Origin of the sequence: Georgenia deserti, assembly GCF_042680605.1 — a bacterium.
Taxonomy (GTDB): Bacteria; Actinomycetota; Actinomycetes; order Actinomycetales; family Actinomycetaceae; genus Allobogoriella; species Allobogoriella deserti.
In genome coordinates this window covers 54,945-110,468 of record NZ_JBHUEE010000005.1, presented here as the reverse complement: position 1 = coordinate 110,468, position 55,524 = coordinate 54,945, and the positions used below count along the sequence as shown (strand labels likewise).

Genomic DNA, 55,524 nt, shown 5'->3' with positions numbered 1-55,524 from the left:
ATCCCCACCGTCTTCATCCTCGTCACGCTCGTGTTCTGCCTGATGAGGGTCGTCGGTGACCCGATCTCGGCATCCGTGGGCGGCCGCCTGACCCCGGCGCAGCTCGAGGAGCGCCTCGCCGCCGCCGGCTACGACCGGCCGATCCTCGTCCAGTACGTCGACTACCTTCGCCAGATCTTCACCGGTGACTTCGGCCGCACGCTGACGGACAACCGGGCGATCAGCGAGATCCTCCTCGACTACGGCACCGCCACCCTCGAGCTGGTGCTGTTCGCGCTCGTGGTCGCCCTGATCGTCGGCATCCCGCTCGGGATGCTCGCCGCCTACCTGCGCGACCGCTGGCCGGACGCCGTGCTGCGGGTCTTCGCCATCCTGTGCTACGCCACGCCGGTCTTCTTCGCCGGCCTGCTGCTCAAGCTCGTGTTCTCCGTGTGGTTGGGCTGGTTGCCGCTGTCCGGACGGGCCAGTCCCGAGGTCCAGCTCGTGCTCGGCCGCATCACGGGTTCGACCGGCATCAACATCGTCGACGCCCTGCGCACCGGCCGCTGGGACCTCATCTCCGACGTTCTCGCCCACGCCGCCCTGCCGGCGCTGGCGCTGGGGCTGCTCACCGCCGGGGTCTTCCTGCGCCTCGTGCGGACCAACCTCATCGGCACCCTGGGCCGGGACTACGTCGACGCCGCACGGTCGCGCGGTGTCGCCGAATCCAGGCTGGTCCGCAAGCACGCCTACAAGCCGGCGCTCATCCCGATCATCACCGTCATGGGCATGCAGATCGCGATGATGCTCGGCGGCGCCGTGCTCACCGAGACGACGTTCGAGTGGCGCGGCCTCGGGTTCGAGCTCACGCAGTATCTCGGCGCCCGTGACTTCGTCGCCGTCCAGGGCATCGTCGCGCTGCTCGCCGTCATCGTCGCCGTCACGAACTTCCTCGTCGACGTCGTCGCCGCGCTCATCGACCCGAGGGTGAGGTACTGAGATGACGAACGAGAGTCTGCTCACCGCTCCCGCGCAGCGCGACGCGGCGGCGTGGCAGAGCTGGCCGATCATCCGCCAGCTCCGCCAGTCCGTCGGCCTGCAGCGCGGCATGCTCGTGGCCGGCCTGGTCATCTGCCTCTCCTTCGTGGCCATGGCGCTGCTGGCGCCGGTGCTGACCCCCTATCGGTTCAACCAGCTCGCCGACCACGCCGGTGAGCGGTTCGGCCGACAGGTCGCGCCCGGAGACGGCCACCTCTGGGGGACGACCGTCGGCGGCTACGACGTCTTCTCCCGGGTGATCTGGGGGTCCCAGACCGCCTTGTCCACCGTCGTCATCGCCGTCGCCGCGTCGTTGTTCGTCGGGGTCCTGCTCGGGCTGCTGTCCGGGTACCTCGGCGGCTGGCTCGACCGCGTGCTCGTCACCGTCGCGGACGCCATCTACGCCTTCCCGACGCTGCTGCTGGCGATCGTCATCTCGATCATGATCTCCGGCGGCCGGTCGAGCATGTGGAGCGGGATCCTCGCCGCGGCCATGTCCATCACGGTGGTGTTCGTCCCGCAGTATTTCCGTGTCGTGCGTGCGGAGACCGTGCGCCTCAAGGCGGAGCCCTTCGTCGAGTCCGCCCAGGTGATCGGAACCCCGACCCGGCGGATCCTGTTCCGGCACGTGCTGCGCAACGCCACCCGGTCGCTGCCACTGATCGTCACGCTCAACGCCTCGGAGGCGATCCTCACCCTGGCCGGACTCGGCTTCCTCGGATTCGGGATCGTGCCGAGCCGGGCCGCCGAATGGGGCTACGACCTCAACCGCGCGGTCTCGGACGTCGCGTCCGGGATCTGGTGGACCGGCGTGTTCCCGGGCCTGGCGATCGTGCTGCTCGTCCTGGGCATCACGTTGGTCGGTGAGAGCCTGAACGACCTGTCCGATCCGCGTCTGCGCATCCGGCGCCGGGTCACCGGCGGCGCCGCCGTCGAGGTCCCGGCCGGTCAGGAGCAGACGACCGGCGGCCACGGCACGACGGCAGAGCACGACCGAGGCGACCAGCCGGGCGAAGGAGAGCAACGATGAGCGCGACCAGCACGTCCGGCGCGACAGGCCCGGCCGGCGACTCGGGTGCGGGACCGGTCCTCGACATCCGCGACCTGCGCATCAGCTTCGCCACCGACGCCGACCCGGTCCGTGCGGTGCGTGGGGTGAATCTTTCGGTCCGTCCCGGTGAGGTGCTCGCCGTCGTCGGGGAGTCCGGCTCGGGCAAGACGGTCACCGGTAAGTCGGTCCTCGGGCTACTGCCCGAGACCGCGACCGTGGACGGGGCGGTTCTCCTCGCAGGCCAGGACGTCGTCACGATCGACCCGGCGACGTTGCGCCAGGTCCGCGGCCGCGACGTCGCCATGGTCTTCCAGGAGCCGTCCTCCGCCCTCAACCCCGTCTACACCGTCGGGTGGCAGATCGCCGAGGGGTTGCGCGCACACGGGCAGCACTCGAAGAAGGACGCCCGGGCCAAGGCCATCGAGATCCTCGGCCGCGTCGGCATCCCGGACCCGGAGGACCGGGTCGACCACTATCCGCACCAGTTCTCCGGCGGGCAGAAGCAGCGCATCGTCATCGCCATGGCGTTGGTGCTCGGTCCCAAGGTGATCGTGGCCGACGAGCCCACGACGGCGCTGGACGTCACGGTGCAGGCCGAGATCCTCGATCTGCTGCGCCGGGTGCGCACCGAGTTCGGGACGGCGATCGTGCTCATCACGCACAACATGGGCGTGGTGGCGGATCTGGCCGACCGGGTGGCCGTGATGTACCAGGGCGAGGTGGTCGAGGAGGCGGACGCCCGCAGCCTGTTCGCCTCCCCCCGGCACGAGTACACCCAGTCGTTGCTGGCCGCGGTGCCCAAGCTCGGCGCCTCGGCCCCGGGTGCGGTGACCGCGCGTCCGTCGGCCGGCGCGGCCGCCGACGACTCGCCGCCGGAGACGGCCCGGGCCGAGTCCCCGCCGCAGGACGAGCGGGCGAGCCCGGTGGTCACCGCGCGTGACCTGGAGATCGTCTACCCGGGACGGCTGGGGCGCGCCGGGTTCCGGGCGGTCGACGGCGCCTCCTTCTCGATCGCCCCCGGCGAGGTGCTCGGCCTCGTCGGCGAGTCCGGCTCGGGCAAGACCACCATCGGCCGCGCTATCGCCGGCCTCACGCGCGCCACCGGCGGCTCGCTGGAGGTCCTCGGGCACGAGATGGTCGGCTTCCGCGAGCGCGACTTCCGTCCGCTCCGGGCGCGGATCGGATTCGTGTTCCAGGATCCGGCGACGTCGTTCAACCCGCTGCTCACCATCGAGGAATGCATCGCCGAGCCGCTCGTCGTGCACGGCCGGGGCGAGGCGGCACAGGGACGCCAGATCCGCCGACGCGTGTCCGACCTGCTCGACGCCGTGCACCTGCCGCAGCACTTCGCCCACCGCTACCCGCACGAGCTCTCCGGCGGTCAGCGGCAGCGGGCGAGTCTCGCGCGGGCACTGGCGCTGGATCCGGAGCTGCTCGTCGCGGACGAGCCGACCTCGGCCCTCGACGTCTCGGTCCAGGCGCGGGTGCTCGAGGTGTTCACCGAACTGCAGGGGCGTCTCGGGTTCGCCACGTTGTTCATCAGCCATGACCTCGCGGTCGTCGGCATGCTCGCCGACCGGATCGCCGTGCTCTACCGTGGGGAGCTCGTCGAACTCGACTCCTCCGAGCGGGTGTTGCACGACCCGCAGGATCCCTACACCCGGCGCCTGCTGGCCTCGGTGCCGGTACCGGACCCGGTCGAGCAACAGACCCGACGGGACGAGCTCGCCAGGCTACGGGCCGACGCCTGAGATCGCCCGGACGCCCCGCGTCTGAGGCCGGAGCCGTCGACCTCCGCAACCCGGCCCTCGGCACGCACGCGTCGGCGCGGGTGCGCCATCATGGTCGGCGCACGAGGAGTGGGGGGACGAGATGAGCGGCGGCCACGACGGAGCCGACGGCGAGACCGGGTCCGACGGGGACTACGGACACCGGCTCGGCGACTACTCCCGTGCTCCCGGCCCGTCCGGGTCGGACGCGTTCACCCCCTACGCCGACATCGCCGGTGCCCCGCCCGCCGGCGCGGCCGGCGGGTCGCCCGACACCGCGAGCGCCGAGGAGCCGCAGAGTCGGGAGCCGGCTCCGACGTTTGGGCGGCCCCGGTGGAGACGGGGGCTCGTCGTCGGCGGACTCGTCGCCCTGGTGCTGGGCGGCATCATCACCGACGCCCTCGACTCCGGCAAGGACGAGACGCGCGTCCCGTCATCCGCACCGTCCGGCGAGGAGTCGGCTTCGTCGTCACCGTCCTCACCATCGCCGTCCTCACCATCGCCGTCACCATCCGGGTCGCCCGCACCGTCCCAGGGCGCGAGCGACGTGGCGACCTCCGTCGTCGGCCTCGAGGAACCGGTCCGGCACGGCTCCATCGTGTTCGAGGTACTCGAGGTCGAGGCCGGGTTGGACGAGGTCGAGCTCGTCCACGACGACGTCCGCCGCACCGATCCGATGGGCCAGTACGTCTATGTGCGCGCGGTCGCGACGAACACCGGTACGGAGGAGGACTTCGTGGACGTCGCGGACGATCTGGTCGACGCGGACGGACGCCTGAACACCACCATCGACGTCCATCTCGAGGGCCGGCCCCCGCTGAGCCAGGGGATCCGACCCGGCGAGAGCGCCGAGGTGGAGATGATCTTCGACATCGACGCCGACGCCACCCCGGCCGGGTTGATCTTGTACAACCTCTACGACGCGACCGGAGGGGCGAGCGTCGACCTGGCGGACGGCGACATGCCCGACGTGCTCCCTGAACCGGACAAGCCCACCGACGACGTCCACGGTGTTCGCGGCGAGACCGTCCGAGCGGACGAGTTCGAATGGACGGTCACCGGTGTCGAGACCGGCATCGAATCCGTGGAGTTCGACGACCACGGCGTCGGACTCGGCCAGGACGAGATCGAGGCGGATGGGCAGTTCATCCTCGTCCACCTCACGCTCACCAACGTCAGCACTCACGGCGACTGGCTCGACCTCGACCAGGTGGACGTGGTCGATGACGCCGGCGACGCCCACCATGCGCGATACAACGTGCTGAGCTCACTCAGCAGCGACAACCTCTTCGCCTACGTCAACCCCGGGAACACGTTCGATACCACGGTGCGGTTCGACATCCCAAAGGACGCCGCCCCGGCCCGGGTCCGGTTCGGCACGAACGACGGCGACGCCACCGACGGCGACCCGGACCAGGGGCGCGTGGTCATCGATCTCGGCTGACGGCCACGCTCAGGCCAGGACCGCGCGGAGCTCCTGCTCGAGCGTGGCCGCCGGCCGCCCGAGCAGGGTCTCGAGGTCGGCCGGGTCGCCGTCGAGCTCCCCCGCGCCGATCCCGGCGTCGAGCGCCGCGAGGAATCCCGCGGTGCCCTCGTCGAGGCCGGCGCCGGTCAGCGACGCGGTCAGCTCCTCGGTGCTGAGGGCTCGCGCCTCGACCCGGGTGCCGGTGATCGAGGTGAGGAGGGACGCAAGGTCGGCGTAGGTGAAGCCGTGGCCGGCGAGCTCGTACGCCTCCCGCGGGTTGTCGATGAGCAGGGCGGCGGCGCCCGCCTCGGCGAAGTCGGCACGGGTCGCGGCGGCGATGCGCCCGTCGCCGGCGGCGTGCTCGATCACGCCACGCTCGAGGTGCTGGCCGGCGGCGCCGACATAGTTCTCCATGTACCACCCGTTGCGCAGGAACGTGTGCGACAGCCCGGAGGACGCGATCACGGACTCGGTCTCCTGGTGCTCCGGGGCGAGAGGCAGGGTCGAGGTCGGGGCCCGCAGGATCGAGGTGTAGAGCAGGTGCTGGACCCCGGCCCGCTTCGCGGCGTCGACGACGTTGGTGTGCTGCGCGACCCGCTGGCCCACCTCGCTACCGGAGACCAGCAGCAACCGGTCGACACCTTCGAGTGCCGGGCCGAGCGTCTCCGGTCGGTCGTAGTCGGCCTCGCGGATCGCGACGCCCCCGGGCAACTCGGCGCGGTGCGGCGCGCGAGCCAGGGCGACGATGTCCTCCGCCGCGACGCCGCGGGCGATCAGCTGGTCGACGACGATCGGTCCGTAGTGTCCCGTCGTGCCGGTGACGGCGTAGGTGGTCATGCGCGAACTCCCTCGTCTCCCGGCCGTGGTTCGGCCGGCGTCGTCGACTGCAACCGGCGCCGTCGCCAGGCTATTTCGCGAGTGGTCCGCTCACCCGTCGCCGGTCCGACGCCCTCTACGCTGGTGCAGATGACGGAGACGAACTGGCTCACCGCCGAGCAGGAGGACGCCTGGCGCTCCCTGATGACCGTCCTCATGGTGCTGCCTGGTGCCCTGGACGCACAGCTGCAACGAGACGCGGAACTCACACACGCCGGCTACGCCGTCATGTCCGCCCTGTCCGAGGCACCTGAGCGCACCATCCGGATGCGCCGCCTCGCGGCCATGGCGAACATGAGCGTCTCGCGGTTGTCCCACCTGCTCGACCGGCTCTCCGACCGCGGATGGGTCGAGCGCCGTCCCGATCCCACCGACGGACGCAGCACCATGGCGGTGCTGACCGACGCCGGATGGGACAAGGTCGTCGCCACCGCGCCGGGGCACGTCGACAACGTCCGCTCCCTGGTCTTCGAGGGCCTGACCGCAGAGCAGATCACCCAGCTCAAGCAGATCTCGGCAACGATCTCCGGGCGGCTGGACCCCGAGCGCAAACTCGGCGCTGTCGGGACGGTCCGCCGCTGAACAGACACCGACCCCAGCGCGGACCGACGGAATGCGTCCTCACCCGATCGGGGCGGTCTCGGGCAGCGAGAAGCAGTCACGGTAGCGCTCGAACGCCGCCCGGTCCCCCTCGAGCACCAGCGCGCCGGACTCCAGCACCTCGTCCAGGTCGAGGCCGCGGAAGATGACGCCGGCGAGCACCTCCGGTGCCGCGGTGACGACGGCGTCGGGACCACCGTCCTCGCCCGGACCGAACAGCCTGTCCACGGCCTGGATCGCGAACTCCCCGCCCAGGATGCGGCCGTCCAGGGTCAGGTCACCGAGGCGGAACCCGATCCGCACACTGACGCCCTCGGCCTGACCCGGGCGGAACATGGTTCGCATGGACAGCACCGCCGAGGTGCAGCTCAGTGGCGAACTCCGGTCGAAGTGCGGCGAGCGCGCGGCCCAGTGCCCGAGTTGGCGGATGATCGGCTCGAGCTCGGCCCCCCAGTCGGTGAGGTCGTAGACCCAGACCGAGGCCGGGGCGGGCAGTCTGCGCCGTCGCAGCACACCCCGTTCTTCCAGCTCGGTGAGCCGCTGTGTCAGCACGTTACTGCTGATCCTCGGTAGGTCCGCGCGCAGGTCGGCGAACCGCTTCGGTCCCAGGAGCAGCTCCCGGACCACGTGCAGCGCCCAGCGGTCACCGACGAAGTTCAAGCCTTGCGCCATCCCGCACGAGTCGTCGTACCACCGCTTGCCCGCCATGGCCTCCATCCTACCGTGCTAGTCCCTTTTCTGCTCTACCTAGTTGTTTTTTCGCACTCCCTTCCCGTAGTGTCAGCCGCGTCACCGACATCAGGGAGAACGTCCAGCCATGACACGCCAGGACCGCGGTCCCCTCACCACGGGTGGAACGATGGCGGTTCCGGCCCGCGCCACGCGCCGCGAGTGGGCGGCGTTGCTCGTCCTGGCCCTCCCCGCCCTCCTCGTCTCCATCGACGTCTTCGTCCTGCTCCTGGCCATGCCCCATCTGTCCGCTGACCTGAGCGCCTCGAGCACCGAGCAGCTGTGGATCATGGACATCTACGGCTTCCTGCTCGCCGGTTTCATGCTCACGATGGGCACGCTCGGTGACCGGGTCGGACGGCGCCGGCTGCTGCTGATCGGCGCCGCAGGGTTCGCGGTCGCGTCGGTGGTCGCCGCGTTCTCGGTCAATCCGCTCATGCTCGTCGTGGCGCGCGCCCTGCTGGGCGTGACCGGAGCGACGCTCGCCCCGTCGACGCTCGCACTCATCAGCAGCCTCTTCCGTGACCCGGCGCAGCGCGCACAGGCGATCGGTGTCTGGCTGGTGTGCTTCATGGGCGGTGCCGCGATCGGGCCGCTCGTCGGCGGCGCGCTGCTCGAGGTGTTCTGGTGGGGCGCGGCGTTCCTCATCGGTGTTCCAGCGATGGTGCTGCTGCTCGTCCTCGGCCCGATCCTGCTCCCTGAGCACCGCGACACCTCGGCGGGCCGGGTCGACGTGGTCTCGGTCGCCCTGTCCCTGGCAGCCGTCCTGTCGGCGGTGTACGGGTTCAAGGAGCTCGCCCGGCACGGCTGGGATCCGGCGGCGGCGCTCGCCGTGCTGGCCGGCCTGGCGATCGGCAGCGTGTTCGTGCGGCGCCAGCTCCGCCTCGTCGATCCGCTGGTCGACCTGCGGTTGTTCCGTAGCCGCGCCTTCGCCACGGCAGTCGCGGGCATGCACCTCATCACCGTCACCGGGGTGACGATGTACTTCGTCACCCAGCACCTCCAGCTCGTCGAGGGACTGCGCCCGCTGGTGGCCGGGCTGGTCATGCTGCCCGGCGTGGCCGGATCGGTCGCGGGGTTCCTCCTGGCTCCCGTGCTCGCGCGCCGCATCCGACCCGCGCCGCTCATCGCCGTCGGACTGCTCGTGGCCGCGGCCGGCGCCGTCGTGCTGACGCAGGTCGATCCCGGTGAACTGGTCCTGCTCGCGGCGGGATATCTGCTGTTCCAGCTGGGCTGCGGCCCGATGGTGACCTTGTCCACCGACATCGTCGTCGGGTCGGCACCGCCGGAACGAGCGGGGTCCGCCGCGGCGACGTCGGAGGCCTCGGCCGAGCTCGGCTACGCGCTCGGCATCGCGTCACTCGGCAGCCTCGGCGCTGTCGTCTACCGACGCGTGCTTGACCTGCCGGAGGGGTTGTCACCGGCCGCCGAGGCGGCGGCCCGCGAGAGCCTCGCCGGCGCCACGGCAGTGGCGAGCGACCTCGGCACCGGTGCGGCGCAGACCCTGATCGGCGCGGCGCGGGAGGCGTTCATGACGGGAACGGCGGTGGCCATGACGGTCGTCGCCGTTCTCCTGGTCACCCTGGCGGTCGCGGTGCGGCTGATGTTGGCACACCTGCCACCCACCCGGGCGCCGGCGGAGGAGACCTCGCCCGCAGACTTCCCCGATGCGGCGATGCCACCGACTCTCGTCTCGCCGCCGGACGCCGCCACGGCTCTGGCACCGGCGTCCGGATCCGAAGACAGTGGACACGACAGGAGGCCACGATGACGACTCTCACCGCAGATTTGTTCGTCTCCATCGACGGCTGGGCGGGCAGCGAACGCTCCCCCGGCTACTTCGGCTACGTCGGTCCCGACCTGGAAACGTGGATCCGGGCGGAGTCCGACAAGCCCCAGCACGTCCTCATGGGCAGGCGGACCTACGAGATTCTCGCGTCGCTACCCGAAGAGCATCGCGACGAGGACTACCACCGCACCACGGCGCTGCCGATCACCGTCTTCTCCCGGACGCTCACCTCGGTCGCCTGGCCGAAAACCTCCGTCGAAGGCCGGGACCTCGTCGGACGGGTCCACGAGCTCAAGGCCACCTCGCCGACTCCCTTGCGCACCATCGGCAGCCTCTCCGTCGTGCGGCAGTTGCTCGCCGCGGGCGTCGTCGACCATCTGCGCCTGATGCTCTTCCCGCTGCTCGTCGGGACCGAGGGCCGCGAGTCCGCTTTCGTGGATCTTCTCCCGGCCGACCTCGCGTTGGTCGACCAGCGGGTTCTCGACGGGCGCATCGTGCTGCTCGACTACGCGCCGACCGGCCACCCGATACCTCGGGTCTGACGGGAGGAACACCTGATGCCGCACGTCACGTCCCCCGACGGCACCCCTCTGGCCTACGAGATCCACGGCAGCGGTCCCCCCGTCGTGCTCGTCGCCGGAGCTCTCGGCGGTCGGGACACCTGGAGCGACCTCGTCCGCCACCTCGACGGCGTCACCGCCGTCCCGTACGACCGGCGCGCCCGGGGCCACTCGGGCGACAGCTCGGTACGTGACGGCCGCGTTCCCGTCGCCGGCGCGGTCGATCGCGAGCTCGCCGACCTGTCGGCACTGATTACCGAGGTCGGCGGGCAGGCCACACTCGTGGGTTACTCCTCCGGCAGCCAGCTCACGGTTCTCGCTGCGCTCGCCGACCCGCGCGTGCGTGGCCTGGTGCTCTATGAGCCCCCCTTCTCCGACGCCGACGAGCACGAGCGAGGGACGAGCGGAGTGCGAGGAGGCGGCGACATGGGACCCGACGCCGACGAGCACGAGCACACCCCCATGCCCGACCTTCTTGCAGACCTCATCGCCCGGCGCCGCCGAGACGATGCCGTCCGCGTCTTCCTGGCCGAGGTCGTCGGCCTGCCCGCCGAGATGGTCGCCGGTATCGCCGGCTCACCGGACTTCCCCGCCATGACACGCGACGCCGGGTCCCTCGTCTACGACGCCGCACTCCAGGCCGCCCACCCGACCGTCACCCCGATGGCGAACCGGATCCGGGTCCCGACCGCCGTCGTCCGCGGCCGGGACACCTGGCCGTTCCTGCGCACTGCCGCCGAGGCCACCGCGGGCGCCATCCCGGGCGCCGAGCTGCGCGTCATCGACGGCGCCGACCACGGCATGGTGCCCGAAGCGTTCGCGCCCGAGGTGGACCACCTGCTCGGACGGGTTCGGGAGGCGTCATGAGGTTCGTCGTCTGCCACGGCGCCGGTGGTTCCGGCTGGGAGTGGCACCGCGTCGCGGCCGAGCTGGCTCGCCGGGGGCACCGGCTGGTCGCCGTCGACATGCCGTGCGACGACGAGGACGCCGGTCTCGCCGACTGTGCCGACGTCGTCATCGACACCGTCCGGTCGGACGCCACCGTGGAGGCCGCAGCCGGCACCGCCGGTCCGGACGGACTCGTCACGGTGATCGGACATTCGTGGGGTGCCTTCGTCGCCCCGCTCGTCGCGGACCGCCTCGGCGCGCACCAGCTCGTCCTCGTCGCGCCGATGATCCCGCTGCCGGGTGAGAGTGCGGGGGCGTGGTGGGACGCCAGCGGCTTCACCCCGGCCGAGGGCGTCGATTTCGAGGACGAGCTCACCCTGTTCCTCCACGATCTCGACCCCGACCTCGCCGCTCAGGCGCTGGCCCGGTCCCGGGATCAGGCCGCGAGCATGATGACCGAACGGTTCCCCCTTCCGGCATGGCCCGACATCCCGACGGCGGTGGTCGCGTTCGGCGACGACCGGCTCTTCAGCCCGTCATTCGTCCGCGGTCTTGCCCGCGAGCGCCTCGGCGTCGAGGCGGCCCAGACACCGGGCGGCCACTGCGGCTACCTCTCCCGCCCGGTCGAACTCGTGGACACGCTCCTCACCCTCACCGGAGGTTCCTGATGCTCATCGTCGCCGGATGGCTCGACGTCGCAGCGGCGGACCGCGACGCCTACGTCACGGCCACCCGTCCGATCACCGAGCACGCCCGAACGTCGACGGGGTGTCTGGACTTCGTCCAGGCGCCCGACCCGGCGGACCCGGAACGGATCCTGGTCTACGAACGGTGGGCGTCCGCAGAGGATCTCGACCGGTTCCGGGCGAGCGCGGGGCCCGAGCCGGATCTTCCCGAGCTGCTCCGCGCGGATGTCCGCCGCTACCGCATCGCCGCCGTCGAGCCGGCCTGATCGTGAGGAGACCCATGCCCACCCCGCAGACCCGGAACTGCGACCTCTTCGCCGTCGTCTCGGTGCGCGAGTACGCCGGCGCCGTCGCATGGTACGAACGGCTGCTCGGCGAACCGCCCGCGTTCATCGCCCACCCGACCGAGGCGGTGTGGGAGTTCGACGACCACCGGTACCTCGCCGTCGAGGAGGAACCCGAGCACGCCGGGCACACCCAGCTGACGGTCTTCCTGCCCGATCTCGACGCGTTCGTCGACGCCGCCGCCGCGCGGGGCGTTGCACCGGCGAGACGCGAGACCTACGAGAACGGCGTCCGCAAGGTGACGTACACCGACCCCGACGGCAGCGAGATCGGCTTCGGCGGCGCACCCGTCGACGGCGCCGCTGCCGAGGCTTCCGCCGATCCCTGAACCGCCCTCTCGAAGGAGACTCTCATGCAGTACGTCACCGGCTTCACCGGATTCTCCGTGGCCGACACCGAACGTGCCCGCGCCTTCTACCGCGACGTCCTGGACCTGGAGGTCCGCGACGCCGAGATGCCCGGACTGCTCGAGCTCCACCTCCCCGGAGGCACGGGCGTCCTGGTCTATCCCAAGGCCGCGGCTCACACACCGGCGTCCTTCACCGTCCTCAACCTCACGGTGCCGGACATCGACGCGGCCGTCCGCGACCTGACCAGCCGCGGCGTCACCTTCCTCCAGTACCACGGTGACCTCGCCACGGACGAGACCGGCGTCCACCGCGGCACCCCGACGCTGGCGTGGTTCACCGACCCCGACGGCAACATCATCTCGCTCATCGAGGAGCCCGCCTGAGGGGTCGGGACCGGCGGCGTCCGGACGAAAACCTGGCGCCGACGGCGCCTGACCGGTTCACTGGAGGCAGTGCCGTCCCGGCAACAGAGAGGACACCGCCGTGCGCGCGATCTGGAAGGGCGCCATCACCTTCGGGCTCGTCAATGTGCCCGTGAAGCTCTACAGCGCCACCGAGAGCCACGACGTCCCCCTCCACCAGGTGCACGACGCCGACGGTGGCCGCATCCGCTATCAGCGCCGCTGCGAGGTCTGCGGACAGGTGGTGGACTACGAGAACATCGACAAGGCGTATCAGGACGGTGAGCAGTCCGTGGTGCTGACGAAGGAGGACTTCGCCTCCCTGCCCGTCGAGCGCAGCCGCGAGATCGACGTCCAGGAGTTCGTCCCGTCCGATCAGGTGGACCCGATCATGATGGGCAGCGCCTACTACCTCGCACCGGACTCGAAGTCGCCGAAGTCCTACGCGCTGCTGCGCGAGACGCTGCAGCAAACCGACCGGACCGCCATCGTGACGTTCACCCTCCGGCAGAAGACCAGACTGGCGGCCTTGCGGGTGCGCGACGACGTGCTGGTGCTGCAGGCCCTGCTGTGGGAGGACGAGGTCCGTCAGCCCTCGTTCCCCGAGCTCGACCAGCACATCGAGGTCTCGGACAAGGAGCTGCAGATGTCCGCGGCCCTGGTGAGCAGCTACGAGTCGGACTTCACCCCGGAGAACTTCGTCGACGAGTACCAGACACAGCTGCGCGAACTCGTCGCCGCCAAGGTGGAGCAGGGTGAGTCCACGGCCTCGCCGTTCGCCGAGGAGGGCGAGACCGCCGAGTCCGGGCAGGTGCTCGACCTCATGGAGGCGCTGCGCAAGTCCGTCGAGGAGTCGCGCAAGGCCCGCGCGGGCGGGACCGGCACCACCACCACCGGCTCCTCCGAGGAGGCGGCCGAGACCGACGAGGAAGACGATGAGCCGGCGGAGGACCGGCCCGCCACCAAGCGGCGCTCGACGTCGAAGAAGTCACCGGCGAAGAAGAAGGCCAAGTCCGCCTGAGCCGGCGGCGGGTCAGGACGCGGGGGCAGCGGCGCGTAGCTTCTCGAGCAGCGGTTCGGCGGCCTCGGCGAAGAACCGGTCCTGCATCGAGCCGTCGATCTGGACCAGCGCGATGTCGGTGAACCCGGCGTCCCACCAGGTCTTCGCCACCTCGACCACCGCGTCCAGGTCGGGTCCGCACGGGACCGACTCGGCGACGTCCTCCCGCCGCACGGCGGCCGTGGCAGCCTCGAACGCCTTGGTGTCGGGCAGGTTGGCGTTGACCGGCCAGTCGAGTCCCGACCACCGGAACAGCTCGTGCGCGCGGTCGAGGGCGGCCTCGGCGTCTGAGGGGTCCCAGCTGACCGGAATCTGCCCGAAGACTCGGCCCCGTTCGAGCCCGGCGTCAGCGCGGGTTTCGTGCCAGTCCTCGACGAGCTCGGCGTCCGGCAGGGTGGTGACCAGATGGTCGGCGGCCGGGGCGAAGCGGGAGACCGATTCGGGCCCGGAGACCGCCACGCCCACCTCGACGGGCTCGTTCGGCAGGTCCCAGAGCTTGGCCTGGTCGACCCGGTAGTGCTCGCCGTCGACGGTCACCTGCTCGCCGTCGAGCAGGTCCCGGATGATGTCGAGGGCCTCCTCGAGCATGTCGTGTCGTTCCGCCACGGTGGGCCACCGCTCCCCGACCACGTGCTCGTTGAGGTTCTCGCCGGCGCCCAGGCCGAGGATGAAGCGCCCGTCGGCGAGCAGGTCGACGGTGGCCGCCTTCTGGGCGACGACGGCCGGGTGGTACCGCATGATCGGGCAGGTGACGAAGGACATCAGCTCGACCCGTTCGGTGGCGTGCGCCGCGGCACCGAGGACGGACCACGCGTAGGGCGAGTGGCCCATCGAGTCCAGCCACGGGAAGTAGTGGTCGGAGCAGACCTCGAAGTCGAACCCCCGCCGTTCCGCCTCGGCGGCGAATCGGACGAGGTCCTTCGGGCCGGCCTGTTCGGTCATCAGGGTGTATCCGAATCGCGTCATGTCCCCAGGCTGGCACCGGCGGCAGACCCCGGCATCTCGAGGCGGTGAACGGCCGGGAATCAGTCGGCGACGAGCAGTTGCTCCGCGGGCGAGCTCCGGTAGGCCGCGGCAAGGATGAGCGCAAACGGGGCGGGCACGATCAGGAAGAGGCCGTTCGACCAGGTGAGGCTCCACCAGATGCCTGCGCCGGCGTAGGCCGCGGCGGCGAGGAACGGGACGGGCCGGCGCGCGAGGACGTGCCAGGCCAGCAACCAGCCTCCGACGCCGGGCGCGCGGTGCCGGGCCCGCAGCGGCAGGAGCACCAGAGCGGCGGCGAGCACGAGCACCGTCGCCGTGGTGCCGAGCCCGACCGGGACGAGGAACACCGCGCCTGCACCGCGGGCGTGCGCGAGGACCGCGACCGCCGTCAGGGCAGCGAGCACGCACGGCACCACCGCGGTCCCGGCAGCGCGCGGCGCGAGCCGAGTGACGGCGTGGAGGTACTCAGCGGAAGGGACGTCCCGCCCGGCCACGACGTCGTCCGCGCACCGCACCAGCGCCAGGAGCAGTGGGGCCGCGGCGAGCGCCCCGGCGGCCGCACCCGCCGGGGGCCACCACGCCGCGACGAGCAGCGCCAGAGCAACGACGAGCGCGATCGCGGCGCTGGCGAGCAGGAGCATCGGCAGGCTGCGCCAGGTGGCGCGGCCCGCCGCGCGCAGGTCGACCTCGTCGCGGTCACCCACGGATGCCGGCAGTGGCGATGCTGGCCACGAAATGGCGCTGGAACACGAGGAACACCACGAGCACCGGTAGGACGACGGCGGTGATGGCCGCGAACACGCCGGTCGGCTCCACGCCGCCCTGGGCGGACTGCAGCGCCACCAGACCGAGCGGCAACGTCATGTTCTCCGGGGTCGAGATGAAGATGAGCGGCTGGAAGTAGCTGTTCCACGTCGCCTCGAAGACGAGGATGGCGACGGCGGACACGGCCGGCCCGGACAGCGGCACGATCATCCGGAAGAGGATCCACAGGTGGCCGGCGCCATCCAGCTTGGCGGCGTCGTCGAGGTCGCGCGGGATCGAGTTGAAGTACTGGCGCAGGAAGAAGATCGAGAAGACCTGGATGAGCGCCGGCAGCCACAGGGCGACGAGCGTGTCCACCAGCCCGAGACTGCGCATGAGCATGAACACCGGGATGATGAGCAGCTGCGCCGGCACCATGAGCGCCGAGAGCATCACGAGGAAGAGGCCGTCCCGGCTGCGGAAGGTGAACCGCGAGAAGCCGTAGGCGGCCAGCGCGCTGACGACGAGGGAGCCCACGGTGGCGATGACCGAGACGGTCACGCTGTTCAGGGCCATCTGCCCGAACGGCACGAGGTCGCCGACGCTCGCCAGGTTGCCCAGCGTCGGCTCGACGGGCAGCCAGTTCGGGGGCAGCCGGAAGGCGTGCGCCGGGTCGGTGAGGCTCGTCGAGACCAGCCAGAGCAGCGGGGCGGCCATCACGGCCGCGAAGGCCAGCAGCACAACGTCGACGACGACGTTCCCCGTCCGCCACCGTCTCCGGCGCGGCAGGTCGGGTCCGCGGCGCCCGGCCGCCCGGCCGGAGCGGGCGGCCGTGGCCGGGACGGGTACGGTGTCGGCGGTGTCGGTCACTGGTGGTGCACCCACTTCCGTGAGCCCCAGAACTGCAGCAGGGTGACAAGCATGATGACGACGAACACGAGGATGGCGACGGCGGCGGCGTAGCCGACCTGGAAGGCCTGGAAACCCTGTTCGTACAGGTACATCACCAGGGTGGTGGTCGCGTCGTCCGGGCCGCCCGCGGTGATGATCTGGATCGGGTCGAAGATCTGGAAGGCGCCGATGAAGGTCACCACCATCGCGAAGAACAGGGTCGGGGACATCATCGGCACGGTCACGTGCCAGAAGACCTGGCGGTTGTTCGCGCCGTCGGTGCGGGCCGCCTCCACGAGCTGCTTCGGCACCGTCTGCAGCCCGGCGAGCATGATGACGAAGGTGAAACCGAGGGTGTGCCAGAAGTCGATGCCGATGATGGCGGGCAGCGCCCAGCTCGGGTCGAGGAACCAGTCCGGCGCGGTGAGGCCGATCCGCTCGAGGTAGTGGTTGATGAGCCCGAACGAGGGGTCGAGCATGTACTGCCAGAGCAGGGCGACGGCGGCCCAGGAGATGATGAACGGGAAGAACACCGCGGTGCGCACCAGGTAAGACACCACCCGGCTGGCGACGCGGTTGACGGCGAGCGCCAGCACGAGCGCACCGACCACGTGGGTGATCACCGACGCGAGCGCGAACAGGAACGTGTTGCCGAAGGCCTGCAGCAGCGTCGGGTCGGCGAGCAGCAGCCGGAAGTTGTCCAGTCCCACGAACTCCGGCGGAGTGAGCATGTCCCAGGAGAAGAGACTCAGTCCGATGGCCACGAGGAACGGGCCGCCGATGAACACGACGAACAGCACCACGGCAGGGCTGACGAAGACGTATCCCAACCAGTTGCGGCCGAGGTCGCCGCGCCGGCGGCCGGTGTCCTCACGGGCTGCGCGGCCGGGGGCGACGTCGACGGCGGGGGCGGCGCTCACAGCAACGGTCCGATCTTGTCGTAGGTCCGGTTCAGCTGGGTGCGGGCGTCGGCATACCCGGCGATGATCTGCAGCCAGCCCTCCTCGACGATCGTCTGGATCTCCGGCCCACGCTCCGGCGAGGGGTTCGGCGTGGCGAACTCGAGCGCGTCGACCAGGCGGATGCTGCCGTCGGGCGCCCCGCCCAGGAAGGCGTCCGAGGTCGCGACGCTGCGTCGGGCCGGAACGATCGTCCCGCCGGTCTGGGCGAAGAACTCCCCAGCCTCGCGGGACATGAGGTAACTGATGAACTGCCAGCACTCGTCCTGGTGCGTCGAGGCTTTGGTGATGTCCCAGGCGTCCCAGCCGACGGGTGAGCCGTGGATGCCGTTGTTCGGGAAGTAGACCACGCGGATCTTGTCGGTCATGCCGATGCGGTCGGCGTTGACGATGCCGAACGCGCCGTCGTGGAACGCGGCGAGCTCGCCGCGCTGCATGAGGGTGGGCGCGTCGTAGCTGCCGCCGGGTTCGGGGGCGTACCCCGCCTCGACGAGCGCCCGGGCCATCTGCGCGGCCTCGATGGCCTCCGGGCTGTTGATGGTGGCCTCGGTCCAGTCCTCGTTCAGGCTCGAGGTGCCGTTGTTCGTCAGCCAGGGCAGCACGTCGTGCCAGTAGCCGTTCTGCACGGTCATGAGGAAGGCGCCCTGCTGCTTGACCCGACGGCCGGCGTCCATGAGCTGGTCCCAGGTCCAGCCGTCCTCCGGCAGGTTCACGCCGGCGCGGTCGAGCAGCTCGGTGTTGCAGAACTGCACGATCGGGTTGTAGCCCCCGGGGATGTAGTAGGTGTGCTCGTCGAGCGAGCCGTACCGCTGGGTCCAGGTGCGCAGATTGTCGTGGATGTCGTCGTAGTACTCGTCGACGAGCTCCTGGTCGGCAGTGATGTAGGGGTCGAGCGGCTCCAGCACGTTCTTGGAGACGAAAAGCTGCTGGCCCTCGGTGGCGATCTGCACGATGTCCGGCGGTCGTCCGCCCGCGATCTGGGTCGCGACGGCGTAGACGAACTGGGACCAGCTCCCGGACTTGGCTGAGGCCTGCAGGTCGATGTCCGGGTGCTGGGTGTTGAAGCGGTCGAAGAGCTGCTGGAACTTCTCCCGCTGGTTGATGTCGCCGAGGTAGACGAACTCCACGGTCCCGGCGGCGACGCCGTCGGCGGCGGCGCCCGGTGCGCCGCCGCACCCGGCCAGGGGCAGCAGCGCACCGGCGCCGAGCAGACCGAGGGCACCGCGCCTGCTGAGGCCGGGCGCGCGCGTCCGGTCGTTCATCGCCCACCTCCTGTCCGACGGTGCACAGTGGTCATGGCTGTCTCAGTCCTGACCGCTCGGCGGCGCCGGCGGTTCGACCACGGTCAGTGATCGGACGCCGAGGTCGCCGTGGACGGTGGTCAGGGCGATGCCGCCGTCCTCGTCGCGTTCGGCGTAGCCCCAGCCGCCGGCGGTCAGCACGGGAAGCCGTTCGCCCGGTTCGGGCCGGCGCAGCGTCAGGCTTCCGGTGACCGCGTCCCACGACCGCCGGGTCCACGCGCCCAGGACGGTCCATCCGGACATGGACCGGACGTAGTGGTCGCCGCACTCGATGTGGTTGTACGGGTTGCGGCGCCGGCCGTCGTAGCGGCCCCACAGGCCGCGCAGGATCGCCCAGGCCTCGTCCTCGAGCCCTTCGCGCAGGCACAGCGCGGCGACCTGCTGCTCGGTCCCGGTCCACACCTCGTCGGCGTACCGGGTGGGCACACGTGGGCGTCCCCCGTGCGGCCAGGAGCAGACCAGCAGGCCGGTGTCGTCCCGGTCGGCGAACACCCGGTACGGGTGGTCGAAATCGGAGAAGTCGTGGCGCAGGTTGTGCCGGACGAGGGACCGCAGCGCGGTGCGGACGTGGTCGGCGGGAAGGAGGTGACCGAGGTCGAGCTCGTGCGCCCACCACTGCCCGATGAGCTGGTCGGACAGGCAGCCCTCGCCCCATTGGAACTCGTCCGGCTCACCCGGTTCGAGGACCTGGCGATAGTACTCGCCGGTGAAGAGCTGTTCGTCGTACGCGGCCGAGGCGCGCTCGAACAGCTCGCGCAGCTGAGTGGCACGACTGTCCTCACCGAGGATGCGGGCCATCTCCTCACTCGCCCGGAGTGCGGCGAGCCAGTAGGTGCCCATGAAGGTGTTGACGCCGCGCAGGTCGATGTCGTGGGTGCTGGGTTGGATGCCGCGCAGCACGCCGGTCGCCTCGGGGTCCCATGTGGAGCGGATGTGGTCCAGCAGGAGCATGAGGCGCGGCCAGCGGGCGGCGAGCCAGTCCCGGTCAACGGCTCCGGAGCGCAGTTCGCGGTAGGTCTTGAGGAGCACGCCGAGCATGCCGTCCAGCGCGGGGGTGTCCGGGCCGCCGATGTGCTTGCCCCACAGCTGCGGCAGGTACGTCGGTGAGACCACCCGGTGCGGAACTGAGCCGTCCGGCGCCTGGAGCACGTCGAGCTCAGTGTCCCGCATGGACCGTTCGAGCTCGGGGAACAGCGCCGCGACGGCGTGGGCGTAGTTCCACACGTGGGTGCAGTTGAGCGGGCAGGAGCCGCCGACGTCACCGGCGTGCCCGGTGGTGGAGGCACCGTTGACGCCTTCGAAGCCGAAGAAGGCACCTGAGGCGGTGCGGAAGCACGTGGGGCTGCGCAGCACCGCCGCCTGTGCGGCCAGATGCTCGCTCGCCTGGGCGTCGAGTCCGGAGCCGGCGAGCAGGTCGGTCCAGGCCCGGGAGTCCCGCTCGAGCTCGTCCCACTGCTCGCGGACCAGCCCGGCCACCGCCTCGGCGTCGCGGTGGAGCGTCGTGTAGTGGTTGCCGAGCCAGAACTTCGTCGGCCCCCACTCGGCGGTGGGTGGTCCGAACTGGTGGAAGTTCACGTACCGGTTCGGGAAGTGCCAGGTGAGGGCGTAGCGGATCGTCACGCTCTCGCCCGGGTCGAGGTGGCGCGGCGCGCACAGTCCACCGTTCCAGGTCTGACCGGCCGGGCTGGGGCCGACGGCACCGGTCGGCGCGCCGGGTTGATGGTCGGGCGCGAAGGTCGTGGCCTCCAGGCGCGGCTTCTCCGCGAACGGTGAGCGCGAGCGCAGGAAGGAGATGAACTCACCCGGGTCTTCCCACTGCGGCAGCGCCACGGTGGCGGGCGCGTCGCAGGTGAGGACGGCCTGGCCGGCGCCGGGAGCGACCGGGTCGAGCCCGGCGTTCTCCATGATCAGCGAGGTCCACCCGGCCTCGCGGCGCACCCGGTTGGTGTTTCCCCCGTACCCGGCGGCGCGCACGCCGTCGGGGGCGGTGGTGCCGTCGTGCCCCACGGGGTTCTGCATCGCGGCACCGAGCCAGACGCCGACGGGGATGTCCGAGGTGTTGGTGAGGGTGAAGGTGAACAACGCCGCGGGCAGTGAGCTGCGGTCGACGTCGAGCGGCACGAACGGCGTGAACGCCTGCATGCTGACGGTGACCGGCCCGTCGAACTCGTACTCGATCTCGGCGAAGGGGTATGCGCCACGGAAGCTGGTGGAATCGACACCACCCACCCGCTCGAGAAGCTCCCGCTGCCAGGCCGGGACCTCGTGGTCCGTGACGAGCGGAGCCGGTGGTTCCTCAGCAGGTGCGGGCGGCGCCTGGAGGATGCGCACGTCGTTCAGCGGCGGTTCGCCCCGCTGGATCCGCAGCGCGAAGAACGAGTACGGCAGGTCGCCGCGGTGGTTGCCGATGTTGTGCAACTGCCACTGCCGCAGTGCGCCGTCCGCACAGACGGCGACATTGCCGGTTCCGATGCCTCCGAGCGGGAGCGCGACGGCGCGTCCGGCCCGGTTGTCGATGGACGACATGATCTCCCACGTCAGAAATCGATTTCACTCGTGGCTGACGCTAGAGCAGCCGGCGACCGTCGTCAACGCCTCTGCCCGGCGTGCCGCGCCCGCATGTGTCGGGCCGGCCGGCACGACAGCGGCCCGGCCCGCCCCGACGAGGGCAGGGCCGGGCCGGTCCGGCGCCGCGTCAGCTGCGCAGCCAGGCGGTGGCCGCTCCGGGCAGTCGTCCGTCGTCGGTCAGGGGCGCGCTGGTCAGCAGCACCTCGCCGTCCGGCAGGTCCGTCGCCTCGTCGCCGAAGTTGGTCACGCACACCCAGCCGTTCGGCCGGCGGAAGGCCAGGACCTCGTCCCCGGCCGTCTCCAGCCACGTCATCCGCTCGGCCGTCTGCAGTCGCCGGCGCAGCGCAAGGGCCTCGCGGTAGAGGTTCAGCGTCGAGGCGGGGTCGGACTCCTGCACCTCGACGGCGTGCTCGGCGAACCAGTCCGGCTGCGGGAGGTCGGGTTCGCTCGCCCCGAAGCCGTAGGACGGTCCCTCTCCGGCCCAGGGCAGGGGCACCCGGCAGCCGTCGCGCCCCGGGTCGACCCCGGGGTTGCGGAAGAACGCCGGGTCCTGGCGCCGGCCGTCCGGAAGGTCGGCCACCTCGTGGAGGCCGAGCTCCTCCCCCTGGTAGACGTACGAGGACCCCGGCAGGGCGAACTCCAGCAGCGTAGCCGCACGCGCCCGGCGCTCTCCCAGGTCCCGGTCCAGCTCGGGTTCGCGGCCACGGGAGAGCAGCCAGTCACGCCCCGCCTTGGTCTGGTCGTCCCCGCGCGGGGGCAACCCGTAGCGGGTGGCGTGACGGACGACGTCGTGGTTGGACAGCACCCACGTGGTCGAGGATCCGGACTGCTCGGCGAGCTCGAGGTTGAAGGTGATGACCTCACGGAACTGCCGGGCGTCGAAGTCGGCCTCGAGGAGGTCGAAGTTGAAGGCCTGCCCGAGTCCCTCGGCGCTCGCGTACCGGGCACGTCGGTGCGCCGCGACCCAGGCCTCGGCGACGGCGGTGCGCGGCGGGTCGTAGGAGTCGAAGACCTTACGCCACTCGGCGTAGATCTCGTGCACCTCGTCGCGGTCGTGGAACGGGTGACGGCCGTCGTCGCGGGGCATGGCGTCCAGCTCGGCCTGACTCGGCAGACGCTCGGGCAGATCCTTGGCCAGTCCATGGGCGACGTCCACCCGGAAGCCGTCCACGCCGCGGTCGGACCAGAACCGCAGGGTGTGGAGGAAGTCCTCGCGCACCTCTGGGTTGTCCCAGTTCAGGTCCGGCTGCTCCTTGGCGAAGTGGTGGAGGTACCACTGGCCGTCGCCGACCGGCTCCCACGCCGGTCCCCCGAAGACGGACTCCCAGTCCGCCGGCGGCTGACCGCCGTCCGGGCCCAGACCGTCCCGGAAGATGTACCGCTGGCGCGCCGGAGAGCCCTTCGGTGAGGCGAGGGCCTCGCGGAACCACTCGTGCCGGTCCGAGGTGTGGTTGGGGACGAGGTCGACGATCACCTTGATCCCCGCCTCGTGGAGGGCGGCGACCATCGCGTCGAAGTCCTCCAGCGTGCCCAGGCGCGGGTCGACGTCGCGGTAGTCGTCGACGTCGTAGCCGCCGTCCGCGAGTGCGGAGGGGTAGAACGGGCTGAGCCAGACGGCGTCGACCCCGAGCTGTTGCAGGTACGGCACGCGGGTCGTGACCCCGGCCAGGTCGCCCAGGCCGTCGCCGTCGGCGTCGGCGAAGGCGCGAGGGTAGATCTGGTAGACGGTGGCTTGGCGCCACCAGGTGGCGTCGTCGGTGGCGGGTTCCGGGGTCAGGGCGGTCTCGAGGACGTCCGACATGGAGGCCCATGCTCCTTCGTGGGTGAGTGGTTCGGTCTTCTCACGCGAGAGCACCGGAGGTCCCGGCGCTCGGGCACGAGGTTAACCCTGCCAGGCGGGCGGAGCGCGCGACCGTCCGCGTGGCGCGACCGGTCACGCGGTCGGTCGCGTGGTCGGTGCCGGCGTCAGGCGACCGCGACGGCCCGGCGCCGCGCCGCTGCCGGTGCGGTGGCCGGGTCGACCGTTCGACGGCCCGGCACGGGCTGCGGCGCTGCGGGCAACTCGGGCAGGACGCCGCGGGCGCGCAGCTCCGGCACCACGCCGCGGACGAGTGCGGCGAGGTCAGCCGGCAGCGATCCGGGCAGCACGACGAAACCGTCCGCGGCACCCGCACCGAGCCAGCCCTCGATCACGTCCGCGACGTCCTCGACGGTCCCGTAGGCGGTCAGCGCACCGTCCCAGATCACCTCGTCGCCGGCGATGTCGGCGACGAGCGCGGCGCGTTCCGCCGCCGTCTGCCGGTCGGTGGAGACGACCGTGTGGACGTCCGCCAGCACCTGCACGGCCCCTTCACGGCCGGCGGCGCGGGCGGCGGCACGGACTGCGTAGCGAAGCTCGCGGGCCCACTCCGGGTCACGCTCGCGGATGCGGACGAGATCGGCGCAGCGCCCGGCGATCTCGACGTCGTCCTCCCCCGCCACGGTGACCACCACCGAGGGACGCGGGCCGCGGCGGGCGGGGCGGCGGGCCGCGGTCAGGGCGGCCGCGTCGTCGGCGGACAGGTGCAGCCCGGCCCAGGCACCCTGCGCGCGGCTGGCCTGCGCGAGCTCGCTGTCGACGAGGTCCAGGTCCGCCCCGGCGCGCACACCCGGGATGATCCCGGCGGTGCCGTGCGGCGCGATGCGGCGGGCGGCGGTGACCGGGTCGAGCCAGTCGTCCCGGCGCACCGCGCGGTCGGAACGGAGCCGGAAGGTCTCGCCGAGGGTGACGAACGAGACTCCGTTGCCGTGCGCCGCCCGGGTGTACGAGGCGATCCGCGCGAGGTCGGCCTTCTCGACGGGCAGATCGTCGCTGTATCGGGCCAGGTCGGTGGCCACGCCGAGAGCGGTGAGATCCAGGCCCAGCACCGCGTGCCGGGAGGTGGCGGTGCGGTTGGGCAGCAGGGAGACGGTGGACGGACGGGGCGAAGCGGTCTGAGCAGTCATGACGGGCATCCCATGCGGTCGACGCGCGGCATGGTCGGGCCGCGCGGAGGACGAAGGACACCTGACGAGGCCGGGTCCGCGCGACGGCGTGTCACGCACCGCCCGCGGGGCTCAGGTCAGGGGTGACGCGTCGGCGCGCACCCTGGGGCGCCGAGGCGTCGCGGCGGAATGTCTCAGGCGGACATTCGCATCGCGCACATGGGCATGCACATCATGAGCTCAGCGCGGCGGGTCGACCACTGCTGCTCGATGATCAGGTGCGTGTTCATGTGGCTGCGGTTCCTTCGTGCTGGATGCACCCGCGCATGTGCGCAGGGGACACTGCGCGAGCGACGCTAGGCGAGCCGGGTTCCGGTGTCAACTCCCGGACGGGCCGCTCTGGTAGCTGTACCAGCGCGCCGCAGTGTCCCCGTCCTGCAGTGTGCGCAGCCGGTGGTGGGCCTCGCGGGCCACCTGCGGGTTGTTCGGCGCGCCGACGAGCCCGAACATGGTGGTGACGAGCTCGCGGATCCGGCGCAGCACCGGCCAGGCCGGATGACGCGTCACGTCCACCCCGTAGGTCGCGGCCATGACCTGCTGGCGGCGGCGGGTGCGGAATCGGACAGCGCTGACCGCGGTCGGCACGAGGTCCTGGACCTGCGGGCCGCGGGCGAGGCTGTCGATGTCGCACAGGACGGGGCGCCCGTCGCCCGCGCGCAGGAGGTTGGCGATGTGGGCGTCGCCGTGCATGAGTCCCATGTGCAGTGTGGGGGCGACCTCCCGGTACCGGGACTCGAGGTCCTCGATCTCCGCGGCGAGCCAGGCGCGATCTGCCGGGTCCACCCACTCCACGGCGGCCAGACGGCGGCGGCACGTCTCCAACGGCGCCCACGGCGGCAGGTCCGTCGTGAGTTCGACGGCGTGGAGCTCACGCAGTGCGCGGCCGAGATTGTCGGTGCGCCACTTGCGGTCCGGCTCGTCGTCGGCGTGCCAGAAGGTGGCGACGTAACCGCCTGCCCCGACGAGCTGGTCGACCTCGAGCAGCCGGCTGACCGGCCCACCGGCAGCGGCCAGGGAACGTGCGAGGCCGACCTGGGCGATCGCCTCGGGTGTGGGACCGCCGCCGCGGACGCGGACCACGACGGGAGCGCTCGCGAGCCGGTAGACGGTGTTGACGGAACGCTGCACCAGCGTCGCGCCGGCCGGGTCGAGTCCGACGGCGGCGCAGGCGCGGACGAGGGCGGGATGGGCGTGCCGGGTGGCGGGCGGCGTCGTCGTCATCGGCTCGCCCCCACGGTCGACGGCGGGAGGTCGGCGGGGAGCATGCGGGAACACTGCCCGAGGAAGATGAGAGGTTCATGAAACGTTCATGAGACTCCCAGGATCGTTCAGCCCGGCGTGCGGACCCGCCCTGGCCGTACCTGCGCCAGGTCGTCACGGTGGACGACGGCGCGCGGCACGTCGCCGTGCTCGCGCAATTCATGGGAGGACTTGCCGAGCATCTCGGGCAGGTCGCCGGAGGAGTAGGCCACGAGCCCGCGGGCGACGACGCCGGTCGGCCCGACGAGTTCGACGGCGTCCCCGGCCTCGAAGTCACCGTCCACGCTGGTGATCCCCGCGGCGAGCAGCGAGCGCTTGCCGTCGGTGACCGCGCGGGCGGCGCCGGCGTCGATGTGCAGCCGACCGCGGACCTGGGCTGCGTGCGCGAGCCAGAGACGGCGGGCGGAGACGCGGTGCCCGGTCGGCGCGAACCAGGTGCCGACCGGCTCGCCGGCGAGCGCCCGGGCGGCGTGCGGGGCACAGGTGAGCACCACCGGGACTCCGGACCCGGTGGCGATCGAGGCGGCGTCGAGCTTGGTCACCATACCGCCGGTCCCGATGTCGCTCCCCCGCCCGGTGACCTCGACCTCGGACAGGTCGGCGAGGGAGCGGACCTCGGGCACCAGGCGGGCGTGCGGGTCGGTGGGCGGACCGTCGTAGAGACCGTCGACGTCGGTGAGCAGGACGAGGCCGTCCGCCCGGACCAGGTGGGAGACCAACGCGGCGAGCCGGTCGTTGTCACCGAAGCGAACCTCGTCGGTGGCGACGGTGTCGTTCTCGTTGACGATCGGGACCACTCCGAGGGCGAGGAGACGCTCCAGTGCCCGTTGCGCGTTGGCGTAGTGCTGGCGCCGGATGAGGTCGCCGGCGGTGAGCAGGACCTGACCGACCGTCAGGCCGTGCCGGCCGAAGGCCTCGGTGTACCGGGCGACGAGGAGCCCTTGTCCCACGCTTGCGGTGGCCTGGGCGGTCGCGAGGTCCTTGGGCCGGCCCGGCAGCCCGATCGGTCCGATGCCGGCGGCGACGGCACCCGAGGAGACGAGCACGACCTGCCGGCCCGCGGCACGGGCCTGGGACAGCACCTCGACCAGCGACCGCAGAGCCGCGAGATCGAGGTGGCCGTCCGCGCCGGTGAGCGAGGAGGAACCGACCTTGACGACGAGCCGTCGCGCGCGCGAGAGGTCGGTCCGGGACTCCGAGGCGTTCACGGCCTCCATCTTGGCCCACGGCTCGCTCCGCGCGCGGAAGCGTCTCGCCAGGCCGGACGGACGGGTCAGATCTCCCGGCCGCTGCGGTGGCCGCCGTCGGGGTGAGCGGTCGCGTCCTGCTGGGCACCGGCGGCGGGATCACCGCCGCCCTCGGTGCCGTGCACGTCCTGCGACGCGTCCAGCTCCTCGCCGGTGACCTCATCGCCGGTGGTCTCCGGGCGCTGCTCGCCCTGAGCACCGCCGGGGCGCAGCCAGTCGGCCGTGCCGGGTTGGGGGTTCTCCTCACTCATGAGACCACCGTGGCACCACCCGGCGCCGTGGGCATCCCGACCGCGTCGGTCAGGAGCGGCGTTCGGACTCCGTCACGTCGGCGTCCTCGGCATCCTGGGCGTCGTCATCACGCTCGTTCGTCGCGGTCACCTCGTCCGCGGACCGGGTGGAGTCGACCTCGCGGGTCTCGTCGCCCTCGTCCGTCTCGAACTCGTCGTCGTCCTCGTCCTCGTCGAACTCGTCCTCGTCGAACTCCGCTTCGGCGGCCTCGGCCGCCTCGAGAGCGGCCGCCCGGCGTGCGGCCCGGCGCGCCACGAGGCCTGCGACGAGCGCCAGCACAACGCCGAGCACGACCCACCCGAGGAGGACCAGTGCGGAGACCAGGCCCCCGCTGCCGCCCATGTAGGCGGTCGACTGCAACAGGTGCCCGGCGGCACCCGTGGGCAGGTACTGGCCCACGGTGCCCCACGCGCCCGCGAGGGCCTCGGGCGGCGTCCACAGCCCGGCGAGACCGATCCCAGGGATGGTGATGAGCAGCAGGGCCACGGCTCCGCCCGCGAGTCCCGCCAGGCCGAGCAGGCCGACGAAGAGCAGCAGGCTCGCTCCGGCGGCAAGGGCGACGGCACCGGACAGCGACCAGAATCCGCCCTCGACCGAGCCGAGGCCGTGGAGCGCACCGGAGAAGGCGAGCCCGAGGACGACCGAGACGGCAACAGCCCCGAGGACCTGGGCGCGCAAGCGCCCGCGAAGCTGGTGCCTCAGCGCTGCGGCGGCCCCGAGGCCGAGCAGGCCGAGCACGACGGCGGTGACCGTGATGCCGAGTGCGTTCGGGTCCTGCGTGGTGGTCGTGGCCACGTCGGTAACGTTGGTCAGGCCGAGCTGCGATCCCAGCGACTGCAGGGTGTTCGCCTGCTGGGCGTTGGCCCCGGTCGCGATGTAGGTGGCGGGAGCGTCCTGGTTGAGCACGAAGCCGCCGTAGATGTCGCGGTCCTCCGTGGCGGTGCGCAGCGCCTCGGCATTGTCGAAGCGCTGGACGTCGAACCCGCCGGGCTGGAACTGGTCCAGTGCGCCGCGCAGCTGATCGACGGTCTGCTGGGGGCCGACCATGCCGATCGGCACGCCCTGGGCGGTCCCGCCGGCCGTGGGCGCGACGATGGCCAGCAGGGCCACGAAGACCGTGACAACGGCGCCGACGGCGACGTTGAGCACACGGCCGATGACCTCCGACGGCGGAAGCGTGCCGTCCTCGTCCTGCTCCTCCTCGTCGTCCTCAGCCTCGTCGAGTTCGGGCACGCCGTAGTACTCGCGCTCGTCGTCGGCTTCGGTGTCCTGGGTCGCCGGGCCGGACTCCTCGTTCGCGCCGGTGTCCTCGTCCGTTTCGCCGGCCGTCGCGGCGTCGTCGAGGTCGATGCTTTCGGTCTCGGTGCCGTCGACAGCGCGGGTCGTCGCCTCCGCGTCCGTGGTGCCGACCTCGTCGGCGTCGTCCCGGCCGGTCCGGTCCCGGCCGGTCTCGTCGGCGTCGTCGCGAGTGGACATGCCTCTCCTTCGCTGATGCGGTCGGTGCCGCTGGCGGTGGTGCAACGCGTCGCGACGACCGTACGCCACGTCCGGCCCCCGCGATGCTCAGGGAACGGTCAGGTTGGGGGCGTAACGCGCCGGCCGGCGGTGACGGGACTCACACGGCTCATTCCGGCTCCTCCGGGTCGGCCCAGCGTCCCTGCTCGCGTTCGGCCCACAGTTCCTCCCGTGCCGCGGCCTTGGCATCCATGAGGTCGTGATAACTGCGCCGGCGCTCGCCGCGGGTGGCCCGGCCGGTCTCCTCGAGCCGCTGGTCGCTCCCGCGTGGCCCCAGCAGCTCGGTGCCGGTCTGCACGGTCGGCTCCCAGTCGAAGACGACGCCGCCGTCGTCCGGGCCGATGACCACCGTGTCGCCCGCGACCGCCCCGGCGGCGAAGAGCTCGTCCTCGACCCCCAGACGATTCAGCCGATCGGCGAGATAGCCGACCGCCTCGTCGTTGGCGAAGTCGGTCTGGCGGACCCAGCGTTCCGGCTTGCTGCCACGGACCTGGAAGTACTCCCCCTCCGGCCCGGTCCGGCGAGTGACGGTGAATCCGGCGTCGTCGACCGGTGCCGGGCGCAGCACGACGCGGGCCGGCTCCGTCGGCGGGGCAGCCTCGCGGGCCCGCGTCACGATGCCGGCGAGCGCGAAGGAGAGCGAGCGGAGGCCCTCGTGGGAGGCGGTGGAGATCTCGAAGACCTCCAGGCCCCGGGCCTCGAGGTCCGGACGGACCAGGTCCGCGAGCTCGCGTGCCTCGGGGACATCCACCTTGTTCAGCACGACGACGCGGGGCCGCTCCATGAGCGGGACCCCGCCCGCATCGAGATCGGCGGCGTACTGCGCGAGCTCGGCCTCGATGATGTCGAGGTCGGAGATCGGGTCCCGCCCGGGTTCCAGCGTCGCGCAGTCGAGGACGTGCACCAGGACCGCGCAGCGTTCCACGTGCCGCAGGAACTCCAGGCCCAGGCCCTTGCCCTGCGCGGCGCCGGGAATGAGGCCGGGCACGTCGGCGACCGTGTAGCGCTCCTCGCCCGCCTGGACGACGCCGAGGTTGGGGACGAGTGTGGTGAACGGGTAGTCGGCGATCTTGGGCCGCGCGGCGGACATCGCGGCGACGAGGGAGGACTTGCCCGCGCTCGGGAACCCGACGAGTGCGACGTCGGCGACCGACTTCACCTCGAGGACCAGGTCGGCACGCTCGCCCTCCTCCCCCAGCAGCGCGAACCCGGGGGCCTTCCGTCGCGGCGAGGCGAGGGCGGCGTTGCCGAGCCCGCCACGCCCGCCGGTGGCGGCGACGTATCGGGTGCCGGCGCCGACGAGGTCGGCGAGGACCTCGCCGTCGGGAGTCTTGACGACGGTGCCGTCCGGGACGGGCAGGATCAGGTCCGCGCCCGTCTTGCCGGCACGCAGGTCCCCGGAGCCCTGGGTGCCCGACTCGGCCTTGCGGTGCGGCTTGTGGTGGTAGCTGAGCAGAGTGGTGGTCTGTGGGTCGACCACGAGCACCACGTCTCCGCCCCGGCCGCCGTTCGCCCCGTCGGGGCCGCCGAGCGGCTTGAACTTCTCCCGGCGGATGGAGGCGCAACCGTGCCCGCCGTCGCCGGCCGCGACGTGGATGACCACCCGGTCCACGAACGACGCCATGGCCTACCTCCCGACAGATGCGGCAGGGGCGGGCGGCTGTGCGCCGCCCGCCCCTGCCGAGGTTGTATGTGTGGTCTGCTCAGACCGCCGCGTCGGCGAGGACCACGTCGACCACCTTGCGGCCGCGCCGGCTGGCGAAGGCCACCGAGCCCGCCTCGAGGGCGAAGAGGGTGTCGTCCTTGCCCCGGCCGACGTTGTTGCCGGGGTGGAAGTGGGTGCCGCGCTGACGCACGATGATCTCGCCGGCCTTGACGACCTGACCGCCGAAGCGCTTCACACCGAGGCGCTGGGCGTTGGAGTCGCGGCCGTTCCGGGAGGAGCTGGCGCCCTTCTTGTGAGCCATCTAGAGACCTGCCTTCTACTCGTTTGGCGAACGAGCCCGTACGGGCCGCGGGTTACTTGATGCCGGTGACCTTCAGCCGGGTCCGGCTGGAACGGTAGCCCTGGCGACGGCGGTAGCCGGTCTTGTTCTTGAACTTCATGATGGAGATCTTCGGACCCTTCTCCGCCCGCACGATCTCGGCCGTGACCGTCACCTTGGCGAGGTCGTCGGCCCCCGTGGTGACCTTCTCGCCGTCGACGAGCATGATGGGCTCGAGTTCGATCGAGTCCCCGGGGTCGCCGTTCAGACGGTCGACGACGACGACGTCGCCGACGGACACCTTCTCCTGCCGGCCGCCGGCCTTGACGATCGCGTACACCACGTTGCTGCTCATCTCTGTCGTTTCGGGTCGAGCGTCCCACCGCCGGGTCGGCGCGGGGCTCGAGACTCACGGAACCGGTGCCCCGCTGGGGCGACGCACCGACGCTCTAGATTACGCGCCCGGCCCTGCCCGGGCAAACCTCTGCAGGCCGCGGATCGGCGCCGGAGCGTGTGTGATCTGGCACAGTGAGGCCGTGCCTGCCGACTCCCCGACCATTGTCGCCACCTCGGGTGGGTATGTGCCGGGCCGGCGCAGCCGCACCGCCTTCGGTCCGCTGGTCCGTCACGCCGTCGACCTGGCCGGTGTGCACGGTCGTCGACCGAGGCTCGGCTACGTCGGCACGGCCAACGGCGACCAGCAGTTCGCGATCGCCGAGCGGCATGAGGCGGCTCGCACGGCGGGGTTCGACCTCAACCCGCTGCGTCTGTTCACCATGCCGAACGTCGACGACGTGGAGGGCTACCTGCGCGAGCAGGACGTGGTCTGGGTCGACGGCGGGTCGGTGGCCAACCTGCTCGCGGTCTGGCGCGTCCATGGGCTCGACGAGATCTTCCGGCGTGTGTGGGAGGCCGGCGTCGTCCTCGCCGGGGTCAGCGCCGGATCGATCTGCTGGCACACGTCCGGCACGACGGACTCCTTCGGACCCGAGCTGCAGGCTGTCCACAACGGCTTGGGTCTGGTGCCCTACGGCAACGGGGTGCATTACGACAGCGAGGAGCGCCGTCGTCCGGCGGTCCACCGGCTGGTGGCGACGGGCGAGCTCGGCCGGGCGTATTGCACCGACGACGGCGTGGGCCTCGTCTACCAGGGCACAGAGCTCGCCGAGACCGTCACCGAACGGCCCGGGAAGAGCGCCTACGTCGTCGAGCGGCGTGGCGACGGCTCGGTCGTCGAGGAGCGGATCGAGCCGCACCTGCTTCGGTAGGACCGCGGGCCGGTGCTCGGACCGAGGCCGCGCCCGTGCCGATCAAGGCCGCGCGCCGCGCGGGTCCGTGCGACCGGGTGGTGTAGAAAGCACAACCATGGAGATCGTGATCGGCGTCGTCATCCTGGTGGTCATCCTCGCCCTGCTCCGTCAGTTGGCGAACGCCCGCAGGAAGGCGAAGGCGAAGGCCGCCGAAGCGGGGAACGCCATCGGTGAGGGAGTGGTCCAGAGGACGCTCAGCAAGAAGATGGCCGGAATCCTCGACCACCTCGGAGCGACGCTGGACTTCGCGGCACCGCCGGAGCGGGTCGAACCCGTGGTCGCCGAGGCGTTCGCGGCCAAGCCCAATGAGGTCGCCGAGCTGGGTGATCGGCGCTGGATGATCCAGGCCTTCTTCAGCAACGACCAGGATGCCGTCCTCGCCCTGGTTCCCCATCAGGGCGGCTCACGACTGCGGATCGAGTCCGCACGCGACGAGCGTGGCTTCCCCCAGGGCGGCCCGCAGTGGGTGGAACTGTTGCGGCCGCCCGTCGAGAAGGCCGCGCGCGGGGCGGGCCTCGAGGTCACACGCGGCTCGGTGACGCACACCAGGAGCCAAGAGTCCGCGGGCCGGACACGCTGGGTCCTCGCCCAGCCCTGACGCGGCCCGGCACCGCTCGCGTGGAGCCTCCGTCAGGCTAGACCGGACGAAACCGCCACCCCACGCCAGCCGACGCACCCACCCGAACCGCCGACACACACACCCGAGCTGCCGGCGCGCCCACAGAGCCGGCGCGCGGCCGGCGGAGACCGCCGGCCGCGCGTGCGTCCTACTTGAACCCGGCCGTCTTGATGGACTCGACGATCTGCTTCTGGAAGAAGAAGAAGATCAGCAGGGTCGGCAGCGCCGCGACGGTCGAGGCCGCGAGGACGTAGTTCCAGTCGGCGGCGTACTGCTGCTGGAACGTCGCGATTCCGAGCTGGACCACGCGCAGGTCGGGGTCCGAGGTAATCGTCAGCGGCCAGACGAAGGAGTTCCAGTTCGCGAGGAAGAAGAACACCGCGAGCGCCGCCATGATCGGCCGGGACAGGGGCAGGATCACGCTGCGGTAGATCCGCCAGTAGCTCGCGCCGTCGACCAGCGCGGCCTCCTCCAGCTCGGCCGGCAGGGAGACGTAGAACTGGCGCAGCAGGAAGATCCCGAAGGCGTTGAAGATCGCCGGGACGATCAGACCCGCGTAGCTGTCCACCATGCCGAGCGTGCGCACGACGACGAAGGTCGGGATGAGGATGACCGGCAGGCTGACCAGCAGGGTGGAGAAGATCAGCAGGAAGAGGGTCTCCCGGCCCCGGAACTTCAGCCGCGCCAGGGCGTAGGCGGCCATCGAGTGGAACCACAGCGCCACCACGGTGATCGTCGCGGAGACGAAGAAGCTGTTGAACATGTACCGCAGGAACGGCACCTCGGTGAAGACGTACCGGAAGTTCTCCAGCGTCGGTGCCGCGGGGATGAGGTCGGTGCTGTTGACCTCGGCCGCCGCCTTGAACGAGCCCGAGACCATCCACACGATCGGGAAGATCGTCAGCAGGCCGAGGACGAGGCCGATCACGGCCAGGGTGACGCGGCGCCGGGTCCAGAGGCTGTCGCCCTTGGCGCGGTAGCTCCGTGCGTCCGGCGACCCGGCCCGTGCGGTCGCGTTCGTCGTCGTCTCACTCATTGTCGAACCGACCTCCCCGGGTGACGGCGAACATCAGACCGGACCAGATGAGCATCACCAGGACCAGCACCGAGCCGACGGCTGCCGCGTAGCCGAGCTCACCGAACAGGAACGCCTGCTCGTACACGTAGAAGATGAGCAGCGTCGTCGCGCCCGCGGGCCCGCCGCCGGTGAGGACGAAGATGAGATCCAGTCCACCCGTGATGACGGCGACCGTCGCGGTGATGACGACGAAGAAGCTGGTCGGCCGCAGCAACGGGAAGGTGATGTGCCAGAACCGCTGCCAGGCGCCCGCACCGTCGATCCGGGCCGCCTCGTAGTACTCGCCCGGGATGTCCTGCAGGCCGGCGAGGAAGATGACCATGTAGTAGCCCATCTGGAACCACACCGTCACCACGACGACGGCTGCCAGCGCGAGGTTGGGCTCACCGAGGAAGGAGACGTTCTCCATCCCGAGCAGGGCCGCCAGGCGGCTGAGCACGCCGGTGCGCTCGCCGAGCATGAACTGCCAGACCATCGCCACGACCACGAGGCTGATGACGTACGGGACGAAGAGCATGCTCCGGATGAGCCCGACGAACGGCAGTCGCTGCTGGACCAGCAGGGCCAGGCCGAGACCGAGGATGAAGATCGCGGGCACGACGCCGACCAGGTACAGCAGCGTGATCCGGACGCTGGACCAGAACTGCGGGTCACCGACCAGGCGGACGTAATTGTCGAAGCCGATGAACTCGAAGGTCCCGAACCCGTCGATCCGGAAGAAGCCGAGAACGATGGCGAGGATCATCGGGACGGCGACGAAGACGAACAGGCCGAGCGTGTCGGGAAGCAGGAACCAGAACGCGGCGCGCCGCTCCCGCCTGGCCTGCGCGGCCTTACCGTTCGCCGGGCGCTGGTCCCGGCGGGCGCCCGATGACTGGCCCGCCGTACGCGAGACCGAGACGGCACTCATATGAGCGAACCTCCTTCGTAGGTCTCGAGGTAGCTCTCGATCGCGCTCTGGGCGATCTCGGCCTGCTGCTGCGCGTCGGCGCCGGCGAGCATGGTCTTCTGGATGGCGTTGGAGACCGCCTTGTAGACCACCGGCGGGTAGCGCGGCTCGCCCCGTCCGGTGGGCGTGATCTCGTCGCGGAACTGCTGGAGGATCGGGTCCTCGAACGAACCGGTGTTGCCGATCGCCTCGGTCACCGACCGGCGGGCCGGCATGTTGCCCTTCGCGACCCCGTTCCACTGCACGGCGGCGTCGATCGACTCCTGACTCATGCTGCCCATGAGCTCGACGGTGAATCGGGCGGCCGCGTCCGGGTCGACGCCCTGGCTGTTGACGACGAACGCCCATCCGCCGAGGACCGTCGTCGGCTCGCCGCCCGGTGGGGTCGGCATCGGGAAGACTCCGTAGGGGTGGTCGGGGGCGTTCTGCCGCATGGCTTCCACCTGCCAGATGCCGGTGTGCCACATCGCCGCGTAGCCGTTGGTGAAGGCGCCGACCATGTCCCCACCGGCCGGCAGCGTGCGCGGCGAGGCCCCGGACCGGACGGCCTCCCCGTACATCGCGAGGGCCTGGACCGCGGCCTCGGAGTCGAAGATCGCCTCCTGGGACTCGGGGTCGATCACGTCCCCGCCGCCCTGCCAGACCCACGGGTAGAACGTGAAGTTCTGGTAGTAGCTCGGCGTGGTGTCGAAGACGAGCCCGGCACGCTGTCCGCCGGTGAGGCGGCGGCCGATCTCGAGCATCTCGTCCCACGTCTGCGGCAAGTCACCCTCGGACAGGCCGGCCTCCTCGAAGGACGGGATGTCGTAGAAGACGGCGAGCGGCTCCTGCTCCATCGGCAGGCCGTAGACCTTGCCGTCGACCGTGCGGGTCGCCAGCGCCTCCGGGTAGTAGTCATCGATCGCGGCCTGGTCCATGTACGGCGTGAGGTCGGTCAGGACGCCGCCGTTGTAGTACCGCAGGAAGTCGCCCGGGGAGATGAGGAACAGGTCCGGGCCGTCACCGGAGGCGAACGCCGTCGTGATGCGGGTGTTCGTCGGGTCGGTGTAGCCGGGGATGTAGACCATCTGGACCGGCCGCTCCCCCGCGTCGGCCCACCGGGCCGTGGCGTCGAGGAACCAGTCGCTCTGGGCGACGATGTTCGGGTCGCCCTGGCTCTGGGGCGAGTAGTTGTTCCAGAACTGCATCGGCGCACGGTCGGCGGCGCTGCTGGACGAGCATCCGCCCAGCGCCCACGCTCCGCCGAGCCCGCCCGCCGCGGCGACGCCCAGGCGCAGGGCGCCGCGCCGGCTGAGGTGATTCGTCATCGAATGGCTCCGGTCGGTCAGAGGACCTCGAGGGCGTCGGCGTCCGGGGTCTGCGGACGCCGCGCCGTCGGGCGGTCGAGGTAGAACAGCGCCGTCGAGGCAATGTCGTCGTGCAGCGGCAGGTAGCGCTTGCCGGAGCGCCAGCCGAGCGCCTGGATGTCCACGGTGACGTCGCTGCTGAAGTGGATGGGGTCCGGCACGTGCCAGCGGTACATGCCGAAACGCTGCTGGGAGCGGTACAGGCCGTCCGGGCGGAGGATCTGGTGCAGCCCGAGGTACGGCGTCGTGAAGGCCGTGTAGCCCTCACCCGGGACGTCGAAGTTCCACGCGCCCCCGAAGTAGTCCTCGGTGCCGGTGCCGCAGATGGTCGGGAAGTGTCCGTCGGTGGCCCCCTCCGGTGCGTCGCCGTCGAGGTAGAACTTGATCTCGCCCTCGCCCCACCATCCGGAGCTGTTCACGCCCCAGGCGATGTAGGTGCCGACGTACTGACCGCGGCCCTCGACCCCGGTCAGGATCGGGTGGGTGGTGCGACCCGGCAGCGGGTTGGAGCGGCGCCACTGCGCGTGCAGGTACCCGGCGTCCGCGCCGGGCGCGTCCTCACCGACCTCGTAGCTGACCTGGTAGTAGACGACGGCCGTCTCGGTTCCCAGGTTCTCGATGGTCAGGTGGGCGCGGTCGCGGAACGGCATCGGCCAGTAGCTGTTGAAGCCGCCGTGGGGGTTGACCGCGATCGTCTCGGAGCTCAGCTGGGCGAAGGAGCCCCACCCCTGGCCGAAGAAGTCACCGACCGGCACCTCGACGGCCGGCTCGGCGGCGCCGTCCCAGTACGCCCGGAGCAGCAGGGAACGCCAGTGGTCGGTGTGGGTGGTCAGCCAGATGTGGGTGATCCGTCCCGGTCCGTCGATCCGGGCGACGTCGAACGTCTCCCCGGGGCCGATCTCGACGCTCGGCGAGACCTTCCAGCCCTGGCCGAGATCGCGCGCCGGGCCGGCGCCGGTGCCGTCGGTGGCACGGCCGCCGCCCGCCTTCTCGCCGGAGAAGTTCTCCGGGCTGATGGAACGGGTGGCCACGGTGCGCAGCGTGGCGATGTCAGGTCGCAGCATGGGTGTCCTTCGTAACGAGGGTCGGGCCGGGTGGGAGGGGCATCCGTCCTGGTGACGCCCGGCGCGAGGCACAGATATCGTGTAATCGATTTCCGACCGTACGGGCCCGGCCCTGGGGTGTCAACTTTCGCGGCTCGTGTCCGCCGGTGCGCGATCATAGGGCCCGTCGGCGCCTGTGCGGGACACCCCCACGGGCACCGGCCCACGCGCGAATCGGGGTGGGCGCCACCGCCGCGCGAGGGGACGACGCGGGCGCCGCCTGGGACTTCGGGCGCCGCCGGTGGCCTAGGGTGAGGCCACGCTGCGAAGGGGGCGAGATGGCAAGGATCGTGGACGTTGCCGCGCTGGCTGGAGTCTCGACCGCGACCGTGTCGCGGGTGCTGAACGGCAAGGCCGTCCGCGCGGACCTGGAGAAGGCCGTCCGCAAGGCGATCGACGAACTGGGCTACACCCCCAACCGCACCGCACGCTCCCTGCGGCGCCAGCACTCCGAGGTCATCGCCCTGGTGTTGCCAGACATCGAGAACCCGTTCTTCACCTCGCTCGCGCGTGGCGTCGAGGACATCGCCCAGGAGGCCGGCCTGTCGGTGGTGCTGTGCAACACCGACGAGGATCCGGACAAGCAGGAGCGCTACCTGCGCATCGCCGACGACGAGAACATGGCCGGCGTGATCGTCGCTCCCGCGGGCCCGTCGGCGCTCCTGAGGCACCTCACCGAACGCGAACGCGCCGTGGTCGTGGTGGACCGGGCGGTGCCGGACGACGTCGACCAGGTCACCTTCGACAACCTCGAGCTGGGCCGGCGCGCCACCCGCGCCCTCGCCGAACGCGGATTCCGCCGGATCGCCTGCGTGACCGGCCCCGAGAGCACGCCGACGGCGGTCGCGCGTGCCCAGGGATGGCGCGAGGAGCTCGCCGAGGCGGGCCTGCCCGCGCCGGAGGACCTCCTGGTGCACGTGAACTTCCGCGTCGACGGTGGTGAGGATGCGATGACCCGGTTGCTGGAGCTCGCCACCCCGCCGGACGCGGTGCTTGCGACGAACAATCTCGTCGGGGTCGGTGCCTTGCGGGTGCTCTCGGCCACGGACCAGGTCGACCTCGGACTCGGGATCATCGGCGACCTGCCGTTCGTCACCTCACCGGTGGACAACGTCTCGCTGTTGCAGCTGCGCCCACGGGAGATGGGCCTGTCGGCGGCGCGCATGCTGGTCCAGCGCATCCGCGGCGAGGCGGGTCCGGCGCGCCAGATCGTCCAGCCCACCCAGCCGGTGCGGCTTGGGGCGCCGCGCGAGTCCGGACCGGCCCGGTAGACGCCGTCGGGCGGCGCGGGTGAGAACCGCAGATCAGCTCCGCTGCGCCGCCAGCGCCTCGGCCACCGGCTGGTCGCCGGAGACGACCTCGGTCACCACACCCGCACTGGCCGGGTCGTCCAACGCCGCGCACAGCACGCCCGCGACGTCCTCGCGAGGGATCTCTGCGCGGGAGACCTCGGGGGCCATCCGCACGCGTCCGGTGCCCGGGTCGTCGGTGAGCACGCCCGGCCGGATGATCGTCCAGTCCAGGTCACGGGACATGAGGTCCTCGTCGGCCGCCTTCTTGGCGTCCTGGTAGGCGGCGAAGACCTCGTCCTCGATGCCGGCCCCGCCCTGGGCGGCCCCCATGGACGAGACCATGAGGTACCGCCGCACCCCGGCGGCCTCGGCGGCGTCGGCCAGCAGCACGGCGGCACCGCGGTCGACGGTGTCCTTGCGCGCGGCGCCGCTGCCCGGGCCGGCGCCGGCGGCGAAGACGACGGCGTCGGCACCGTTGACCACGGTCGCGACGTCGTCGACCCCGGCGCTCTCCAGGTCGAGGACGACGGGATGCGCGCCGTCCTCCTGCAGGTCCTCGACGTGGTCCGGGTTCCGGATGATCCCGAGAACCATGTCGCCGCGAGCGGCGAGCTGGCGGGTGAGCAGACGGGCGATCTTGCCGTGACCTCCGGCGATGACGATGCGCATACCCCGACCGTAGTACTCGGTGGCGGCTCTACGGAGCTGGGACGGCGTTGTCGATGAGCTCGTCGGCCATCTCGGGGAACCATGCGCCGGCAGGTGGATCGACGATGCCGCGCGCCGGGTCGAGGGGCCCCTCCGTGCCGCGGTAGCACTCACCGTCGGACTCGCCGGGCACCTTGATCCAGAGATAGGCGTCGAGCAGGTCGCTCCCGGTCTGCGTGGTGGGCCGCACGCCCAGGCCGCGGTCGAGCGGGTTGCACCAGTCCTCGTAGTCCTCGGGGACGTCCCACGGACCGACGCCGTTGCGGCTCGAGTCGATGACGAAGTGGGTCTCCGGCTCGAGGTCGCCGAGCTGCTCGGCGTACCGCGAGTCCACCGCGACGGTGTTCCGCTCGTGCGGGACGCTCCCCCACGGCGCCGACGTCCACTCCTGCTGCGCGGTCATCTCGACGCCCTCGTAGTCGCTGGCCGGACCGCCGTTCCAGAACTGGTCGCCGCACTCCGACGGCTCGGCGCCCGACTGCGTCACGAGGGCCACGCACGAGGAGATCCACCTGCCGTACGCCTCGAGGTTCGCCGAATACTGGTAGTTGGAGGCGTTGAGGAAGAACCCGTCGGCCCGTTCCACGCCGGCACGCAACAGTCGATCGGTCACGTCCCCGACCGCGAGCCAGCCGGAGTGGGTGCCGTCGAGGTACACGGCGGTGTTCGGCAGGCCGGCGAGCGCGTCGACCGCATGGCCCAGCATCTCGAAGCGTTCCGCGGCGGCCGTGGCGGGATCGGCCTCCTCGGGCCGGCACCACTCCTGCGTGCCGTCGTAGGCCGTGTAGTGCGGGATGATCCCCAGCCCGTCCGGCTCCAGGATGACGACGGCGTCCTTGTTGCCGATCCCCTTGGCCACCTCGTCGATCCACGCGGTGTACTCCTCGACCGACGTGGCGCCACCCGCCGAGTACTGAGCACAGTCGCGGAACGGCAGGTTGTACGCGACGAGCACGGGGACCGATCCCTCGGCGTGGGCCTGCACGACCACGCGCTTGGCCTCCTGCCGGGCCCTCCGCGGCGACTCGCCGGTCAGCCAGTGCGCCGTGGAGAAACTGCCGAGGTACTCGGCGTCGGCGCGGGCGTCGCCCTCGAGGTCCTGGGCCGCCTCGAGAGTCGTGGAGTGCGGGTTCACATACAGCTCCGCCCCCGGTTCGAGGACGTCGTTCGCGGCGGCGGCCGGGGTGGCGAGGCCACCACCGAGAGTGAGCGCAGCGGCAGCTGCGAGCGCGGTCCGCCTCATCGTCGAGGCCATCATGGTTCTCCCTGTCACGGCGTCGTGAGCGGCGACCGTGCCGCCCGATGGGAGCGCTCCCACCGGGTCCGAGACTGTCGGCATGGCGCCGCGGTGTCAAGCACCGCCGGGCCGAGCGCCGGTCAGCGGCGCTCGGCGATCCCGGCGATCGCCACGGCTAGGCGGTCTGGCGCACTGATCATCGGCCAGTGGCCTGTGGCGAGGTCGGCGTAGCGCACGTCCTCCGCCCGCGAAGGCTCGGGCAGATGGCCGGCCTCGATCCAGCTGCGGGCATCGTCCGGAGAGTACTCGGGGCAGACCAGGGTGACCGGAACCCGGTGGCGGCGCTCGTCCCGCAGACGGACCGTCGCATCAGTGACGCCGGACGGCACGGGCACGGTGAGGCTCTCCAGGCGTGTGCGGCTCGCCCTGTCGAGGTCGGCGGTGTCCGGACCGTCGAATCGCTCCCAGCCGGGGAAGGGCACCACACCGTCCCGTGCGGGGAAGGCGTCGAAGTACGTGGCGCCGTCGGCCGGCGGGAATCCACCGACCATCGCCACGCCGGCGATCGCGTCCGGGCGGGCGTCCGCGACGAGCCAGGCGAGGCCGGAGGCGGCGGAGTGGCCGACGACGAGCGGACGGGCGGCCCGGTCGACCTCGCCGAGCACGGCGGCGACCTGGTCCGCCAGGGTGGCGGCGACGTCGCCGTCGTCCTGCCCGGGCAGCCGGATCGGCACCGCGCGATGCCCCTGCCGGGCCAGGTGATCCGCGGTCTCCTGCCACACGGGGGCGGTCAGCCACATGCCGGCGATCAGCAGGATGTCCATGTCGTGCTCCCTCCCTCCGTGACGAGACTAGAGCTGCCAGGACGCCGGCCACGCCCCAGTGCGCGGCCGAGAGGGAGGACGTGGTTCCGCGCGACGACCGGATCCGCCCTCTCGGCATCGACGCGAAGCGGCTCACTCGCGTACGGCGCCGGCCAGCATGCCGCTGATGAAGTGTCGTTGCAGGAACAGGTACAACACCACCACGGGCAGCGCGACGAGGATCGCACCGGCGGCCAGCAGTGTGGTCCCCTGGGTGTACTGCCCCTGGAACAGGGCCAGGCCGAGCGGGGCGGTACGCAGCTGTCCGGTGGGTGACATGACCAGCGGGATGAGGAACTCGTTCCAGGTCCACATGAACATCAGCAGCACCATGGTGGTCATGGCGGGGCGGGCCACCGGGACGAGGACCTGCCACAGCACGCGGTGGTGACCGGCGCCGTCCAGGCGGGCGGCCTCGATGAGGGACCGGTTCGCGCCGCGGAAGAAGGCCCGCATCCAGAAGGTTCCGAAGGCGATCGACTGCGCCACCTGGGGCAGCGCGATCGCCCAGATCGTGTCCGTCAGCCCGAGGTAGCGCAGATCGAAGAACAGGGGCACGACGATGGCCTCCGCGGGGACCATGATGCCGAGCAGGAAGACATAGAACAGCACCTGGGAGCCGGCGAAGGTGAAGGCGCCGAACGCGTAGCCGGCCATCGTCGACAGCACGGTGGCCAGGGAGACGACCAGGGCGGCCACGGCGACGGAGTTGCGCAGATACTCGCCGAACCTCCCCTGGTCCCACGCGCGGGCGAGGTTCTCCCAGTGCACGGGACCGCCGGTCTGCGCGTCCGCCGGGGTCTCCGGAGAGAGGGCGGTGACGAGGATGGTCACGACGGGCGTCAGAGCGAGGGCGGCGAAGATCATCAGGATGGCGTAGTTCGCCACCCGTTCCGCGGTGGAGACCCTCATCGCTCGCGTTCCCCGATCCGGTTCACCGCGAGGTTGAGCAGGAAGATCAGCGCGGTCAGAACCACGGCGACCGCGGCGGCCGAGCCGACCTCCCCGAGCTCGAAGGCCCGCCGGTACACCTCGTAGCTCGGTACGGTGGTGGTGCTGCCCGGCCCGCCGCGGGTGGTGACGAAGACCAGGTCGAAGGTCTTGAGGGCAGCGATGATCGTCAGCACCAGCGAGACCACGATCTCCGGCCGAACCGAGGGCACGGTGATCGCCAGGAACGTGCGCACTGGGCCCGCGCCGTCGAGCGTGGCCGCCTCGTAGAGGTCCTGCGGGATGCGCGCCATCCCGGCCATGAGCAGCACGGTCACCAACCCGGTGCACACCCAGGTGCCGATGAGGCCGACGGCGGGCAGGGTCAGGGTGAAGTCCCCGAGCCAGGTCCGGGTGAGCGCGTCCAGGCCGACGGCGCGCAGGGCGGTGTTGAGGAGGCCGTCCGGGGCGTAGATCTGCCGCCACGCGACCGCGACGACCACCATGGCGATGACCTGCGGCAGGAAGACGACGGTGCGGAAGAAGGCCAGGCCACGCACCCGTGCCCGCATCAGCAGGGCGGCGAGCACCAGCCCGATGCCGAGCGGCAGCACGGCAAAGAAGACGATGAGCACCAGCGCGTGCCCGAACGCGGCGCGCAACGCGGCGTCGGTGAGGACGTCCGCGTAGTTCGCCAGACCTACGAAGGTCGCCAGGGACAGGCCGTCCCACTCGTACAGCGAGATCTGCACCGCCCGGCCCAGCGGGTAGAGCAGGAAGGCGGCGTAGACCACGAACGCCGGCAGCAGGAACCAGTACGGTGTGGCGCCGTACATGCTGCGCCGCCGGCGCACGTCCTGGGGGCGCGGCCGGCTCACTGGTTGGATTCCACGAACTCCGAGTAGTCGGCCTCGGCCGCCTGGGTGAACTCCTCCGGGGACATCTCGCCGGCCAGCAGGGACTGCAGTCCCTGCCCGAGGGTCTCGCCCATCGTGGGGGTCGCCCAGTCGAGATAGGGCAGCAGGGCTCCGTCGGTGATGGTCCGGTCGTAGGCCTCGTAGACCTCGGCGTTGAGGCTGTCCGGCGCCTCGTGCTCGCTGGTCTCGACCACCGGCATGTTGCCGGTCTCCGCGATGACTTCCATGGCGTCCGCGTCGGTGAGGAAGTCGATGTAGGCCGCGGCGACGTCCGGATGTTCCGCCTGCGAGGTGACCGCGAAGGGCAGCCCCGTCCCGCCGGTAGTCACCGGTCCGGCGCCTTCCTCGGTCGGTGGGGGCGCGAAGAATCCGGCGGTCTCCCCCATGGCGGCATGGATGTCGGCAGCGAGCCACGACCCGGCCATGAGGTAGACCCCCTCGCCCTCGGTGAAGGACTGCCAGACGGCGTCGTAGTCGGCGCCGTTGAACCCGTCACCGAAGTACCCTTCCTCGGCCCACTCCTGGACGGTGGCGGCGGCCTGGAGGTTCGCGTCGTCGGTCCAGGTGGCGCCCGCGTTTCCGAACCCGAGATCCCGGATCTCCGCGGGATCGACGTATGCGCCCTGCACCGGGCCGAAGACGTGGAGGGCGGGCCACTGGTCCAGGTTGCCGAGCATCAGCGGGGTCTCGCCCCGGTCGGCGATCGCGGGAAGCTGGTCGACGAACTCCGACCAGGTCTGCGGGACCTCGAGCCCGAGCTCGTCCAGCTTGTCGCGGTTGTAGTAGACCCCGACGACCTCACCCACCTGCGGCAGGCCGTAGACCGACCCCTCGCCGAAGGTGACGCCGTCGGGGCTGTAGCTGCTGTTCTGCAGGACCGAGTCACCGAACCGGTCGTGCCAGCCGTAGGCCTCGGCGTAGTCGTCCAGCGGCAGCAGCTGTCCGGCGCCGACGTATTGGCCCATCTGGGAGCGCGAATTGTTGACCTGCGTGACGTCCGGAGCGTCCTCGCCGGTGAGCGCAAGGCGCAGCGTGGCGTTGAGGTCGTCCGTCGACTGCGTCTCGCGCTGGATCTCGACGTTGGGGTAGGCCTCCATGAAGGCCTCGTTGAGCCGCTCGATCTGCTCGTTCTGACCGCCGCGGACCTCCTGGTCCCACACGGTGAGGGTGACGTCGCCGACGTCGGAGATGTCCGTCCGGACGTCGGTCGGTTCGCCGGAGGTCTCGCCGCCGTCGTCCCCGGCGGTGTTCGAGCCCGGGGTGCAGGCAGCGAGGGCGAGAGCGGCTCCGGCCAGCACGCCGAGGCCAGCAGCGCGTCTCGAGCGGGTGGTGGTCATCGTCTCTCCTTCTGCGCGAGGCTCCCGGGCGAGGTCAGTCGGAGCCCGAACCGGACTCCTGCGCCGGATCGATGGTGATGATGCTCGTCTCGCCCGGGGTCACCACACCGGAGGAAACGGCCCGCCGGCTGCGGCGCGGCCGCCGGCGGGGCTCGGCCGCGGGCTTGCGGTCCGCGGTCTCGGCGGCCTCCTGGGCGTCACTCGGGACGACGACGGACCCCCCGGCCGGTGCGCCGACCACTCCGGTGGCCGGCGGGTCCTCGGGCGTGGCGGGCTCGGCGGGGTCGGAGACCGGCTCCGCAGCGGGCGTGCGTGGCTCGTGCGGATCCTGTGTGGAGACGTTCCGGTCGGCGTCCGCGGACTCGTCGGCGGACTTGGTGTCGTGCTCGTGCGCGCTCGCCGCGGCGGCGGCGATCGTGGCGAGTGTGGCCTTGACCTCCTCGCGGGCCTTGGCGGCCCCCGGGTCCTCGGCGGGCGCCTCGGGCGGCGAGGCGGGCGAGGTGTGCTGCGGGGTGCTGCCGCGCCGACCGCGGCGACGCCCTCCGCCGTCGTCCGATCCGCTGCTGCCGGACTTCTCGACGGGGTGGTCGTGGATGACGAAGCCGCGACCACCACAGTGCTCGCAGGGGGTGGAGAACGCCTCGATGAGCCCTTGGCCGACCCGCTTGCGGGTCATCTGCACGAGACCGAGCGAGGTCACCTCGGCCACCTGGTGCCTGGTGCGGTCACGCCCCAGGCACTCGAGGAGCCGGCGCAACACCAGGTCGCGGTTGGACTCGAGGACCATGTCGATGAAGTCGATGACGATGATGCCGCCGATGTCGCGCAGCCGGAGCTGGCGGACGATCTCCTCGGCGGCCTCGAGGTTGTTCTTCGTCACCGTCTCCTCCAGCGTGCCGCCGGAGCCGGTGAACTTGCCGGTGTTGACGTCGATGACCGTCATCGCCTCGGTCCGCTCGATGATGAGCGAGCCACCGGAGGGCAGCCAGACCTTGCGGTCCATCGCCTTGGCGAGCTGCTCGTCCACACGGTGCTCGGCGAAGACATCGCCCGTCGCCGTCCAGTGGTGCATCCGGTCGGCGAGCTCGGGCGAGAGGTCACGCACGTACGTCGAGATGGTCTTCCAGGCGGTGTCGCCCGCGACGACGAGAGACTGGAAGTCCTCGTTGAACACGTCCCGGACCACGCGCACGGCGAGCTCTGGCTCGCCCTTGAGCAGCGTCGGGGCCGACTTGGCGTTCTTGGCCTTGGCGTCGATGTCCGCCCACTGCTTGGTCAGCCGCTCGACGTCGGCCCGCAGCTGCTCCTCGGTGGCACCTTCGGCGGCGGTCCGCACGATGACGCCCGCCCCCTCGGGCACGATCTCCTTGAGGAGCTTCTTCAGCCGGGACCGCTCGTTGTCCGGGAGCTTGCGGGAGATTCCGGTCATCCCGCCGGAGGGCACCAGCACCAGGTGACGGCCGGCCAGGGTGATCTGGGCGGTCAGCCGGGCGCCCTTGTGCCCGATCGGGTCCTTGGTCACCTGGACCAGGACCGTGTCACCCGACTTCAAGGCCTGCTCGATACGCCGCGGCTGGCCCTCCATGCCGGCGGCGTCCCAGTTGACCTCGCCGGCGTAGAGGACGGCGTTGCGCCCCTTGCCGAGGTCGACGAAGGCGGCCTCCATCGACGGCAGGACGTTCTGCACCCTCCCCAGGTAGACGTTGCCGACCATCGAGGTCTGCGTGTGCCGGGCGACGTAGTGCTCGACGAGGATGTCGTCCTCGAGGACGGCGATCTGGTTCAGCCCGTCCTTCTCGCGGACGATCATCTTGCGCTCGACCGACTCGCGGCGCGCCAGGAACTCGGCCTCGGACAAGGTGGTGCGGCGCCGGCCGGCCTCCCGACCTTCGCGGCGGCGCTGACGCTTGGCCTCCAGGCGGGTCGAGCCCTTCAGTGCCGTGACCTCGTCGCGGCGTCCGTCGCCGTCGCCGTTGCGCGAGCGACGCCGACGGCGGCGCCGGCGCGAGCTCGAGGAGCTCTCGTCGCCGTCGTCACGGCTGTCCGCGCCATCGGCCTCGTCCGAACCGCTCTCCTGAGCCTCGTCACCGGCGCCCTTGTCGCGCCGGTCGTCCGCCGACCGTCCCGCGGTCTCGGTCGCGTCCTTCTCGCTCTTGCTGTCCGGGCTGTCCTTGCGGTCCCGGCCGTCCTTGTCGGAGTCCGAGCGCTCCCGGCCCCCCTCGGCGGAATCGTCACCGTCACCACGGTTGTCGTCGGCGTCCCCGCCCGAACCACGGTTGCGGCGGCCGCGCCCTCCGCGGCGGCGCCGGCGGCGCCCGCCGCCAGCGCCCTCGCCGCCGGACTCCTCCTCGCCGGAACGGTCCTCGCCCTGGCCGGTCGCCTCGTCCTCGGGCTCACCGGCCTCGTCCGCGTCACGGTCTTGCCCCGTGGGCTCGCCGGCGGTCGCCTGGGCACGACGACGGCGTGGGCGGGAACTCGGATCAGGCGCCTGGAAGAGCAGCGCGGCGGCAGGCAAACGAGGCTCATCGACCTGCTCGGTCCCCGTGTCGGGCTCGGCGGCGCCAGCGGCGTCGGACTCGTCCGGCCCCTCGGACCCGGCGGCCGCGTCGTCGTCCTCGGGCTGGCTCAGACCGAGCTCGGCGAGGACGTCGAGCTCCTGCTCACGCGCGCGCTCCTTCGGAGCCCTCCGACGGCTGCGGCCGGCCGGTGGCGCCTCGGTGACGGGGGCGTCGGTCGCGTCGACCTGCTCCACCTGGTCCGTTGCCGGCTCGCCGGCCCCGTCGTTCGCGGCGGGCCGAGTGGTCTCCTCGGACTCGTCGATCACGGCACCCGGAGCAGGGTGGGTAGCCTCGATCTCCGCGACCTCGGCCTGGGCGGGCTCGGCCTGGGCGGGCTCGCTCGACGCGGGCTCGACGCCCCCTGCCTCGGCGATCGTGCCGGCCTCGCCGGAAGCTGCCGGTTCCTCGTCGCCTACGGGGGCCGACGTCTTCTTGGCGGCACGCTTCCGGGGCGCCCGCGCGCGGGTGGGTTTGGTCGGGGTGGTCTGCGTCCCCTCGCCCTCGCCGTCCTGGCGCTCCTCAGCCGGCTCCTCACCCTGCGGCTCTTGCGCGGGCATGTCCTGCCCGGGCTGCGCCGCGCCGCTCCCGGCCTTGCGGGTTGTCTTGGCGCCGCTTCGACCGGAGGCCGACTTCGCGGTTCGGCGACGCGAGGTCGTCCTCGCCGGCGCGTCCACGGCCGCCGCTTCGGCCGCCTTCTCGGCGACCGCGTCGAGCGCGTCACCGTCCGGCCCGCCGACAGCGGTGCCCGCTCCGGTCTCGGGCTGATCCGCCGTCGTCGGTTCGGTGACCGGGGCGGTGGCCCGACGCGAACGGCGGGCGCGGGGGGCCTCGGCCTGTTCCTGACTGTTCTGCGTCGTCGCTTCGGTGTGCTGTTCGTCCATGGGGTGTTCCCCTAGGCCCCGGGCCGCCGCCACACCCTCCGGCGCGCCCGTGGGCGGTTGTCGTCCCCGGCGGACCGAGGACGGAAGTCCTGTGTGTACGACCGATGTGCGGAGCACCCGGGCGCCGACCGACGGGCGGCCCGCCGCGCCGGGCGCGGAGCCGGTCCTCTGCTGCTGCACCGTCGCTGGTGGCGCGGTGGCGCGAGATGGACCGCAAGGTCACGTCGTCGTCGGACCGGAGAGCGGGGTGTGGAGCTGCCCTCCAGCCTTGTTCAGTATCGCACAGCAGCTGCCAGGAGCCGTTCGGCGACCCGCTGTCCACGTGGTGGGACGCACACGTCGTCATTCCTCCCGGTGGCGCCGGCAGCGCGCCTGGTACGTCTCTGCCCCACCGACGTGCGCGGCCACCGGGTACCGCGCATCCCCCACCGTGGCGGCATCGCCGCGCAGACGGACGTGGTAGGCCGCGTCGCGGCCGCACACACCGCAGACCGCCGTCAGGCGGGTGACGTCCTCGGCGAGGGCCATGAGCTCAGGGAGCGGGGAGAACGGGCGGGCGTCGAACGTCACCGACAATCCGGCCACGAGAACGGTCAGCCCGTCGTCAGCGAGGTGCTGGACGAGCCCGACGAGCCCTGTCCCGAAGAACTGCGCCTCATCGATCGCGAGCAGTTGCGTCCCCGGCGGCACGGCGTCGACGAGGTCCCGCACGTGCGCGACGGTGCGGGACGGGGCCTGAAGTCCCGAGTGCGAGGCCACCCGGCCCGTACCACTCCGGGCGTCCAGGTCGTGACCGACCACGACGACGCGCCGCCCGGCGACCTGAGCCCGGCGGACTCGGCGCAGGAGCTCCTCCGACTTGCCCGCGAACATCGGCCCGGCGATGACCTCGAGCCGGCCCGGCACGTCCTCCTCCACCATGGCACCAGTCAAGCAGGACCCGTGGACACCGGTAGCAGACGCCCGACGCTGGATCTCGGCACGACCTCACAGCCCTTCCTCATGCACGCGCCCGTGGCGTGGGATGCCGGGGTTCGAGCGCGCGGCCTCGGCGGGACGTGTCGAGGGCTTGACCTCAACTTTGGTTGAGCTTCGAGACTGGGGTCATGACGCCGAGCAGCACCATCGCCACCGGCAGCACCCGTGCGCCGTGCGCCCGGAGCGGTGCCGACCCCTGCCCAGAGCGAAAATCCTTTCGGCGTGTCAGTGGGTGTTCGTACTGTGAGAACCGGTGGTGCCGCGGGACTGTCGCGCTCGCGGACGACATGTCGCCTCTATAAGTTTTCACGTATATTGAGGTCGTGGTCTCGCCTCACCGAGCAGCACAGCCCGTCCCCGGTCAAGGAGTCTCAGTGTCCACCTCACCCGCCATCGAGGCCACCGGCCTCGTCAAACATTTCGGCGACACCAAAGCGGTCGACGGCGTCGACCTCACCATCGCGCGGGGAGGCGTCTACGGCGTCCTCGGCCCGAACGGCGCAGGCAAGACGACGGCGATCCGCATGCTCGCCACGCTGCTGCGCCCCGACGGCGGTCAGGCCCGCGTTCTCGGCCACGACGTGATCACCGAGGCGGCCGCAGTGCGCGAGAAGATCGCGCTCACCGGCCAGTTCGCCTCGCTCGACGAGGACCTCACCGGTCTGGAGAACCTCGTCCTGCTCGGCAAGCTCCAGGGCTACAGCTTCGCCACGGCACGGCGGCGCGGTGCGGAGCTCCTCGAGGCGTTCGGGCTGGCCGACGCCACGAACCGCCAGGTCAAGAAGTACTCCGGCGGCATGCGGCGCCGCCTCGACATCGCCGGCTCGTTGTTGACCACCCCGGAGCTGATCTTCCTCGACGAGCCGACCACCGGGATCGACCCCCGCAGCCGCAACCAGGTGTGGGACATCATCCGCACGCTGGTCGCGGCCGGCACCACCGTGCTGCTCACCACGCAGTATCTGGAGGAGGCCGACCAGCTCGCGAACCGGCTCGCGGTCATCGACCACGGCAAGGTCATCGCCGAAGGCACCCCGGGCCAGCTCAAGGCGCAGGTCGGCTCCGGCACCGTGCAGGCCCGGGTGTCGGACCCGGAGCGGCGAGACGAGGCCGCCGAGATCCTCGCGCGTGTCCTCGGTGCGGATGTGGACGCAGCCGCCGACCCGGCCGCCATCCACGCCCGTATCGATTCGCACGCCCACGCCGCGGCCGCGCTCAGCGCCCTCGAGGAGGCCGAGATCGCGGTGGAGACGTTCGCTCTCGGTCAGCCGAGCCTCGACGAGGTGTTCCTGGCCCTGACCGGCCGCCCCGCAGAGACCGACGACAGGACCGACGACAGTGCGGCCGGCGCTGAGGACGCCGCCACCGAGGAGAAGGCGAGCACCCGATGAGCGAGACGAGTACCCGCACCCGGCGGCCGGCCGGCGCGGACGTGGTGACGGAGGCCGAACGCATTCGCAACGTCCTGGTCGACCCCGGCGACCGCCCCACCCGCGCGGGCGCCGTGAGCGCCTCGTTGACCTACGGCTGGCGGGCGCTGCTGAAGATCAAGCACGTCCCGGAACAGCTCTTCGACGTCACGGTCTTCCCGATCATGATGACGGTGATGTTCACCTACATCTTCGGCGGCGCGCTCGCCGGCTCGGTGGGTGACTACGTCCAGTTCCTCATCCCGGGGATCTTCGCGCAGACGCTCATCATGGTGACGATGTACACCGGGCTCACGCTGAACCGGGACGTGTCCAAGGGCATCTTCGACCGGTTCCGCTCGCTGCCCACCTGGCGGCCGGCCCAGCTCGTCGGCGCCCTGCTCGGTGACCAGGTCCGGTACATCCTCGCCGGCATCATCATCCTCGCCGTCGGCTTCATCATGGGCTTCCGGCCCGACGGCGGGATCTCGGGTGTGCTCGCGGCGTTCGTGATGTTGCTCGTGTTCGCGTTCAGCCTCTCGTGGGTCTGGACGCTGGTCTCGCTGGCCGTGCGGACCGAGCAGGCAGCGATGGGGGTGTCGATGTTCATCCTCATGCCGTTGACGTTCGCCTCGAACATCTTCGTGCGGCCGGAGACCATGCCGAGTTGGCTGGAAGGAGCGGTCGAGGTCAACCCCGTCTCCGTGGTCGTGAGCACGATCCGCGAACTCATGGCCGGCACGTTCGACGCCGGTTCCGTCGGTGTGGTCCTCGTCTACTGCGCCGTGCTGGTGGCCGTGTTCGGACCGTTGTCGATGATGCTGTACAACCGCAAGTCCTGACCACGGGCCGGGCTCACCGCCGGGGCGGGCGCCGCTGGCACCGCGGGCACGAGAACGATCCGCGGTTCATGAACTGCTCGCGCCGGATCGGCGTGCCGCAACGCCGGCAGGGCAGTCCGGCCCGGCCATACGCGTTCAAGGAGCGGGCGAAATAGCCGGCGGCGCCGTCGACGTCCACGTACAGGGCGTCGAACGAGGTGCCGCCGGCCGCCAGCGCGTCCCGCATGACCTCCGTGGCGGCGTCGTAGAGCTCGCGCAGCCGAGGCGGACGCAGCAGTTCGGTCCGGCGGGCGCCGTGCAGCCGGGCGCGCCACAACGCCTCGTCGGCGTAGATGTTCCCGACCCCGGAGACGAGGGACTGGTCCAGCAACGCGCGTTTGATCTCGGTGCGGCGGTGGCGGGTACGGCGAACGAGCGCGGGTCGGTCCAGCGCCGGGTCGAGCAGGTCGCGGGCGATGTGGGCGACGGGAGCGGGAAGCACCGCGGCATCGCTCCCCCGCCCGGCCGGGGCACCGTCGTCGGTCGGGGCCGTCTCGACGACCATGAGGTGACCGAAGGTGCGTTGATCGACGAACCAGAGTTGTCCGCCGTCGTCGAACGTGATCCGCACGCGCAGGTGCGCGGTGGTCGCCGGGCTCTCCGCGGTCACGGCCGGTGACCGCGCCGCGGTCAGATCGACCGGGCCGTGGTCGTCCACGGCCATGACCGGGGCCGGATGCATGAGGTCCTCGAGTTCGCCCACCCGCCGGCGCGCACCGGGCGGTTCTTGGACGAGCAGCTGGCCACTCATCCCCAGGTGGGCCAGCATCGCCTCGGCAGGTGGATCCTCCTCGCCGGACTCGGACACGGTGAGCCAGAGGTACTTCCCACGGCGGACCGCGGCACCGAACATGCGGCCGCGCAACCGGCCACGGAGCTCCTGCGCGCCACCGGCCTGTCGTCGCACCGACCGCGGGTGAACGACCTCGACGTCGGCGACCGTACGTCCGAGCACCCGGCGAGCCAGGCCGGCCCGGACGGTCTCGACCTCGGGCAGCTCGGGCATCAGGACGGGTCTGGCACGTTGTCGCCGTCGGCGGGGACGTCCTGCGCGGCGAGCCAGGTGTAGGTGTCCTCCGCGGCGTTCTGCTCGGCCACCTTCTTGGACGTCCCGGTCCCCCGCCCGCGTTCGACGTCGTCGAGCACCACGGTCGCCGTGAAGGTGCGGGCGTGGTCTGGCCCCTCGCCGGTGACCACGTACGTGGGTGCGCCGAGCCCGCGTTCGGCCGCGAGCTCCTGCAGGGACGTCTTCCAGTCCAGGCCGGCGCCTAGATCTGCCGCCCGGTCCAGCAGGGACCCGACGAGCCGCTGGACCACCCCGCGGGTGTGCTCGAGTCCGTGGCAGAGGTAGATCGCGCCGATGAGTGCCTCGACGGTGTCGGACAGGATCGAGTCCTTTTCCCGTCCCCCGGTCACCAGCTCGCCGCGGCCGAGGAGGATGTACTCCCCCAACCCGATCGTGCGGGCCACCGAGGCGAGCGCTTTCTGGCTGACGGTCGCCGCGCGCATCCGGGCGAGGTCCCCCTCCGCCTCCGCGGGATGGGTCCGGTAGAGGTGCTCGGTGACGATGATTCCCAGGACGGAGTCGCCGAGGAACTCGAGGCGCTCGTTCGTGGGGATGCCGCCGGCTTCGTGCGCGAACGACCGGTGAGTCAGCGCCAGGACCAGCAGCTCGGGGTCGATGGCGGTGCCGAGCGCCTCGGTGAGGGTCTCGACGTCGGTGCGTGCCGGCTGATCCGCCACCCCGTTCCTGCCACGCCGGCGGCTCAACGGCCCTCCTCCTCGTCCGGCGTCTGATCGTCCTCGAGCAGTGCGGTCAGGGCCGCCCAGCGAGGGTCGAGCTGCTCGTGGTGGTGGTCCGGTTCGAGCTCGTCCCACCGCTGACCGCATCCGGCGCACAGGCCGGGGCAGTCGGGCCGGCACAGCGGCTGGAAGGGCAGGGCGGGCACCACGGCATCGCGCAGCACGGGTTCGAGGTCCAGGTGCTCGTCCTCGACGACGGGCAGCTCCTCAGCCTCCTCGTCACCCTCCTCGATCAGGGTCGCGCGGGTATCCGGGTAGTAGTACAACTCGGACATCTCGGCCTCCACCTCGCCGTGCAGCTCCTGCAGGCAACGCACGCACTCACCGTGGGTACGTGCCCGGGCGGTCCCGCTGACGAAGACGCCGTCGAGCACCGAGTCCAACCGCAGGTCGAGTTCGATGTCGGAGCCTTCGGGCACGGCGATGACCTCGGTACCGAGGTCGGCGGGGGCCGGCACGGTGCGCTCGAGGGCGCGCGAGGCTCCGGGACGGCGGCCGAGCTCGTGTGTGTTGACGACGAGCGGCGAGCGGGCGTCCATGACACTCCTTCTGCCGCGCGTGGCGCGCGGGTCGGTGTTGCGGCCGGACTGGGCCGGGAATCGATGCTACATAGCACCGGGTGTCTGCCGGGAACGTGGTCTCCTGCATCGTTCGGCGACATCGCGGCGCCGACGCGGCCGACCGGCGATCTGACGGGGCATCAGACCTGACCGGGGTGCCAGGCCGGCGCGCCGTGTGGGTGGGACACGGCACCATGGCGGCATGCTCGATCAACGACTGAGTTGGCGTGGCCGGCGGATCGCTTGGGGCCGCCTCGGTTCGGGTCCACCTGTGGTGCTGTGTCACGGAACCCCGTGGTCGTCCGCGCTGTGGGCGCCGATCGCGCGGGCATTGAGCGCGGACCACACGGTCTACCTGTGGGACATGCCGGGGTACGGCGCCTCCTCGATGGATCCGGCCCACGCCGTGGACCTGGGACTCCAAGGTGAGTTGCTCGCCCACATGCTGGCGACGTGGGATCTGCAGCGACCCCACGTCGTGGCGCACGACTACGGCGGGGCCGTTGCGCTGCGTGCCCATCTGCTGCACGGGCGGCCGATGGCGTCGATGTTCCTGGTGGACGTGGTGGCACTGGCGCCGTGGGGGTCGGAGTTCTTCCGGTTGGTGCGCCAGCACGCCGAGGTGTTCGCGGCTCTGCCCGCCCCCATCCACCGGTCGGTGGTCCGCGGGTACATCGCCGGGGCGAGCCACCGCGGCCTGCGTCCCGAGGAGCTGGAGATGCTGTGCGCGCCGTGGCTGACGGGGCCCGGGCAGGCGGCGTTCTACCGTCAGATGGCCGAGGCCGATCAGCGGTACACGGACGAGTTCGCCGACCGGCTCGACCGGATCGACGCCCCCGTGCGCGTCGTCTGGGGACGCGAGGACACATGGATCCCGGCTGAGCAGGGCGAACGCCTCGCGTCCGCCGTCCCGGGCGCCACGCTCGGCCTTGTCGAGGACTCCGGGCATCTCATCCAGCTCGACGCGCCGGCGGTCCTGGCGGCCGAGCTCTCCCGGTGGTTGGCGAGCGTGCGCTGAGCACCGGCATATCCTGCTTCCGACGTGCCGCTACTCCTGCGCGGGCTGGTCGGCGTCCTCGCGCTCGCGATTGTCCCGGTCCGCCCGCGCCGCCAGCGCCTCGCGGCCGGCCTTGACCTGTGCGGCGACCGAGCCGAGGTCGATCTCGAACTGCGCGAGCTTGCGGTCGCAGTAGTCGTTCGCGTCGGACGCAAGCTTCGCGGCCCGTGCCTCCGCCTCGGCCACGATCTGGCCGGCACGTTCGTTGGCCAGCTCGACGACGTGCTCCTGGGAGGTCAGCCGCTCGGCCTCGGCGCGCGCCTCCTCGACGATCTTCTCGGCACGCTGCCGCGCCCGTTCAACCATGGCGTCGGCGTCGGAGACGATGTCGTCGGCCGTCTGGATCTCACGAGGCACGACCGCGCGGGCGGCGTCGAGCAGATCGAGGGCCTCGGCCCGGTTCACGAGTGCGGAGGCCGACATCGGCATCGCGCGGGCCTGCGTGACGAGTTCGGTGAGCTCGTCGAGGATCGAGATCAGCGACGCGCCGTCCTCGGCATGCTGCGCGGCGGCAACGTCGGGGTCGCGGTGGGTGCGCGGGGCGGTTGCGGTCATCGGTCTTCTCCTTGGTCAGCGTCGCCGAGCGCGCCGGCGACGGCGGGGGTCACCAGACCCGTGAGGTCGCCACCGTTGCGGGCGACGTCCTTGACGAGCGAGGAGGCCACGTGCGCGAGGGTGGGGTCCCCCAGCACGAACACGGTCTCCACACCGGCCAGGTGCCGGTTCATCAGCGCCATGGCGTGTTCCGCATCGAGATCGGCGGGGCCCCGGATGCCTTTGACGACGGCGGTGGCACCGACGTCGTCGCAGTAGTCGGCCAGCAGCCCGTCGACGACGTCGACGCGGACGCCGTCCAGGTCGGCGACGGCGTCCCGGGCAAGGTCCGCCCGCTGTGCCGGCCCGAACCGGTAGGTCTTGGCGGGGTTGTTCGCGACGGCGACGACGACCTCGTCGAAGATCATGCGGGCTCTGCGCACGACGTCGACGTGACCGAGCGTGACAGGGTCGAACGACCCCGGGCAGACGGCGAGCGTCATCGCTGTCCCCGGGGGCCGGCGGCTCGGATGCTGGGCCTCACGGTGCCTCACGGTAGCCGCCCGCGCGTCGAAGTCGGCGCCGCCACGCGGCACGCGGCGCATCTCGTGCTCCACGGGCGCCGCCGGCGTCCCCGGCGTCACGCCGGTTCGGCGAACCAGACGCGGGTCTCGCCGTACCGGCGCTCGTCGAACCGGGACAGACCGGCCGGCCAGCCGGGCTCCGGGCTACGCCGGGAGCGCTCCACGACCACGACGGCGTCGGGAGTCAGCCAGCGTGCGGCCAACAGATCCAGCGCCGTCGCGAGGCGCTCATCAC

General features: G+C 71.4%; 54 protein-coding genes (2 of these 54 running past the window's edge). 19 read left to right on the top strand and 35 right to left on the bottom strand.

Annotated elements, in window-relative coordinates:
* The 4 genes from ACFSE6_RS10600 to ACFSE6_RS10585 all read left to right on the top strand — a co-directional run.
* Nucleotides 1–978, top strand: partial view of an ABC transporter permease gene (locus tag ACFSE6_RS10600; RefSeq protein WP_388006886.1) — the 3' portion only. 90 nt of this gene lie to the left of the window's left edge; only the last 978 of its 1,068 coding nucleotides appear in the window; the start codon falls outside the window, past its left edge; the stop codon is at nt 976–978.
* A gap of 1 nt (nt 979) precedes the next feature.
* On the top strand, nt 980–2,047 hold the full coding sequence (locus tag ACFSE6_RS10595) for an ABC transporter permease (protein WP_388006275.1): 1,068 nt from the start codon (nt 980–982) through the stop codon (nt 2,045–2,047).
* Nucleotides 2,044–3,819 (top strand): dipeptide ABC transporter ATP-binding protein, encoded by a 1,776-nt coding sequence (locus ACFSE6_RS10590; RefSeq protein WP_388006272.1) that lies wholly within the window; start codon nt 2,044–2,046, stop codon nt 3,817–3,819. Before ACFSE6_RS10595 ends, ACFSE6_RS10590 begins: the two co-directional genes overlap by 4 nt.
* 121 nt (nt 3,820–3,940) lie before the next feature.
* On the top strand, nt 3,941–5,281 hold the full coding sequence (locus ACFSE6_RS10585; protein WP_388006269.1) for a DUF4352 domain-containing protein: 1,341 nt from the start codon (nt 3,941–3,943) through the stop codon (nt 5,279–5,281).
* Nucleotides 5,282–5,290: 9 nt separating this feature from the next.
* On the opposite strand, the gene ACFSE6_RS10580 is transcribed toward ACFSE6_RS10585, so the two are convergent.
* Nucleotides 5,291–6,139: an NAD(P)H-binding protein gene (locus ACFSE6_RS10580; RefSeq protein WP_388006266.1), complete on the bottom strand. Its 849-nt coding sequence runs from the start codon at nt 6,137–6,139 to the stop codon at nt 5,291–5,293.
* 129 nt (nt 6,140–6,268) lie between these two features.
* Between ACFSE6_RS10580 and ACFSE6_RS10575 the strand changes: the two genes are divergently transcribed.
* On the top strand, nt 6,269–6,760 hold the full coding sequence (locus ACFSE6_RS10575) for a MarR family winged helix-turn-helix transcriptional regulator (RefSeq protein WP_388006263.1): 492 nt from the start codon (nt 6,269–6,271) through the stop codon (nt 6,758–6,760).
* A gap of 39 nt (nt 6,761–6,799) precedes the next feature.
* Here ACFSE6_RS10575 and ACFSE6_RS10570 read toward each other — a convergent pair whose 3' ends face one another.
* A complete protein-coding gene (locus ACFSE6_RS10570) occupies nt 6,800–7,486 on the bottom strand; it encodes a winged helix-turn-helix transcriptional regulator (RefSeq protein ID WP_388006260.1) in 687 nt (228 codons plus the stop codon).
* A gap of 109 nt (nt 7,487–7,595) precedes the next feature.
* Between ACFSE6_RS10570 and ACFSE6_RS10565 the strand changes: the two genes are divergently transcribed.
* From ACFSE6_RS10565 to ku, 8 genes are all read left to right on the top strand, one after another.
* Complete coding sequence (locus ACFSE6_RS10565; protein WP_465254141.1) at nt 7,596–9,278, top strand: MFS transporter; 1,683 nt, start codon at nt 7,596–7,598, stop codon at nt 9,276–9,278.
* A complete protein-coding gene (locus ACFSE6_RS10560) occupies nt 9,275–9,838 on the top strand; it encodes a dihydrofolate reductase family protein (protein ID WP_388006257.1) in 564 nt (187 codons plus the stop codon). The genes ACFSE6_RS10565 and ACFSE6_RS10560 overlap by 4 nt, the downstream gene beginning before the upstream one ends.
* Before the next feature lie 15 nt (nt 9,839–9,853).
* Nucleotides 9,854–10,723, top strand: coding sequence for an alpha/beta fold hydrolase (locus ACFSE6_RS10555; RefSeq protein ID WP_388006254.1), 870 nt, complete (start codon nt 9,854–9,856; stop codon nt 10,721–10,723).
* Complete coding sequence (locus ACFSE6_RS10550) at nt 10,720–11,412, top strand: alpha/beta fold hydrolase (protein WP_388006251.1); 693 nt, start codon at nt 10,720–10,722, stop codon at nt 11,410–11,412. Before ACFSE6_RS10555 ends, ACFSE6_RS10550 begins: the two co-directional genes overlap by 4 nt.
* Entirely contained in the window at nt 11,412–11,696 is a 285-nt protein-coding gene (locus tag ACFSE6_RS10545; RefSeq protein WP_388006248.1) for a putative quinol monooxygenase, read from the top strand. Before ACFSE6_RS10550 ends, ACFSE6_RS10545 begins: the two co-directional genes overlap by 1 nt.
* Nucleotides 11,697–11,710: 14 nt before the next feature.
* Complete coding sequence (locus ACFSE6_RS10540; protein WP_388006245.1) at nt 11,711–12,103, top strand: VOC family protein; 393 nt, start codon at nt 11,711–11,713, stop codon at nt 12,101–12,103.
* A 24-nt stretch (nt 12,104–12,127) separates the two neighbouring features.
* Nucleotides 12,128–12,508 (top strand): VOC family protein, encoded by a 381-nt coding sequence (locus ACFSE6_RS10535; protein WP_388006242.1) that lies wholly within the window; start codon nt 12,128–12,130, stop codon nt 12,506–12,508.
* Between the two features lie 100 nt (nt 12,509–12,608).
* Complete coding sequence (gene ku, locus ACFSE6_RS10530; protein ID WP_388006239.1) at nt 12,609–13,547, top strand: non-homologous end joining protein Ku; 939 nt, start codon at nt 12,609–12,611, stop codon at nt 13,545–13,547.
* Nucleotides 13,548–13,559: 12 nt separating this feature from the next.
* On the opposite strand, the gene ACFSE6_RS10525 is transcribed toward ku, so the two are convergent.
* The 15 genes from ACFSE6_RS10525 to rplU form a co-directional block, all read right to left on the bottom strand.
* Nucleotides 13,560–14,552 (bottom strand): TIGR03557 family F420-dependent LLM class oxidoreductase, encoded by a 993-nt coding sequence (locus ACFSE6_RS10525; protein WP_388006236.1) that lies wholly within the window; start codon nt 14,550–14,552, stop codon nt 13,560–13,562.
* A gap of 59 nt (nt 14,553–14,611) precedes the next feature.
* A complete protein-coding gene (locus ACFSE6_RS10520; protein WP_388006233.1) occupies nt 14,612–15,274 on the bottom strand; it encodes a hypothetical protein in 663 nt (220 codons plus the stop codon).
* Nucleotides 15,267–16,184: a carbohydrate ABC transporter permease gene (locus tag ACFSE6_RS10515; RefSeq protein ID WP_388006230.1), complete on the bottom strand. Its 918-nt coding sequence runs from the start codon at nt 16,182–16,184 to the stop codon at nt 15,267–15,269. The genes ACFSE6_RS10520 and ACFSE6_RS10515 overlap by 8 nt, the downstream gene beginning before the upstream one ends.
* On the bottom strand, nt 16,181–17,125 hold the full coding sequence (locus ACFSE6_RS10510) for a carbohydrate ABC transporter permease (RefSeq protein ID WP_388006227.1): 945 nt from the start codon (nt 17,123–17,125) through the stop codon (nt 16,181–16,183). The genes ACFSE6_RS10515 and ACFSE6_RS10510 overlap by 4 nt, the downstream gene beginning before the upstream one ends.
* Nucleotides 17,122–18,426, bottom strand: coding sequence for an ABC transporter substrate-binding protein (locus ACFSE6_RS10505; protein WP_388006224.1), 1,305 nt, complete (start codon nt 18,424–18,426; stop codon nt 17,122–17,124). The genes ACFSE6_RS10510 and ACFSE6_RS10505 overlap by 4 nt, the downstream gene beginning before the upstream one ends.
* 42 nt (nt 18,427–18,468) lie before the next feature.
* On the bottom strand, nt 18,469–20,991 hold the full coding sequence (locus ACFSE6_RS10500) for a GH116 family glycosyl-hydrolase (protein ID WP_388006221.1): 2,523 nt from the start codon (nt 20,989–20,991) through the stop codon (nt 18,469–18,471).
* Between the two features lie 169 nt (nt 20,992–21,160).
* Complete coding sequence (locus ACFSE6_RS10495; RefSeq protein WP_388006218.1) at nt 21,161–22,834, bottom strand: glycoside hydrolase family 13 protein; 1,674 nt, start codon at nt 22,832–22,834, stop codon at nt 21,161–21,163.
* Between the two features lie 164 nt (nt 22,835–22,998).
* Nucleotides 22,999–24,018, bottom strand: coding sequence for a hypothetical protein (locus tag ACFSE6_RS10490; RefSeq protein ID WP_388006215.1), 1,020 nt, complete (start codon nt 24,016–24,018; stop codon nt 22,999–23,001).
* Nucleotides 24,019–24,375: 357 nt separating this feature from the next.
* Entirely contained in the window at nt 24,376–25,278 is a 903-nt protein-coding gene (locus ACFSE6_RS10485) for a phosphotransferase enzyme family protein (RefSeq protein WP_388006212.1), read from the bottom strand.
* A gap of 107 nt (nt 25,279–25,385) precedes the next feature.
* The gene (gene proB, locus ACFSE6_RS10480) at nt 25,386–26,534 is read right to left on the bottom strand and encodes a glutamate 5-kinase (RefSeq protein ID WP_388006209.1); all 1,149 of its coding nucleotides are present in this window, start codon (nt 26,532–26,534) and stop codon (nt 25,386–25,388) included.
* A gap of 56 nt (nt 26,535–26,590) precedes the next feature.
* On the bottom strand, nt 26,591–26,815 hold the full coding sequence (locus ACFSE6_RS10475) for a hypothetical protein (protein WP_388006206.1): 225 nt from the start codon (nt 26,813–26,815) through the stop codon (nt 26,591–26,593).
* A 49-nt stretch (nt 26,816–26,864) separates the two neighbouring features.
* The gene (locus ACFSE6_RS10470) at nt 26,865–28,331 is read right to left on the bottom strand and encodes a hypothetical protein (protein ID WP_388006203.1); all 1,467 of its coding nucleotides are present in this window, start codon (nt 28,329–28,331) and stop codon (nt 26,865–26,867) included.
* Between the two features lie 148 nt (nt 28,332–28,479).
* Nucleotides 28,480–29,994: a GTPase ObgE gene (gene obgE / locus ACFSE6_RS10465; RefSeq protein WP_388006200.1), complete on the bottom strand. Its 1,515-nt coding sequence runs from the start codon at nt 29,992–29,994 to the stop codon at nt 28,480–28,482.
* A 79-nt stretch (nt 29,995–30,073) separates the two neighbouring features.
* Complete coding sequence (rpmA, locus tag ACFSE6_RS10460; protein WP_388006197.1) at nt 30,074–30,337, bottom strand: 50S ribosomal protein L27; 264 nt, start codon at nt 30,335–30,337, stop codon at nt 30,074–30,076.
* Between the two features lie 52 nt (nt 30,338–30,389).
* Nucleotides 30,390–30,710, bottom strand: a complete 321-nt coding sequence (rplU, locus tag ACFSE6_RS10455; RefSeq protein ID WP_388006194.1) for a 50S ribosomal protein L21 — start codon at nt 30,708–30,710, stop codon at nt 30,390–30,392.
* Nucleotides 30,711–30,891: 181 nt separating this feature from the next.
* Here rplU and ACFSE6_RS10450 point away from each other — a divergent pair, with 181 nt between their 5' ends.
* Both ACFSE6_RS10450 and ACFSE6_RS10445 read left to right on the top strand, forming a co-directional pair.
* The gene (locus tag ACFSE6_RS10450) at nt 30,892–31,623 is read left to right on the top strand and encodes a Type 1 glutamine amidotransferase-like domain-containing protein (protein WP_388006191.1); all 732 of its coding nucleotides are present in this window, start codon (nt 30,892–30,894) and stop codon (nt 31,621–31,623) included.
* A 97-nt stretch (nt 31,624–31,720) separates the two neighbouring features.
* Nucleotides 31,721–32,263, top strand: a complete 543-nt coding sequence (locus ACFSE6_RS10445) for a hypothetical protein (RefSeq protein WP_388006188.1) — start codon at nt 31,721–31,723, stop codon at nt 32,261–32,263.
* A gap of 169 nt (nt 32,264–32,432) precedes the next feature.
* Here the strand turns inward: ACFSE6_RS10445 and ACFSE6_RS10440 are convergent, their stop codons facing one another.
* From ACFSE6_RS10440 to ACFSE6_RS10425, 4 genes are read right to left on the bottom strand one after another with little or no spacing between them, the layout of a single operon-like run.
* Nucleotides 32,433–33,320 (bottom strand): carbohydrate ABC transporter permease, encoded by an 888-nt coding sequence (locus tag ACFSE6_RS10440; protein ID WP_388006185.1) that lies wholly within the window; start codon nt 33,318–33,320, stop codon nt 32,433–32,435.
* On the bottom strand, nt 33,313–34,272 hold the full coding sequence (locus ACFSE6_RS10435; protein WP_388006182.1) for a carbohydrate ABC transporter permease: 960 nt from the start codon (nt 34,270–34,272) through the stop codon (nt 33,313–33,315). The genes ACFSE6_RS10440 and ACFSE6_RS10435 overlap by 8 nt, the downstream gene beginning before the upstream one ends.
* Nucleotides 34,269–35,618 carry an ABC transporter substrate-binding protein gene (locus tag ACFSE6_RS10430; protein WP_388006179.1) on the bottom strand — a complete coding sequence of 450 codons (1,350 nt, stop codon included), beginning with the start codon at nt 35,616–35,618 and terminating at the stop codon, nt 34,269–34,271. The genes ACFSE6_RS10435 and ACFSE6_RS10430 overlap by 4 nt, the downstream gene beginning before the upstream one ends.
* Nucleotides 35,619–35,635: 17 nt before the next feature.
* A complete protein-coding gene (locus tag ACFSE6_RS10425) occupies nt 35,636–36,721 on the bottom strand; it encodes a glycoside hydrolase family 172 protein (RefSeq protein WP_388006176.1) in 1,086 nt (361 codons plus the stop codon).
* 317 nt (nt 36,722–37,038) lie between these two features.
* Here ACFSE6_RS10425 and ACFSE6_RS10420 point away from each other — a divergent pair, with 317 nt between their 5' ends.
* Nucleotides 37,039–38,031, top strand: a complete 993-nt coding sequence (locus tag ACFSE6_RS10420; RefSeq protein ID WP_388006173.1) for a LacI family DNA-binding transcriptional regulator — start codon at nt 37,039–37,041, stop codon at nt 38,029–38,031.
* Between the two features lie 33 nt (nt 38,032–38,064).
* Here the strand turns inward: ACFSE6_RS10420 and ACFSE6_RS10415 are convergent, their stop codons facing one another.
* The 8 genes from ACFSE6_RS10415 to ACFSE6_RS10380 form a co-directional block, all read right to left on the bottom strand.
* Nucleotides 38,065–38,721, bottom strand: a complete 657-nt coding sequence (locus ACFSE6_RS10415; protein WP_388006170.1) for an SDR family oxidoreductase — start codon at nt 38,719–38,721, stop codon at nt 38,065–38,067.
* 28 nt (nt 38,722–38,749) lie between these two features.
* Nucleotides 38,750–40,003: a glycoside hydrolase family 6 protein gene (locus tag ACFSE6_RS10410; RefSeq protein ID WP_388006163.1), complete on the bottom strand. Its 1,254-nt coding sequence runs from the start codon at nt 40,001–40,003 to the stop codon at nt 38,750–38,752.
* A gap of 134 nt (nt 40,004–40,137) precedes the next feature.
* Nucleotides 40,138–40,821, bottom strand: a complete 684-nt coding sequence (locus tag ACFSE6_RS10405; protein ID WP_388006160.1) for an alpha/beta fold hydrolase — start codon at nt 40,819–40,821, stop codon at nt 40,138–40,140.
* A gap of 132 nt (nt 40,822–40,953) precedes the next feature.
* The gene (locus ACFSE6_RS10400) at nt 40,954–41,772 is read right to left on the bottom strand and encodes a carbohydrate ABC transporter permease (protein WP_388006157.1); all 819 of its coding nucleotides are present in this window, start codon (nt 41,770–41,772) and stop codon (nt 40,954–40,956) included.
* Complete coding sequence (locus ACFSE6_RS10395; protein WP_388006883.1) at nt 41,769–42,626, bottom strand: carbohydrate ABC transporter permease; 858 nt, start codon at nt 42,624–42,626, stop codon at nt 41,769–41,771. The genes ACFSE6_RS10400 and ACFSE6_RS10395 overlap by 4 nt, the downstream gene beginning before the upstream one ends.
* A 38-nt stretch (nt 42,627–42,664) precedes the next feature.
* Nucleotides 42,665–44,044: an extracellular solute-binding protein gene (locus ACFSE6_RS10390; RefSeq protein ID WP_388006154.1), complete on the bottom strand. Its 1,380-nt coding sequence runs from the start codon at nt 44,042–44,044 to the stop codon at nt 42,665–42,667.
* A 34-nt stretch (nt 44,045–44,078) separates the two neighbouring features.
* On the bottom strand, nt 44,079–47,483 hold the full coding sequence (locus tag ACFSE6_RS10385) for an Rne/Rng family ribonuclease (RefSeq protein WP_388006151.1): 3,405 nt from the start codon (nt 47,481–47,483) through the stop codon (nt 44,079–44,081).
* Nucleotides 47,484–47,825: 342 nt separating this feature from the next.
* A complete protein-coding gene (locus ACFSE6_RS10380) occupies nt 47,826–48,404 on the bottom strand; it encodes a thymidine kinase (RefSeq protein WP_388006148.1) in 579 nt (192 codons plus the stop codon).
* Nucleotides 48,405–48,835: 431 nt separating this feature from the next.
* Here ACFSE6_RS10380 and ACFSE6_RS10375 point away from each other — a divergent pair, with 431 nt between their 5' ends.
* Together ACFSE6_RS10375 and ACFSE6_RS10370 are read left to right on the top strand one after the other, a co-directional pair.
* Nucleotides 48,836–49,852 carry an ATP-binding cassette domain-containing protein gene (locus ACFSE6_RS10375; RefSeq protein WP_388006145.1) on the top strand — a complete coding sequence of 339 codons (1,017 nt, stop codon included), beginning with the start codon at nt 48,836–48,838 and terminating at the stop codon, nt 49,850–49,852.
* A complete protein-coding gene (locus tag ACFSE6_RS10370; RefSeq protein ID WP_388006142.1) occupies nt 49,849–50,712 on the top strand; it encodes an ABC transporter permease in 864 nt (287 codons plus the stop codon). Before ACFSE6_RS10375 ends, ACFSE6_RS10370 begins: the two co-directional genes overlap by 4 nt.
* 13 nt (nt 50,713–50,725) lie before the next feature.
* On the opposite strand, the gene mutM is transcribed toward ACFSE6_RS10370, so the two are convergent.
* Genes mutM through ACFSE6_RS10355 form a run of 3 tightly spaced genes read right to left on the bottom strand, consistent with a single transcriptional unit; the run spans nt 50,726 to nt 53,093 of the window.
* Entirely contained in the window at nt 50,726–51,757 is a 1,032-nt protein-coding gene (mutM, locus tag ACFSE6_RS10365) for a bifunctional DNA-formamidopyrimidine glycosylase/DNA-(apurinic or apyrimidinic site) lyase (protein WP_388006139.1), read from the bottom strand.
* The gene (gene rnc / locus ACFSE6_RS10360) at nt 51,757–52,521 is read right to left on the bottom strand and encodes a ribonuclease III (protein ID WP_388006136.1); all 765 of its coding nucleotides are present in this window, start codon (nt 52,519–52,521) and stop codon (nt 51,757–51,759) included. The genes mutM and rnc overlap by 1 nt, the downstream gene beginning before the upstream one ends.
* Nucleotides 52,518–53,093 carry a YceD family protein gene (locus ACFSE6_RS10355; RefSeq protein ID WP_388006133.1) on the bottom strand — a complete coding sequence of 192 codons (576 nt, stop codon included), beginning with the start codon at nt 53,091–53,093 and terminating at the stop codon, nt 52,518–52,520. The genes rnc and ACFSE6_RS10355 overlap by 4 nt, the downstream gene beginning before the upstream one ends.
* Nucleotides 53,094–53,316: 223 nt before the next feature.
* Between ACFSE6_RS10355 and ACFSE6_RS10350 the strand changes: the two genes are divergently transcribed.
* Nucleotides 53,317–54,132, top strand: a complete 816-nt coding sequence (locus ACFSE6_RS10350) for an alpha/beta fold hydrolase (protein WP_388006130.1) — start codon at nt 53,317–53,319, stop codon at nt 54,130–54,132.
* A gap of 30 nt (nt 54,133–54,162) precedes the next feature.
* Here ACFSE6_RS10350 and ACFSE6_RS10345 read toward each other — a convergent pair whose 3' ends face one another.
* The 3 genes from ACFSE6_RS10345 to rsmD form a co-directional block, all read right to left on the bottom strand.
* A complete protein-coding gene (locus ACFSE6_RS10345) occupies nt 54,163–54,726 on the bottom strand; it encodes an SPFH domain-containing protein (protein ID WP_388006127.1) in 564 nt (187 codons plus the stop codon).
* Nucleotides 54,723–55,208 (bottom strand): pantetheine-phosphate adenylyltransferase, encoded by a 486-nt coding sequence (coaD, locus tag ACFSE6_RS10340; protein ID WP_388006124.1) that lies wholly within the window; start codon nt 55,206–55,208, stop codon nt 54,723–54,725. The genes ACFSE6_RS10345 and coaD overlap by 4 nt, the downstream gene beginning before the upstream one ends.
* A gap of 137 nt (nt 55,209–55,345) precedes the next feature.
* Nucleotides 55,346–55,524 carry the final stretch of a 16S rRNA (guanine(966)-N(2))-methyltransferase RsmD gene (gene rsmD, locus ACFSE6_RS10335; protein WP_388006121.1) on the bottom strand. Its footprint extends 370 nt past the window's final position, so 179 of the gene's 549 nt are visible here — the last part of the coding sequence; its start codon lies beyond the right edge, outside the window; its stop codon occupies nt 55,346–55,348.

Bases quoted from the DNA above. Each gene is read 5' to 3' on its own strand.
- ACFSE6_RS10540 (WP_388006245.1), top strand. From the start codon at position 11,711: ATGCCCACCCCGCAGACCCGGAACTGCGACCTCTTCGCCGTCGTCTCG.
- ACFSE6_RS10505 (WP_388006224.1), bottom strand. From the start codon at position 18,426: ATGAACGACCGGACGCGCGCGCCCGGCCTCAGCAGGCGCGGTGCCCTC.
- ACFSE6_RS10350 (WP_388006130.1), top strand. From the start codon at position 53,317: ATGCTCGATCAACGACTGAGTTGGCGTGGCCGGCGGATCGCTTGGGGC.
- ACFSE6_RS10550 (WP_388006251.1), top strand. From the start codon at position 10,720: ATGAGGTTCGTCGTCTGCCACGGCGCCGGTGGTTCCGGCTGGGAGTGG.
- ACFSE6_RS10475 (WP_388006206.1), bottom strand. From the start codon at position 26,815: ATGAGTGAGGAGAACCCCCAACCCGGCACGGCCGACTGGCTGCGCCCC.
- ACFSE6_RS10390 (WP_388006154.1), bottom strand. From the start codon at position 44,044: ATGACCACCACCCGCTCGAGACGCGCTGCTGGCCTCGGCGTGCTGGCC.
- ACFSE6_RS10575 (WP_388006263.1), top strand. From the start codon at position 6,269: ATGACGGAGACGAACTGGCTCACCGCCGAGCAGGAGGACGCCTGGCGC.
- ACFSE6_RS10400 (WP_388006157.1), bottom strand. From the start codon at position 41,772: ATGAGGGTCTCCACCGCGGAACGGGTGGCGAACTACGCCATCCTGATG.
- ACFSE6_RS10415 (WP_388006170.1), bottom strand. From the start codon at position 38,721: ATGCGCATCGTCATCGCCGGAGGTCACGGCAAGATCGCCCGTCTGCTC.
- ACFSE6_RS10545 (WP_388006248.1), top strand. From the start codon at position 11,412: ATGCTCATCGTCGCCGGATGGCTCGACGTCGCAGCGGCGGACCGCGAC.
- ACFSE6_RS10410 (WP_388006163.1), bottom strand. From the start codon at position 40,003: ATGAGGCGGACCGCGCTCGCAGCTGCCGCTGCGCTCACTCTCGGTGGT.
- ACFSE6_RS10500 (WP_388006221.1), bottom strand. From the start codon at position 20,991: ATGTCGTCCATCGACAACCGGGCCGGACGCGCCGTCGCGCTCCCGCTC.
- ACFSE6_RS10435 (WP_388006182.1), bottom strand. From the start codon at position 34,272: ATGAGTGCCGTCTCGGTCTCGCGTACGGCGGGCCAGTCATCGGGCGCC.
- ACFSE6_RS10565 (WP_465254141.1), top strand. From the start codon at position 7,596: ATGACACGCCAGGACCGCGGTCCCCTCACCACGGGTGGAACGATGGCG.
- ACFSE6_RS10495 (WP_388006218.1), bottom strand. From the start codon at position 22,834: ATGTCGGACGTCCTCGAGACCGCCCTGACCCCGGAACCCGCCACCGAC.
- ACFSE6_RS10385 (WP_388006151.1), bottom strand. From the start codon at position 47,483: ATGGACGAACAGCACACCGAAGCGACGACGCAGAACAGTCAGGAACAG.
- ACFSE6_RS10560 (WP_388006257.1), top strand. From the start codon at position 9,275: ATGACGACTCTCACCGCAGATTTGTTCGTCTCCATCGACGGCTGGGCG.
- ACFSE6_RS10570 (WP_388006260.1), bottom strand. From the start codon at position 7,486: ATGGCGGGCAAGCGGTGGTACGACGACTCGTGCGGGATGGCGCAAGGC.
- coaD (WP_388006124.1), bottom strand. From the start codon at position 55,208: ATGACGCTCGCCGTCTGCCCGGGGTCGTTCGACCCTGTCACGCTCGGT.
- ACFSE6_RS10420 (WP_388006173.1), top strand. From the start codon at position 37,039: ATGGCAAGGATCGTGGACGTTGCCGCGCTGGCTGGAGTCTCGACCGCG.
- proB (WP_388006209.1), bottom strand. From the start codon at position 26,534: ATGGAGGCCGTGAACGCCTCGGAGTCCCGGACCGACCTCTCGCGCGCG.
- ACFSE6_RS10595 (WP_388006275.1), top strand. From the start codon at position 980: ATGACGAACGAGAGTCTGCTCACCGCTCCCGCGCAGCGCGACGCGGCG.
- ACFSE6_RS10440 (WP_388006185.1), bottom strand. From the start codon at position 33,320: ATGAGTGAGACGACGACGAACGCGACCGCACGGGCCGGGTCGCCGGAC.
- ACFSE6_RS10525 (WP_388006236.1), bottom strand. From the start codon at position 14,552: ATGACGCGATTCGGATACACCCTGATGACCGAACAGGCCGGCCCGAAG.
- ACFSE6_RS10580 (WP_388006266.1), bottom strand. From the start codon at position 6,139: ATGACCACCTACGCCGTCACCGGCACGACGGGACACTACGGACCGATC.
- ACFSE6_RS10555 (WP_388006254.1), top strand. From the start codon at position 9,854: ATGCCGCACGTCACGTCCCCCGACGGCACCCCTCTGGCCTACGAGATC.
- ACFSE6_RS10470 (WP_388006203.1), bottom strand. From the start codon at position 28,331: ATGTCCACTCGCGACGACGCCGACGAGACCGGCCGGGACCGGACCGGC.
- ACFSE6_RS10380 (WP_388006148.1), bottom strand. From the start codon at position 48,404: ATGGTGGAGGAGGACGTGCCGGGCCGGCTCGAGGTCATCGCCGGGCCG.
- ACFSE6_RS10535 (WP_388006242.1), top strand. From the start codon at position 12,128: ATGCAGTACGTCACCGGCTTCACCGGATTCTCCGTGGCCGACACCGAA.
- mutM (WP_388006139.1), bottom strand. From the start codon at position 51,757: ATGCCCGAGCTGCCCGAGGTCGAGACCGTCCGGGCCGGCCTGGCTCGC.
- ACFSE6_RS10590 (WP_388006272.1), top strand. From the start codon at position 2,044: ATGAGCGCGACCAGCACGTCCGGCGCGACAGGCCCGGCCGGCGACTCG.
- ACFSE6_RS10585 (WP_388006269.1), top strand. From the start codon at position 3,941: ATGAGCGGCGGCCACGACGGAGCCGACGGCGAGACCGGGTCCGACGGG.
- ACFSE6_RS10370 (WP_388006142.1), top strand. From the start codon at position 49,849: ATGAGCGAGACGAGTACCCGCACCCGGCGGCCGGCCGGCGCGGACGTG.
- ACFSE6_RS10485 (WP_388006212.1), bottom strand. From the start codon at position 25,278: ATGACGACGACGCCGCCCGCCACCCGGCACGCCCATCCCGCCCTCGTC.
- ACFSE6_RS10345 (WP_388006127.1), bottom strand. From the start codon at position 54,726: ATGACCGCAACCGCCCCGCGCACCCACCGCGACCCCGACGTTGCCGCC.
- rpmA (WP_388006197.1), bottom strand. From the start codon at position 30,337: ATGGCTCACAAGAAGGGCGCCAGCTCCTCCCGGAACGGCCGCGACTCC.
- ACFSE6_RS10405 (WP_388006160.1), bottom strand. From the start codon at position 40,821: ATGGACATCCTGCTGATCGCCGGCATGTGGCTGACCGCCCCCGTGTGG.
- ACFSE6_RS10445 (WP_388006188.1), top strand. From the start codon at position 31,721: ATGGAGATCGTGATCGGCGTCGTCATCCTGGTGGTCATCCTCGCCCTG.
- ACFSE6_RS10395 (WP_388006883.1), bottom strand. From the start codon at position 42,626: ATGTACGGCGCCACACCGTACTGGTTCCTGCTGCCGGCGTTCGTGGTC.
- ACFSE6_RS10490 (WP_388006215.1), bottom strand. From the start codon at position 24,018: ATGACTGCTCAGACCGCTTCGCCCCGTCCGTCCACCGTCTCCCTGCTG.
- ACFSE6_RS10430 (WP_388006179.1), bottom strand. From the start codon at position 35,618: ATGACGAATCACCTCAGCCGGCGCGGCGCCCTGCGCCTGGGCGTCGCC.
- rplU (WP_388006194.1), bottom strand. From the start codon at position 30,710: ATGAGCAGCAACGTGGTGTACGCGATCGTCAAGGCCGGCGGCCGGCAG.
- ACFSE6_RS10425 (WP_388006176.1), bottom strand. From the start codon at position 36,721: ATGCTGCGACCTGACATCGCCACGCTGCGCACCGTGGCCACCCGTTCC.
- ACFSE6_RS10355 (WP_388006133.1), bottom strand. From the start codon at position 53,093: ATGGACGCCCGCTCGCCGCTCGTCGTCAACACACACGAGCTCGGCCGC.
- obgE (WP_388006200.1), bottom strand. From the start codon at position 29,994: ATGGCGTCGTTCGTGGACCGGGTGGTCATCCACGTCGCGGCCGGCGAC.